Source organism: Williamsia muralis (assembly GCF_051487485.1).
GTDB classification, from domain to species: domain Bacteria; phylum Actinomycetota; class Actinomycetes; order Mycobacteriales; family Mycobacteriaceae; genus Williamsia; species Williamsia muralis_B.
This window is the reverse complement of sequence record NZ_JAHVCV010000006.1, coordinates 1-57,671: the sequence shown is the minus strand read 5'-3', so window position 1 is coordinate 57,671 and position 57,671 is coordinate 1. Positions and strand designations below refer to the sequence as shown.

The 57,671-nt window shown below is 66.0% G+C and carries 49 protein-coding genes (1 of these 49 running past the window's edge); 18 read left to right on the top strand and 31 right to left on the bottom strand.

Annotated elements, in window-relative coordinates:
• From KXR83_RS17475 to KXR83_RS17465, 3 genes are all read left to right on the top strand, one after another.
• On the top strand, positions 1-2,370 hold the 3' portion of the coding sequence (locus KXR83_RS17475; RefSeq protein WP_437425903.1) for an ABC transporter permease. 117 nt of this gene lie to the left of the window's left edge; the window shows 2,370 of its 2,487 coding nt (coding positions 118-2,487); the start codon falls outside the window, past its left edge; it ends in the stop codon at positions 2,368-2,370.
• Between the two features lie 533 nt (positions 2,371-2,903).
• Positions 2,904-3,356 carry a GNAT family N-acetyltransferase gene (locus tag KXR83_RS17470; protein ID WP_437425902.1) on the top strand — a complete coding sequence of 151 codons (453 nt, stop codon included), beginning with the start codon at positions 2,904-2,906 and terminating at the stop codon, positions 3,354-3,356.
• Positions 3,357-3,454: 98 nt separating this feature from the next.
• Positions 3,455-3,862: a YchJ family protein gene (locus tag KXR83_RS17465; protein ID WP_437425901.1), complete on the top strand. Its 408-nt coding sequence runs from the start codon at positions 3,455-3,457 to the stop codon at positions 3,860-3,862.
• A 32-nt stretch (positions 3,863-3,894) separates the two neighbouring features.
• On the opposite strand, the gene KXR83_RS17460 is transcribed toward KXR83_RS17465, so the two are convergent.
• Together KXR83_RS17460 and KXR83_RS17455 are read right to left on the bottom strand one after the other, a co-directional pair.
• Positions 3,895-5,010, bottom strand: coding sequence for an alpha/beta hydrolase (locus tag KXR83_RS17460; RefSeq protein WP_437425900.1), 1,116 nt, complete (start codon positions 5,008-5,010; stop codon positions 3,895-3,897).
• Between the two features lie 67 nt (positions 5,011-5,077).
• On the bottom strand, positions 5,078-5,674 hold the full coding sequence (locus tag KXR83_RS17455; RefSeq protein ID WP_437425899.1) for a TetR family transcriptional regulator: 597 nt from the start codon (positions 5,672-5,674) through the stop codon (positions 5,078-5,080).
• Positions 5,675-5,778: 104 nt separating this feature from the next.
• Between KXR83_RS17455 and KXR83_RS17450 the strand changes: the two genes are divergently transcribed.
• Complete coding sequence (locus KXR83_RS17450) at positions 5,779-6,198, top strand: VOC family protein (RefSeq protein WP_437425898.1); 420 nt, start codon at positions 5,779-5,781, stop codon at positions 6,196-6,198.
• A 3-nt stretch (positions 6,199-6,201) separates the two neighbouring features.
• Here the strand turns inward: KXR83_RS17450 and KXR83_RS17445 are convergent, their stop codons facing one another.
• A complete protein-coding gene (locus KXR83_RS17445; RefSeq protein ID WP_437425897.1) occupies positions 6,202-7,086 on the bottom strand; it encodes an NmrA family NAD(P)-binding protein in 885 nt (294 codons plus the stop codon).
• Between the two features lie 433 nt (positions 7,087-7,519).
• Between KXR83_RS17445 and KXR83_RS17440 the strand changes: the two genes are divergently transcribed.
• A complete protein-coding gene (locus KXR83_RS17440) occupies positions 7,520-8,839 on the top strand; it encodes a DUF222 domain-containing protein (RefSeq protein ID WP_437425896.1) in 1,320 nt (439 codons plus the stop codon).
• Positions 8,840-8,917: 78 nt separating this feature from the next.
• Here the strand turns inward: KXR83_RS17440 and KXR83_RS17435 are convergent, their stop codons facing one another.
• From KXR83_RS17435 to KXR83_RS17420, 4 genes are read right to left on the bottom strand one after another with little or no spacing between them, the layout of a single operon-like run.
• Positions 8,918-9,835: a TIGR03854 family LLM class F420-dependent oxidoreductase gene (locus tag KXR83_RS17435; RefSeq protein ID WP_437425895.1), complete on the bottom strand. Its 918-nt coding sequence runs from the start codon at positions 9,833-9,835 to the stop codon at positions 8,918-8,920.
• A gap of 41 nt (positions 9,836-9,876) precedes the next feature.
• Positions 9,877-11,181 (bottom strand): MSMEG_0569 family flavin-dependent oxidoreductase, encoded by a 1,305-nt coding sequence (locus KXR83_RS17430; protein ID WP_437425894.1) that lies wholly within the window; start codon positions 11,179-11,181, stop codon positions 9,877-9,879.
• Positions 11,174-12,073 (bottom strand): carbon-nitrogen hydrolase family protein, encoded by a 900-nt coding sequence (locus KXR83_RS17425; RefSeq protein ID WP_437425893.1) that lies wholly within the window; start codon positions 12,071-12,073, stop codon positions 11,174-11,176. Before KXR83_RS17425 ends, KXR83_RS17430 begins: the two co-directional genes overlap by 8 nt.
• 10 nt (positions 12,074-12,083) lie before the next feature.
• Complete coding sequence (locus KXR83_RS17420; protein WP_062795209.1) at positions 12,084-12,608, bottom strand: MSMEG_0572/Sll0783 family nitrogen starvation response protein; 525 nt, start codon at positions 12,606-12,608, stop codon at positions 12,084-12,086.
• A gap of 314 nt (positions 12,609-12,922) precedes the next feature.
• Here KXR83_RS17420 and KXR83_RS17415 point away from each other — a divergent pair, with 314 nt between their 5' ends.
• Positions 12,923-14,050, top strand: a complete 1,128-nt coding sequence (locus KXR83_RS17415; protein ID WP_437425892.1) for an NDMA-dependent alcohol dehydrogenase — start codon at positions 12,923-12,925, stop codon at positions 14,048-14,050.
• Here KXR83_RS17415 and KXR83_RS17410 read toward each other — a convergent pair.
• From KXR83_RS17410 to KXR83_RS17400, 3 genes are all read right to left on the bottom strand, one after another.
• Positions 14,044-14,997, bottom strand: coding sequence for an aldo/keto reductase (locus tag KXR83_RS17410; protein WP_437425891.1), 954 nt, complete (start codon positions 14,995-14,997; stop codon positions 14,044-14,046). The genes KXR83_RS17415 and KXR83_RS17410 overlap by 7 nt on opposite strands.
• Positions 14,998-15,011: 14 nt before the next feature.
• A complete protein-coding gene (ggt, locus tag KXR83_RS17405; RefSeq protein WP_437426108.1) occupies positions 15,012-16,889 on the bottom strand; it encodes a gamma-glutamyltransferase in 1,878 nt (625 codons plus the stop codon).
• Positions 16,890-16,953: 64 nt separating this feature from the next.
• Positions 16,954-18,333, bottom strand: a complete 1,380-nt coding sequence (locus KXR83_RS17400; RefSeq protein ID WP_437425890.1) for a WS/DGAT/MGAT family O-acyltransferase — start codon at positions 18,331-18,333, stop codon at positions 16,954-16,956.
• A 150-nt stretch (positions 18,334-18,483) separates the two neighbouring features.
• Here KXR83_RS17400 and KXR83_RS17395 point away from each other — a divergent pair, with 150 nt between their 5' ends.
• Positions 18,484-18,912, top strand: a complete 429-nt coding sequence (locus KXR83_RS17395) for an SRPBCC family protein (RefSeq protein WP_317712162.1) — start codon at positions 18,484-18,486, stop codon at positions 18,910-18,912.
• A gap of 10 nt (positions 18,913-18,922) precedes the next feature.
• Here the strand turns inward: KXR83_RS17395 and KXR83_RS17390 are convergent, their stop codons facing one another.
• Both KXR83_RS17390 and KXR83_RS17385 read right to left on the bottom strand, forming a co-directional pair.
• A complete protein-coding gene (locus KXR83_RS17390; RefSeq protein ID WP_437425889.1) occupies positions 18,923-20,233 on the bottom strand; it encodes a lipase family protein in 1,311 nt (436 codons plus the stop codon).
• Between the two features lie 67 nt (positions 20,234-20,300).
• Positions 20,301-20,612: a GlsB/YeaQ/YmgE family stress response membrane protein gene (locus KXR83_RS17385; protein ID WP_437425888.1), complete on the bottom strand. Its 312-nt coding sequence runs from the start codon at positions 20,610-20,612 to the stop codon at positions 20,301-20,303.
• 145 nt (positions 20,613-20,757) lie between these two features.
• On the opposite strand from KXR83_RS17385, the gene KXR83_RS17380 reads away from it, so the two are divergent.
• Both KXR83_RS17380 and KXR83_RS17375 read left to right on the top strand, forming a co-directional pair.
• Positions 20,758-20,934 carry a hypothetical protein gene (locus KXR83_RS17380; RefSeq protein ID WP_317712165.1) on the top strand — a complete coding sequence of 59 codons (177 nt, stop codon included), beginning with the start codon at positions 20,758-20,760 and terminating at the stop codon, positions 20,932-20,934.
• A 2-nt stretch (positions 20,935-20,936) separates the two neighbouring features.
• Positions 20,937-22,007 (top strand): YihY/virulence factor BrkB family protein, encoded by a 1,071-nt coding sequence (locus tag KXR83_RS17375; protein ID WP_317712166.1) that lies wholly within the window; start codon positions 20,937-20,939, stop codon positions 22,005-22,007.
• Positions 22,008-22,958: 951 nt separating this feature from the next.
• On the opposite strand, the gene KXR83_RS17370 is transcribed toward KXR83_RS17375, so the two are convergent.
• The 3 genes from KXR83_RS17370 to KXR83_RS17360 are packed head-to-tail and all read right to left on the bottom strand — an operon-like array spanning position 22,959 to position 25,216.
• On the bottom strand, positions 22,959-23,387 hold the full coding sequence (locus tag KXR83_RS17370; protein WP_317712167.1) for a type II toxin-antitoxin system Rv0910 family toxin: 429 nt from the start codon (positions 23,385-23,387) through the stop codon (positions 22,959-22,961).
• A 51-nt stretch (positions 23,388-23,438) separates the two neighbouring features.
• Positions 23,439-24,143: a CPBP family intramembrane glutamic endopeptidase gene (locus KXR83_RS17365; RefSeq protein WP_317712168.1), complete on the bottom strand. Its 705-nt coding sequence runs from the start codon at positions 24,141-24,143 to the stop codon at positions 23,439-23,441.
• Positions 24,140-25,216, bottom strand: a complete 1,077-nt coding sequence (locus tag KXR83_RS17360; RefSeq protein ID WP_317712169.1) for an NAD(P)H-binding protein — start codon at positions 25,214-25,216, stop codon at positions 24,140-24,142. The genes KXR83_RS17365 and KXR83_RS17360 overlap by 4 nt, the downstream gene beginning before the upstream one ends.
• 265 nt (positions 25,217-25,481) lie before the next feature.
• On the opposite strand from KXR83_RS17360, the gene KXR83_RS17355 reads away from it, so the two are divergent.
• Both KXR83_RS17355 and KXR83_RS17350 read left to right on the top strand, forming a co-directional pair.
• Positions 25,482-26,054 (top strand): CGNR zinc finger domain-containing protein, encoded by a 573-nt coding sequence (locus KXR83_RS17355; RefSeq protein ID WP_437425887.1) that lies wholly within the window; start codon positions 25,482-25,484, stop codon positions 26,052-26,054.
• Positions 26,051-26,650: a LysE family translocator gene (locus KXR83_RS17350; RefSeq protein WP_437425886.1), complete on the top strand. Its 600-nt coding sequence runs from the start codon at positions 26,051-26,053 to the stop codon at positions 26,648-26,650. The genes KXR83_RS17355 and KXR83_RS17350 overlap by 4 nt, the downstream gene beginning before the upstream one ends.
• Positions 26,651-26,678: 28 nt before the next feature.
• Here KXR83_RS17350 and KXR83_RS17345 read toward each other — a convergent pair whose 3' ends face one another.
• Positions 26,679-27,062 (bottom strand): SHOCT domain-containing protein, encoded by a 384-nt coding sequence (locus KXR83_RS17345; RefSeq protein WP_317712172.1) that lies wholly within the window; start codon positions 27,060-27,062, stop codon positions 26,679-26,681.
• Positions 27,063-27,196: 134 nt separating this feature from the next.
• Positions 27,197-28,618 (bottom strand): LLM class flavin-dependent oxidoreductase, encoded by a 1,422-nt coding sequence (locus tag KXR83_RS17340; RefSeq protein WP_437425885.1) that lies wholly within the window; start codon positions 28,616-28,618, stop codon positions 27,197-27,199.
• 174 nt (positions 28,619-28,792) lie between these two features.
• On the opposite strand from KXR83_RS17340, the gene KXR83_RS17335 reads away from it, so the two are divergent.
• Entirely contained in the window at positions 28,793-30,514 is a 1,722-nt protein-coding gene (locus KXR83_RS17335; RefSeq protein ID WP_437426107.1) for an FAD-dependent oxidoreductase, read from the top strand.
• Positions 30,515-30,525: 11 nt separating this feature from the next.
• On the opposite strand, the gene KXR83_RS17330 is transcribed toward KXR83_RS17335, so the two are convergent.
• Complete coding sequence (locus KXR83_RS17330; RefSeq protein WP_437425884.1) at positions 30,526-31,680, bottom strand: amidohydrolase family protein; 1,155 nt, start codon at positions 31,678-31,680, stop codon at positions 30,526-30,528.
• Positions 31,681-31,845: 165 nt separating this feature from the next.
• On the opposite strand from KXR83_RS17330, the gene KXR83_RS17325 reads away from it, so the two are divergent.
• Positions 31,846-32,997 carry an FAD-binding oxidoreductase gene (locus tag KXR83_RS17325; protein ID WP_437426106.1) on the top strand — a complete coding sequence of 384 codons (1,152 nt, stop codon included), beginning with the start codon at positions 31,846-31,848 and terminating at the stop codon, positions 32,995-32,997.
• Here the strand turns inward: KXR83_RS17325 and KXR83_RS17320 are convergent.
• The 5 genes from KXR83_RS17320 to dnaK all read right to left on the bottom strand — a co-directional run bounded on the left by KXR83_RS17320 (position 32,994) and on the right by dnaK (position 38,433).
• Positions 32,994-34,205: a hypothetical protein gene (locus KXR83_RS17320; protein ID WP_437425883.1), complete on the bottom strand. Its 1,212-nt coding sequence runs from the start codon at positions 34,203-34,205 to the stop codon at positions 32,994-32,996. The two genes, KXR83_RS17325 and KXR83_RS17320, sit on opposite strands and share 4 nt — an antisense overlap.
• 82 nt (positions 34,206-34,287) lie before the next feature.
• Positions 34,288-34,698, bottom strand: coding sequence for a heat shock protein transcriptional repressor HspR (locus KXR83_RS17315; protein ID WP_247210311.1), 411 nt, complete (start codon positions 34,696-34,698; stop codon positions 34,288-34,290).
• Positions 34,698-35,882, bottom strand: a complete 1,185-nt coding sequence (dnaJ, locus tag KXR83_RS17310) for a molecular chaperone DnaJ (RefSeq protein ID WP_437425882.1) — start codon at positions 35,880-35,882, stop codon at positions 34,698-34,700. The genes KXR83_RS17315 and dnaJ overlap by 1 nt, the downstream gene beginning before the upstream one ends.
• A 95-nt stretch (positions 35,883-35,977) precedes the next feature.
• The gene (grpE, locus tag KXR83_RS17305) at positions 35,978-36,592 is read right to left on the bottom strand and encodes a nucleotide exchange factor GrpE (RefSeq protein WP_437425881.1); all 615 of its coding nucleotides are present in this window, start codon (positions 36,590-36,592) and stop codon (positions 35,978-35,980) included.
• Complete coding sequence (dnaK, locus tag KXR83_RS17300) at positions 36,589-38,433, bottom strand: molecular chaperone DnaK (RefSeq protein ID WP_317712179.1); 1,845 nt, start codon at positions 38,431-38,433, stop codon at positions 36,589-36,591. Before dnaK ends, grpE begins: the two co-directional genes overlap by 4 nt.
• Positions 38,434-38,718: 285 nt before the next feature.
• Here dnaK and KXR83_RS17295 point away from each other — a divergent pair, with 285 nt between their 5' ends.
• Positions 38,719-39,279 carry a hypothetical protein gene (locus tag KXR83_RS17295; protein WP_437425880.1) on the top strand — a complete coding sequence of 187 codons (561 nt, stop codon included), beginning with the start codon at positions 38,719-38,721 and terminating at the stop codon, positions 39,277-39,279.
• A 34-nt stretch (positions 39,280-39,313) separates the two neighbouring features.
• Here KXR83_RS17295 and KXR83_RS17290 read toward each other — a convergent pair whose 3' ends face one another.
• The 4 genes from KXR83_RS17290 to KXR83_RS17275 form a co-directional block, all read right to left on the bottom strand.
• Positions 39,314-39,916, bottom strand: coding sequence for a hypothetical protein (locus tag KXR83_RS17290; RefSeq protein WP_437425879.1), 603 nt, complete (start codon positions 39,914-39,916; stop codon positions 39,314-39,316).
• A 7-nt stretch (positions 39,917-39,923) separates the two neighbouring features.
• Positions 39,924-41,390, bottom strand: coding sequence for a dynamin family protein (locus tag KXR83_RS17285; protein WP_399509989.1), 1,467 nt, complete (start codon positions 41,388-41,390; stop codon positions 39,924-39,926).
• Positions 41,387-43,327 carry a dynamin family protein gene (locus tag KXR83_RS17280; protein ID WP_437425878.1) on the bottom strand — a complete coding sequence of 647 codons (1,941 nt, stop codon included), beginning with the start codon at positions 43,325-43,327 and terminating at the stop codon, positions 41,387-41,389. Before KXR83_RS17280 ends, KXR83_RS17285 begins: the two co-directional genes overlap by 4 nt.
• 147 nt (positions 43,328-43,474) lie before the next feature.
• A complete protein-coding gene (locus KXR83_RS17275; protein ID WP_437425877.1) occupies positions 43,475-47,038 on the bottom strand; it encodes an IniB N-terminal domain-containing protein in 3,564 nt (1,187 codons plus the stop codon).
• Between the two features lie 280 nt (positions 47,039-47,318).
• Here KXR83_RS17275 and KXR83_RS17270 point away from each other — a divergent pair, with 280 nt between their 5' ends.
• The 3 genes from KXR83_RS17270 to KXR83_RS17260 are packed head-to-tail and all read left to right on the top strand — an operon-like array spanning position 47,319 to position 53,670.
• On the top strand, positions 47,319-49,022 hold the full coding sequence (locus KXR83_RS17270) for an Hsp70 family protein (protein WP_437425876.1): 1,704 nt from the start codon (positions 47,319-47,321) through the stop codon (positions 49,020-49,022).
• Positions 49,006-51,516, top strand: a complete 2,511-nt coding sequence (locus KXR83_RS17265) for a LuxR C-terminal-related transcriptional regulator (protein ID WP_437425875.1) — start codon at positions 49,006-49,008, stop codon at positions 51,514-51,516. The genes KXR83_RS17270 and KXR83_RS17265 overlap by 17 nt, the downstream gene beginning before the upstream one ends.
• Positions 51,517-51,555: 39 nt before the next feature.
• Complete coding sequence (locus KXR83_RS17260) at positions 51,556-53,670, top strand: acyltransferase family protein (protein WP_437426105.1); 2,115 nt, start codon at positions 51,556-51,558, stop codon at positions 53,668-53,670.
• Positions 53,671-53,676: 6 nt separating this feature from the next.
• Here the strand turns inward: KXR83_RS17260 and KXR83_RS17255 are convergent, their stop codons facing one another.
• Genes KXR83_RS17255 through KXR83_RS17245 form a run of 3 tightly spaced genes read right to left on the bottom strand, consistent with a single transcriptional unit; the run spans position 53,677 to position 55,365 of the window.
• Complete coding sequence (locus KXR83_RS17255; protein ID WP_437425874.1) at positions 53,677-54,138, bottom strand: VOC family protein; 462 nt, start codon at positions 54,136-54,138, stop codon at positions 53,677-53,679.
• Positions 54,139-54,172: 34 nt separating this feature from the next.
• A complete protein-coding gene (locus tag KXR83_RS17250) occupies positions 54,173-54,568 on the bottom strand; it encodes a helix-turn-helix domain-containing protein (RefSeq protein WP_437426104.1) in 396 nt (131 codons plus the stop codon).
• Between the two features lie 23 nt (positions 54,569-54,591).
• Entirely contained in the window at positions 54,592-55,365 is a 774-nt protein-coding gene (locus tag KXR83_RS17245) for a TSUP family transporter (RefSeq protein ID WP_437425873.1), read from the bottom strand.
• A 102-nt stretch (positions 55,366-55,467) separates the two neighbouring features.
• Here KXR83_RS17245 and KXR83_RS17240 point away from each other — a divergent pair, with 102 nt between their 5' ends.
• Positions 55,468-56,730, top strand: coding sequence for an acyltransferase (locus tag KXR83_RS17240; protein ID WP_437425872.1), 1,263 nt, complete (start codon positions 55,468-55,470; stop codon positions 56,728-56,730).
• On the opposite strand, the gene KXR83_RS17235 is transcribed toward KXR83_RS17240, so the two are convergent.
• A complete protein-coding gene (locus KXR83_RS17235; protein ID WP_437425871.1) occupies positions 56,670-57,275 on the bottom strand; it encodes a SanA/YdcF family protein in 606 nt (201 codons plus the stop codon). The genes KXR83_RS17240 and KXR83_RS17235 overlap by 61 nt on opposite strands.
• Between the last annotated feature and the right edge of the window lie 396 nt (positions 57,276-57,671).

Here is a 57,671-nt window from a genome sequence, read left to right as displayed (position 1 = left end):
GGGATCCGCGGAGGCGTCACAGCGCACCGCCTTTCCGGCGCCGACGTGGTGGTCGGGGCTCCGCAATCGCTCGACATCACCGAGGACGTCGACCAGCCCTACATCGAACGCGCGCGGCTTCCCGAATCGACGGTCGCCGAACTCTCGGCGGTACCCGGCGTGCAGTTGGCGGTCGGCGACATCAGCGCTCCCCTCACCGACGACAGCGGGCGCGCGTTCGATGCGCACGGATGGTCGTCGGCGGTTCTCGCGCCGTACAACATCGCAGCGGGTCACCCACCGGCCGGACCGGACGAGGTGGTGATGACAGGTGCAGCAGACCTGGGCCAGAAGGTGACGCTCCGTCACGGCGGAGTCGCCCACGCGTACACCGTTGTCGGGGTGGCCGGCGCATCCTCATCCGAACCCGGTGGCCGCCCGGCGACGGTGTTCCTGGACGACGTTCGGATGCAGCAACTCTGGCCGCATGCCGGCACGGTGGCGACCGTCGGTCTGATCGGACAGGACGGGGTGGACGCCGAGACCCTCGCCTCCCGAGTGCGTGATCACCTGCCCGGACTCGAGGTGGACACCTACACCGGTCCGGCACGTGCGGACGCCGAGTACGTAGACATCGGCGCGGCGCGCGGCGAGCTGGTGGCGCTCAGCTCGGCACTTGCCGGAGTGGCCCTGATGATTGCGGTGTTTGTCGTGTCGAGCACGCTGTCGTTGTCGGTCCAGCAGCGCCGCCACGACTTCGCGCTGCTACGGGCGACCGGCGCCACACCGCGTCAGATACACAAACTGATCGGCGCCGAGACCTGGGCCATCGCCTGTGTGGCGGCACTTCTGGGAGTGGCACCCGGCTATCTGTTGGCCGGTGTCCTGCGGGGCCGGTTCGCCGACGCCGGCATCGTGCCGCCGGACTTCTCGCTTGCCTACGGACCGGTCCCTGCCCTTGTCGCAGTTGCCGCCGCGGTCGCGACCGCCCGGCTCGCTGCGGCTGTCTCCGCTCGACGTCCGGCTCGCCTCGATCCCATCGATGCGCTGCGCGAGTCAGCGGTCGAGCCGGAGAAGCTGAGCCGGACCCGCGTGGTCCTCGGACTGTCGGTCGGGGTGAGCGGGCTGGTGGTCGCAACCCTGCCTGCTTTCATCCCCGGCCCTGCGGCGATGGCCGGTGCCGGGGGATCTGCGGTGCTCCTCGTCATTGCTCTCGGCCTTCTCGGTCCGGCCCTCGTCTCGGGCGCCATGCGCGTGGTCTCCGGCCCGATGCTGCGCACCGGTTCAGCCGGGCCGGTGTTGGCGGCCGCCAATCTCAATGCCCATGGACGCCGGCTTGCCGCGGCGATCACTCCGCTGGCGTTGGCCATCGCGATCGGGGCGGTGCAATTGTTCAGCCAGAGCACGGTGACCGCAGCAGCTGAACGCCAATCCGAGAGCGGGACCACGGCCGATCTGGTCGTGACCGGCCCCGGCGGCATCAGCCCACAACTCGCCGCGACGATCGCGTCGATGGACGCGGTGGGTGCGGTCAACCCGATCACCCGCACCAAGGCCCTGTTCACCACGGACAGTTCCGAGGCTCCGACCACCGAGGCGTATCCCGTGCAAGGCGTCGACGCCGCGAGCACCACTGCCACGATGGATCTCGATGTCCGGGACGGCGACCTTCAGCAGCTGACCGACGGCGCGGTGGCGCTGAGCCGCGACGCGTCGTCGGCGATGAGCGCGGATGTCGGAGACACCGTGACGCTGCGGATGGGTGATGGCGCTGTGATCACACCACGGGTTGTCGCCACCTACGACCGCGGTCTCGGCTTCGGCGATGTGACCCTCCCGGCAGCACAGGTACGAGACCACACCACGACCGGACTGGTCGACCAGATGCTGGTGTCGGCGGCACCGGGCCGGGTCGACGAGGCGCAGCGGGCCATCGAAGTCACCGGTGGCATGACCGTGATGAGAACCGACGGATTCGCCGCGGCCGTCCGACAGGACCAGCGGGCGCAGGACTCGGTGAATGTCGTGGCGCTCGCGGTGCTGCTGGGTTTCCTCGGCATCGCGGTGGTCAACACCCTGGTGCTGATGACCTCGGCTCGGCGTCGCGAGTTCGCATTGCTGCAACTGCTCGGTGCGGGTCCGCGGCAAGTTCGCGGCATGATCCGTCTGGAGTCTCTGATTGCTGTGGCGGTCGCGGCAGTCGTGGGCACGGCGATCGCCTACCCACCTCTGGCCGGGATCGCGATCGCGGTGTCGGGCGTGCCGATCCCCGTCTTCTCGCCATCGGCCTTCGGGGTCATCGTCGGCGCCACGACGGTGCTGGGCTTCGCCGCCATCACTCTGACGGCCCGCCGGGCGATACGCCTCGAGCGCCAGGTCAGAGGCCTTTAGCTCGTTTCACGATCAATAACAGTAGGTTAAAACAATATGCACAACAGGTGACCCGCGGGCCGCCGACAAGGGACAAAGAGACGTCTTCCGCATTACCACGGGCATTAGACGGCGCGACTTATGTTGCCGCAGAAAGTTATTGAATCCTTATGACCATTGGGGCCCGCCGACCGCCTATGCCAGCCCTCGTCGTGCGGTGGCTCGCGGAAGCTGCCACAATGTCATCCGGGTTCACACTCTAGAACTGCAGCGGTGTAATCCGACCGCGGTCGACCCCCGGCCACGGTCATCCGAACAACCGAAAGGGCAAAGTCATGACCTCGACTTTCGAACTTGCATTGCTTGACGTCTTCCAGTTCCTCATCGACAACGCTGAGTTCCTCGGCGGCCTCGCAGGCTGATTCGGTTCTCGAACCGACGCTTGTCCCGATCCGCGTCCGCGGGTTCAACCCGTCAGGGCCGGATCGAACGGTTTTGCATCATGCCCCGCTCTGTACAGAGCGGGGCATGTTTGTCTTTTGGGGTCAAAAACCTTGTCGCTTCTGATAACCGACAACCCTGCGGCGTCCGCTGTAGCCGAGCTCAGATGGTTGTGGGCACGGGAATCTGACGATGCCATCGGCCCATGGCGTGATGAACGCGGTTTCACCACGGCCGTCAGGTCGTGGACCGACGACCCCCAACGCACGGTCTGGGTTGCCCACACAACGGGCCAGGCCGTCGGAATGGTGTGCCTGACCGAATACACGCGCATGCCGAGCCCCAGGACCAGCGGAGCCGGCAGCTGGGGCTATCTCGGCCACCTTTATGTACGGTCCGAGTATCGAGGCGCCGGGATCGGCACCCAACTGGTCGACTGCGTTCTCCACAATGCAGAGCACCGCGGATACCGCAAAGTGATTCTCTCCCCCAGTGAGCTGTCAATACCGCTGTATTCACGGCATGGGTTCACCCGCGACAACGATGTGATGGTGCGGCGGTTGTGATCGACGCGGTCTCTTTGCAGGGCTTTTCCATGCACGGCCGGTGATACCTCAGCGAAGCCGCGAATCGGAAAGTCGCAACGGTCGCCTAATCTGACCCGGTGACCCGTCCTCCATCCGGCCCCCGGCGTTGTCCGTGTACCAGTGGACTGGTCTGGGACGACTGCTGCGGGCCTCTGGTGTCCCGGATCCGTAAGGCGCCGACCGCCGAGGCACTGATGCGTTCTCGGTTCAGTGCGTTCGCCGTGGGCGACGCGGACTACCTGTTGTACAGCTGGCATCCCCGTACCCGGCCCGACGTGCTGGACCTCGACGCCTCGATGCGGTGGTACCGACTCGACATCGAGTCCACGTTGCACGGGTCGCTCTTCGATTCCATCGGCGAGGTGGAGTTCACCGCGTTCTACCGGATCAAAGGTTCGGGCGCGGGGACCTTGCGCGAACGGAGCCGGTTCGAGAAGCACGAAGGTCGCTGGGTGTACGTCGACGGTGTGGTCGCGCCTGACTGACCACCTGGCCGCGTCAGTGGGTCTGTTCGGCGTCAGTGGGTCTGTTCGGCGTCGTGGTCGGGGGTGACGTGCCGTCCGGCCAGGTCGTGGAGCGCGATGAACACGCGCTTGGATGCCTCGGCCCACGGCATGAGGATCGGGAACACGTGGAACATGCCGCGCTCTTCCATCGCGTGCACCTTGACCCCGGCTTTGTCCAAGCCGTCGGCGAACTTCCTGATCCCGTCGCGGAACATCTCGTCGCCGCCCCAGCACACGAAGGTCGGTGGAAACCACTCCGGATCTGCCATGGCGTACACCGCGGACACACGCTCGTCGTTCGGCTGGACGCCCTGCAGGTACGGGGTCACCGGAATGTTCCAGGGCAGGATGTCGTACTGGGCGTTGTCGGTGATCGACGGATGATCGAGCTCGAGGTCGATCTCCGGGGAGAACAGCGCCAAAGCGGCCGGGACGGGCAGTGATTGGGCGTGTAGATGTGAGATCAGGGATGTCGCGAGGCCGCCGCCACCGGAATCACCGGCGACCACGAGATGCTCCGGGTCGACTCCGCGGTCGAGGAGACCCTGGAAGACGTCTGCCGCGTCGTGCACACCGGCGGGGAACGGGAACTCCGGTGCCATCCGGTAGTCGGCGATGAACACCTCGTAACCAGTGATCTTCACCAGTGATGCGGCGAATGCGGCGTACATGATCGGGGACGTGCCGATGTATCCACCGCCGTGCAGGTAGAGGATCGTGGCGCCGATCGTCTGCTTGTCGTCGGAATCGTCCACGTAGGCATCCGAACTGGCCTTGGCACGACACCAGATGCCGTCGACTCCGCCGATCGTGTCATGTGTGATCTCGACGCTGTCGGTGAGTTCGATGAACGGGGGCATGACGACGCGGCAGATGTCGTCGAGGATCTTCTCCATCGACCTGAACTCCTCGATGGGCAGCCCCATCGAGTAACCCATGAACGATCGGACGACCTGCCGGGTGACCGACTGCCCCAGGTTGTCCAACAGTCCGCCGGGCCCCTGCCACGGACGTCGAAACGGCACTCTGGCAAGGCCGTTCAGCAAGCTCTCCGCCAGCCCGACGACAGTCAGAGCAGTAACCGGCATGGACGCCGTCTGGACCTCGGGCCGGTCAGCCATCACCATGCCGCCCATCCTAAGGCCGGTCGGGGGTCGGGGCCGAAGTCGATGCGGCAGCGCCTTCGTCGTCTGATCATGTCGGCCGAGACCTCAGCGCATCGAGCATGCGCACAAGCGTGTCGCACGCATCGGCCAGCGCAGCGTCCCGATCGGTCGTGGACGCAATCCACAGTGCCGCTTCGTTCATGGCGCCGGTCAACAGTGCGTGGCACGCTCCTACCGACATCACGTCCAGCAGGCCGGCCGACTCGAGTTCGGCCAGCACGTCGAGCAACATACGACCCGAGTTGTTCGCGTCTTCAGCACGCCAGGTGTCCCAGCCAAGGACGGCGGGGGCGTCGATGAGCATGATCTGTCTCGCGTCGTCGCGGACACTCGCTTCCAGGAATGCGCGACATCCGACTTCAAGCGCTCGCCACGAGTCATCGATTCCTGCGGTCGCCTGGTCGACGGCCATCCCGACTCGTCGCTGTGTCTCGGTATGGACTGCCCAGAAAAGCCCCGTCTTGCTCTGGAAGTGGTGATAGACGGCCCCTCTCGTGACGCCGGCGGTCGCAGCGATGTCCTCGAGCCCGACCGCGGCATATCCCCGGACGGCGAAAGCTGTTTGCGCCGTTGCCAAGATCCGCGCCGCGGTCTTCTCACTCTGCTCTTTGGTCGCGCGCGGCATCGTTGTCGCACCTTTCGTTCGGGATCTGTTGCCGACTATACATTCTCCGTGTATGTATAAAGGAGTCCGTTTACATACAGAACGTATCTATAGGAGCAATCACGATGGCGATCACCAGCCTGTACCCCGTGCTCATGACCGATGATGTCGCCACCACGGCAGCCTTCTTCCGAACCCACCTCGGCTTCGAGACGACGTTCGAAGCCGACTGGTACGTCAGCCTCGTTCGCGATTCGTTCGAGTTGGCCGTTCTCGACGCCGGCCACGAGACCATCCCCACGGAACACCGCAACCGGTCCGCAGCGGGCCTCCTGCTCAACCTGGAGGTAGACGATGTGGACGCGGAGTACCGGCGCCTGGTCAGCGAGGGCCCGCTGACCGCGTTGCTGCCCATCCGCTCAGAGGACTTCGGACAACGTCACTTCATTGTCGACGGGCCGGACGGCATATTGATCGATGTCATCACCCCCATTCCGCCCGCTGACGATTTCGTGGACAAGTTCGCCTTGGCAGACGCGGACTGACCATCACTTTTCCACCGCGAGCAACGCCGGCCGTAGCACTGAACATGCCCAAGACTCCAGCGTGGTCGGGGTGGTGCTGATGACGTCGCGAGGGTTCTCCGGCAAGAAGTCGCCGCGGAAGCCGCGCAACATGCCGACAACCCCGTCCACCTGGGCGGGCGTCATTCCAAAGTTCGCGAGTTGCTGTGCCACAACATCATCCGATACCTGCTGGGCAACGATCTCGTGGCCCGACGCAGCGGAGAGAATGTCTGCAACCTCGGTGAACGACAAGTCGACCGGACCCAGGACGCCTTGCGTGTGGCGTCCCGCCCAACCGTCCGACAAGAGTCGGGCGACAGCCACATCGCCGACATCTCGGGGGTCGACAAACGAAATCCGTTGGTCGAGAGGCAGCGTGGTGGCGAGGACCCCATTCCGTAGGCCCTCTAGGTCCATCAACAAGTTCGTGAAGAAATACCCACATCGCAAGTGAGTGACAGCAGCGCCGGTGCTGTCGAGGCGGTCCTCTGTCTTCCCCAACCCGTCGATCTCGCCGAAACCACGCCTTGCCTCTGCGCCGACGCTGCTCTGGAAGACCACGCGGTCGATGCCGCATTCCACGATGGCGCGGGCGGCGCTGGCACCCATGCGGTCATACCCCGCGACCGGGTCATCGTCGTCGGTCGGCGGATCGACCCAGTAGAGAGCCCGCGCCCCCGAGCAGGCACGCGCGACCGCGGGGGCGTCGCCAAGGTCCACCTCGACGATGTCCGCCTTTGTACGTACTGCAGCTGGCACTCTCGCGACATCCCGCACCAGCAATCTCGGCCGCTCCCCAGCCTGGATCAGCAGTTGCGCCACCCGCGACCCGACCCGACCGGTTGGGGTTGTCACCACAATCGTCATGACGTCACCTTCCTTCCGCACTCGCGTGTCGACATGATGCAACACAGCACCGACAAACCAGGTTCTTGAGCAAACGGGTAGCAAGCTGAACGTTGGCTGCCTGGTTCGAATGCCTGCTTCTGTCAATCCCTTCCGGCCAACCTTGGCCGGCTCGGAGTGGCCGAATTGGGCTCGACGTGAGGGGCACCGGACAACGATCCGCCCGACCGATGAGTGCAGAGGCGCTCGCGACGGCTATCCGATCACACGGGTGGGGCCCCCTTGATGCCTTAGAGCCGCACCGTCACGCACCGCTTGCACCGGCTACATGTCAGACCCGGTCGATATACTGGACAGTTTGGAGTTGCCAGTCTCCCCAAAGATGCTGGGCTGCAACCAAAATAACTCTTATCGAACACTTGTGCGAACGGACTGATTGTTCTATCGTTTCGTCATGGATATCGGGGGAATCCGCACAGCGCTGGCTGTGGTCGCGCAGGGGTCACCACCTGAGGCCGATGATGAAATGGCCGAACAGGTGGTGGCGTTGATCAAGATTCGCCATCTCGTTGATCACGTCTTGTCGGTGTGGGTGGGCGCACTGGACCGTCGGGGCGTGGCCAAGAGATCTGGTGAGTCGTCTACCGCGTCGTTGTTGATGGCCGGCGGGCTGGCGCCGGGGTGCGCGCACCGGATGGTGCGGGTCGGCCGGGCGTTGGTGTCGCTGCCCCGGGTGGCCGGCCACGCTGCGGACGGTGACTTCTCAGGCGAGCAGGTCGATGCGATCGTGCGCGGTATCGCACATGTGGAACGTGCTGTGGCGCAGTTGCCCGGCCCGGCGCGTGAAGCATGTGTGAGTCGTCTGTTGGGGCAAGCGTGGTCGGGTGCCACGCCTGTCGAGATCGGGGAACGAGCCCGGGGAGACGCGTTCGCTCTGGCTGTTGATTCCGGTGGCGTGCCGGTGGCCGAGAACACCGAGCTGAACACGCTGTCGCTAGGCCAGAGTCCCGATGGGCGCCTGCGCGGGAGGTTCGATGTCGATGCGATTCTCGGAGAGAAGCTCATGACGGGCCTAGACCCGCTGACGCGGCCGATTCCGGGCGAGGATGGCACACCTGACCAGCGGTCGACAGCGCAACGGATGGCGGAGGGGCTCGAGCGGTTGATCGATGCTTACCTGCAGGCCGAAGATCGGCCCACGGTTGGTGGTGTGCGTCCTCATCTGACGATGACCGTCGATGCCCGCGAGTTGGCCGGAGAAGGTGTGGCACCACCTGATCCGGCCGCGCCGGCCGACGAGTACACCCGGTTCCTCGACGACAAGGGGTATCGGTCCGCGTTTCGGTTGCAGTGGATGGGCCCCGTCAGTGGCCAAGCGGCGCGGATGCTGGCCTGCGATGCGACGTTGACGTCGATGATCTTGAACGGTGAGCGGGTACCGCTTGATGTCGGCCGCGAGCATCGCACGGTCACCCCGGCAATCCGTAAAGCGTTGCTGGCACGCGACTGCGGGTGCGCGTTCCCCGGCTGCGGGCGGCCCGCCGGATGGACCGATGCCCACCACATCGAGCACTGGTCAGCCGGCGGGAGCACCAGCCTCAGCAATACCGTCCTACTGTGCCGGCACCATCACCGGATGATCCACCACCACGGGTGGTCCGTCGCGATAGGTGACGATGGGCATCCGTGGTTCACGCCGCCCAAAAGTGTTGACCGCGAACAAATTCCGATACCCGCGCATCACCGGACCACCAACACACCGGCGGCGGCCTAGAACGCCCGGCGGCACCGTCACCAACTGACCTGGATGTGCTCTTTGACAACTTCATAGCGTGAAACGCGAGTTGGGTGCTCAGGTTTGCAAGGGCAACAGTTCGTCGACCATCTGGTCGAGGAACTCGGCGATCGACTCGACGGGCACCACCGGGCGCACCACGAACTTGGTGATACCGGCGTCGACGAAACGGCCGAGCTCGGAGCGGGCCTCGTCCCAGCCCCGGCACACCAGCCGCTGCGGATCGGCGAGGTCCTTTCGCCGACGTGCAACAGCGGCAATCACGGTGTCGACGGCAGTGTCCTCGGAACCGTGCGGTGCGACAATGAGATTCGTGCCGTAGTGGTCGGGCTCGACCTCGCGGCCTGCCTCTGAGGCAGCGGCTTCGATCTGCCGTCGACAGTGGGCGGCCTCGTCGGGAGTGACGAAGCTGCCCAGCCACCCGTCGGCCAGTCGCCCGATCCGGTTCATACTGACCGGGAGGCGCCCGCCGAGCCACAAGTCGAGTGGTTTTGCTGGGCGCGGCCCCACAGTTGCCCCGTCAAGGTGAAAGAACCTGCCCTCAAAGGTCACTGACGGTTCGGTGAGCAACGCTCTCACCACGGAGAGCGCCTCCTCGAAGACCGCGCCGCGTTGACCGGGAGGTACGGGGTACATCGTCCGGTCGGACATCGTCGCCGGTTGAACGCCGAACGCCGGGAGAACCCGACCTGGTGCGGTCGCTGCGAGGCCTGCCAACTGCGCGGCGACCAGCGCCGGATTGCGGCCGGGCAGTATCAGCACCCCGGTGCCGAGTTTCAACTTTTCGGTCCGGCCCGCGGCGTAGGCCAATCCGATCAGCGGATCGACGTGGTGTGCAGATGAGGCCTGATCCGACAGCCACAGCGAGTCGATGCCACGTCGTTCGGACTCGTCGACGAGCTCCGCCAGGGCCGGACCTGCTGTGAGCGACCGGTCCGTGGACGAGACAACTCCGACTCCGATACGAACCTTCATCCGTCAACGGTCGCACACTGCCGCGGGCACGACGCAACCCCTCAGGGCGTGGTGGCGAGTGCTGCCCCGTCGGTCACCGGCCGGCCGTTCGCGTCGGGACGGGTCCGGTCGATGATCGCGGCAGCTACGTGCGCCGCATCTCGGTCGATCCCGTGGAACCGCCCCGAACCCCACGTGTACATCCAGGGCAATCCGATGAACGAGAGCCCGGGCACGGCGGTGATCCCCCGCGTCTGCATCGGGCGACCGGCGCCGTCGAACACGCTGGCCTCGATCCACCGATAGTCTGGGCGGTAGCCGATCGCCCAGATGATGCTGGTGACACCCGCCTCGGTCAGGTCGAGCGACGTGGGTTCGGAGTCCGGTTCCCACACCGGCTCGTACCTGGTCGGCGGCGGTGCGTCGATGCCCTCGCGTTCGATGTGCCGGTCGATGTCCTGGCAGATCGAGTTGTACACGGCATCAGCTGAATCAAGGGAGGCACGGAGAGTCGGCGCGAACTCGAGCCTTGTGTCTTTGCCGTTCTCCAGCAGCCCGTACAACTTCATCCCCTGCGACGCGAACTCGCGCAGGTCGATGTCGCGGCCACCATCGCGGCCGGTGACGTAGTGATTGGTCTTCTCGCGCGCGGCCTGGCCGCCGGGGTACTCCTGCACACCGATGTCGTAGACGCCCATGTCGGCGAGCCATGTCATGCAGTCCCGGCCGCGGTAGAAGCGCGCAACGCGGGGCGCCTTGCCCATCGCCAGATGCACCTGGCGCCCGGCCAGGTGCAGGTCTTCCGCGATCTGTGCGCCGGATTGGCCGGTGCCGACAACCAGTACGGCGCCATCGGGGAGCTGCTCCGGATTGCGGTATTCCTCCGAATGCAGCTGCGCCACAGCGGGGTCTAGAGATGGGGCGTACGGCGGCACCACCGGGACGGGGTAGCCGCCGGTCGCGACCACCACGTCGTCGCACGTCACCGTCTCCGATCCGGCCTCCGACAACAGGGTCAGCTCGAAACCGCCGCTGTGGGCCTGACGAAGCCGGGTCACCCGGGTGTTGATGCGCAGCGGAGGACTGAAGGTGTCGAGCCAGCCGGTCAGCCACTCGACCACCTCGTCACGCTTCATGAAGCCGTCGGGATCCGAGCCCGCATATGTGTAACCCGGAAGTCGGCAATGCCAGTTGGGTGTCACAAGCGTGAAGTTGTCCCAGCGGGTGTCCGACCAAGCATGCACGGGGGTCTTGGCCTCGACGACGAGGTGCTCGATGTCTTGGCGCCCCAGATACCAGCTGACCGACAGACCGGCCTGCCCACCGCCGACGATGACAACCGGAATGTGTTGCGCTGCTTCAGGCATGTGCCAACTCCCGCCATGTCGCGGTGCGGGATTCGTCGAGTTCGGTCACCCGGGAGTACACGTCTGGTCGGCGGTCACGAAGATGAAACATGCCGCCCCGCATCTGCTCGAACGCGGCCGTGATGTCTACCTCGGCCACCGCCATACCGCTGCCGAGCAGAGTGGTGGCGAGGATGTTCCCGCCGGGGTCGACCACCTTGGCGTTACCCACGTAGTTGAGTGACCCGAACGTGCCCGACTGATTGGACGCCACCCAGAACACCTGGTTGTCCAGGGCTCGGGCGATATCGAACTGGTTGAACCGGTAGGTCCACCGGTCCTCCTGGAGATTGTCGGCGCGAGCAGTACGGGCGGCCGGCCAGGCCGACAGACTTGCGATGATCTCGGCACCGTCGAGCGCCATCACGCGTGCGGCTTCGGGAAATGCCTTGTCGTAACAGATCTGCAGCCCGATGCGGCCCACCGGCGTCTCGAAAACGGGATACCCGTCTCCTGCGGAGTACGACATGTTCTCGCCGAGTGGCTGATGCACCTTGCGGTAAGTGCCGTAGATCTGACCACCGTCGAGCAGCGCCGCGGCGTTGTACCGCGTTTCCCCGTCGTCTGCCAGTTCGCAGAAACCGATCGCCACCACGAGATCGCCGACGATGCTCTGCACCTTCTGCAGTTCGGGCCCGTTCACCGAGATGGCCGGCGGCAGTGACCGATTGGTGTTCTTGACGGTGTCGCCGTGATTACCCAACGACGACAGGTAGCCACCGATCGCCGCCTCAGGGAGGGCCAAGAAGTCGACGCCTTGCTGCCGGGCCTGGTCGACGAGCGTGGCGATCAGGGCGTAGTTCTGGTCGAGATCACGGGTGAAGTTTGCGGAAACGCCTGCGAGGATGGTCATTTCGGCGTCCTCAGACCATGTACGTGGAGTTGATGATGGCACCCTTACGGGCGTAATGGATCAACGCATCCTGCACATCAAGCGGATGAGCCGGAATCACACCCTCGATCAAATCCTCCTCACGACCACCATGCAACGCCAACCCGAAACGACAGCAATACACCGTCCCACCCTCACCGATGAACGTCCCCAACGAATCATTGATGTTCTGCTCCCCCGGGAAACCCGAATCACCCGTCGTCGGAAAACCACGCGTGGCCAGGCAATTGATCGCACCAGGACCATAAAAGTACAACGCCGACTCAAACCCCTTCCGCAACGCCCGCGTCGCCTGCAACACCGCCACAAAACTCACCGACGACTCATGCGCGATCCCATGAACCAACGTGAAATACGACTCCCCACCCTCAGCCTGATAATCCGGGAACAACTTCGTCCCCCCATAGATGTTGCTGCCCTTCGGCAACGACGGATGCGGGATCTCAGCCAACGACTTCTTGATATTCTCGGCAATCAACTGATCGATATCGGACATGGGTGTCTCCTGACATGGTGCGATCAAAGGCGGTGCGGGACTTGGGTTTCACAAGGCGCGCGGCACGTCGATGTGCTGCGTTCGGCCTTGGACCAAGTACAGGCCCGATCCATTTCGGGATGGTCACGCCGGGACTAACAGGTTGTTTCGTGGTGCTCTCAGCCCGGCCGGGCATGAATCTGACCACAGGCGTTTCCGGTTCTGACGGATTCGCGGCACACGGCTTGATTCATCAGTAAGGTGGCATAGGTCACAGCAAGTGCATGGTCAGGGACTGGGTCACAGTGCCAGGCCGCGAGCAGAGAGTCACCGCGATGAAAACCAAGGCCGCAATCCTGACCGAGTTGAACACCGACTGGAAGATCGATGAGATCGACCTCGGTGACCCGGTCGCCGGAGAGGTCCAGGTACGCCTGGCCGCATCCGGGCTCTGCCACTCCGACGCCCACGTCGTCGACGGGTCCAGTCCGATCCCGATCCTTCCGGTCCTCGGCGGCCACGAGGGCGCCGGCGTCATCACCAAGGTCGGGCCTGGGGTGTCGGGCCTCGAAGAAGGTGACCACGTGGTGCTCGCGTTCATCCCCGCCTGCGGCACGTGCCCGTCGTGCGCCAAGGGTCTGCAGAACATCTGCGACCTCGGTGCCGGACTGCTCACCGGCCAGGCGATCTCCGACGGCACGTTCCGCGTCACCAAAGACGGCGCTCCCGTGGTCCAGATGTGCCTGCTCGGTACCTTTGCCCCCTACGTCACGGTTCACCAGGCGTCGGTCGTGAAGATCGAGAAGGACATCCCCCTCGACAAGGCAGCGTTGCTCGGTTGTGGTGTCTCCACGGGCTGGGGATCAGCAGTCGACATCGGCAACACCCGGCCCGGTGACACCGTGGTGGTCGCCGGTATCGGCGGCGTGGGTATCAACTCGGTGCAGGGTGCCGCCCACGCAGGCGCGCGGTTCGTCGTGGCCATCGACCCGGTGGAGGACAAACGGAAGACCGCGCTGGACTTCGGCGCCACCCACACCTACGCCTCGATGGAAGAAGCCGCCGCTGACATCGCCGACCTCACCTGGGGCGCCATGGCCAACACGGTCATCCTCACCATGGGAGTGGTCAAGGGCGAGTACGTCCAGCAGGGGCTGTCCCTCACCGGCAAGGGCGGCCAGGTCATCGTCACCGCGATGGGACCGTACGACCAGGTGGCCACCGACCTCAACCTGTTCGAACTCACCTTGCTGCAGAAGCGCGTCCAGGGCGCGATCTTCGGTGGTGTCGGTCCCCGCACGCAGATCCCGAAGCTGCTCAACCTCTACCGCAGCGGTGCCCTCAAGCTCGACGAGCTGGTGACCAGAACCTACAAGCTCGAGGACATCAACCAGGGCTACCGCGACATGGCCGACGGCAAGAACCTCCGCGGCGTCATCGTCTACGGCGACGACGACTACTGACCGGCAGGAACCTTCGCCGACACGTCGTCGAGTCGGGCCAGTTCGTCGACGGTCAGCGCCAGGTCGACCGACCCGAGCAGAGCTTCGAGCTGCTCGGGTGACCTGGCGCTGACGATCGGGGCGACCACTGTTGGCTGCTGACGAGTCCATGCCAGGGCAACGGTCGCGATCTGCACGCCGCGAGATCGGGCGATGCGATCGAGCTCATCCACCACCGCCAACCCTTCGGGGCTGAAATAACGCTCCACGATCTTGCTGCGTGCGACACCCGCGACGTCCCCGGCGGTGCGGTACTTGCCGGTGAGGAACCCGCTCGCCAAGGCCCAGTACGGGAAGACGCCAAGCCCGAACTTCTCGGCGAGCGGACGCAGTTCGTCCTCGAACGGCCGGCGTGCCACCAGGCTGTAATGCGGCTGCAGGGCAATCGGTTTGGCGAACCGGTGGGCGTCGGCGACGTCGATCCACTCCTTGATCCGCTCGGCTGAATAGTTCGAGATACCGATGTGGCGCACCTTCCCCGCCTTCACCAAGGCGTCGAAAGCACCCAGGGTGTCGGCCAGCGGCACATCCGGGTCGTCGTAGTGCGCGTAGTACAGATCGATGTGGTCGGTCTTCAGGCGCCGCAGTGATGCCTCGGCCGCCCGCGCGATGTTGTCGGGTGCCAGGCCCAGGAACTCGGGGTGACGGCTCACCTTGGTGGCCAGGACGATGTCGTCGCGCCGGCCACGCTTGGTGAACCATTCGCCGAGAATCGTCTCCGACTCTCCACCGACGTTCCCCGGCGCCGACGCCATATAGCTGTCGGAGGTGTCGATGAAGTTGCCGCCGGCAGACACGAAAGCATCGAGCACCGCGAACGACTCGGCCGCGTCACTGGTCCAGCCGAAGGTGTTGCCACCGAGGTTGAGCGGGTAGACATCCAGGTCAGAACTTCCGATACGTGCCATGCGATGTTCAACCGTCAGTCGCCGAGGACGATTCCCTCACGTCGGGGATCCGCGCCACCCGACCATCCCGCCTCCGTTCGCAGAAGTGCGCTCAGGCCGCTGGACTGGTCGGCGAGTTCGACGGTGTGACCCAGGTTCTGCAACCCCGTCACCAGGGGATCGTCGCGCCCCGAGATGTTCGGGTGCTCCCCACCCACATTGGTCTTCGGGGAGTTCGCGGCTCCGAAGTCGACCATCGAGACCGCCTGCTGGGGATCCATGCCCCAATCGATGAGTCCCACCAGGGTTTTCACGACGAACTGGATGATCACCGAACCGCCGGGGGATCCGACCACCATCTTCAGCTGCCCGAGACCGTTGTCGGCGGACTCGAAAACCAGCGTCGGGGCCATGGAACTGCGTGGTCGTTTACCCGGCTCGACCCGGTTGGCCAGTGGCGCGCCCTGCGGGTCGGTGGGTTCGGCAGAGAAGTCGGTCATCTGGTTGTTCAGCAGAAAGCCGTCGACCATGTGGAACGACCCGAACGCCGACTCGACGGTTGTTGTCATCGACGCCGCGTCGCCCTCGGCGTCCACGACAGAGATGTGGCTGGTGCCGTGCTCGACTCCGGCGAACCAGCCTATCGGGCCGGTGTCGAATGTCCCAGCTGTCGCCGTACCCATCGAACGGTCGGGATTGATCAGTGCGGCGCGGCCTTTGAGGTAGGTGGGGTCGAGCAACGCCTCGGAGCTGCCGCCGGGCAACGGCACGAAGTCGGAGTCGGCGACGTACTTGTCCCGGTCGGCATAGGCAAGGCGCTCTGCCTCGGAGATCAGGTGCACACCGTCGACCAAGGGCTTTCCGCCATTGAGATCGAGAGTGGTCGGCGGATACTGATCCATCGGGAAGTTCGACAAGATGCCGAGCGTCGATGCCACCGCGATCCCACCGGACGACGGGGTGGGCATGCCGCAGATCTGGTTGTCGCGGTACGGCACGCAGATCGGCTCACGCACCTTGGCCTCGTAGTTCGCCAGGTCGGTGACCGTCATCTGGGATGGAGTCATCCCGTTTGCCGTCGACCCCGCTTCCGCGACGATCGCCTGCGCGATGTCGCCGCTGTAGAACGCCTCAGCGCCGTCGGATGCGATGGCACCCAACGTTTTCGAGTACGCCGGGTTGGTGAGCGTGTCCCCCGCAGGTTTCGGCGAACCGTCGGGTTGCAGGAAGTAACTTCTCGCATCGGGGTCTGCGCCGAGATCCGTGGCCGAGTCGTCGATTGCGGCCGCCAGTCGGGGGCTGATGGAGAACCCGTCGTCAGCAAGGGCGACGGCAGGCTCGAAGAGGTTGCGCCACTCGGTGTTTCCGTGCTCGGACTGCATCAACTCGAGCATGCGCACGACCCCCGGAACACCGATGGACCGGCCGCTCGCGCGCGCGTCGGGTACGGGCTCGGTCCGATTGGTGTCATCGATCCAGCGCAGGTAGTTCTCGGTCGCCGCGGCCGGGGCCACCTCGCGGCCGTCGAATGCCTGCACCGACCGATCGTCCGCGTCGTAGTACAACGCGAACGCACCTCCGCCGATCCCGGAGCTCTGCGGCTCGACCAGGCCCAGCACCATCTGCGCGGCGACCAGCGCATCGGCGGCGTCGCCACCGTCTGCGAGAACTTCACACGCAGCCTGGGTCGCCAGCGGATTGGCGGTGGCCGCCGCAAACGAAGTGGTCTGCACCGCAGTCATGTTCGAGCGGTAACCCGTCGCGACCTCAGGGTTGGTCGACAGGTTCTCGGTGGTGTCGGGGGTGATGTCGGGGGTTGCCGCCGTCGCAGGTGCGGCCGTGCCACCGTTCGGGCCCGACGGGATCGCGCACACGTCGGATGCCGCCTCGTCGTTCGAACACGCCACCACCATCGACAACCCGATGATCGCGGCCGCGCCGACACCCGTCAGGCGTCGGCGCGCGCGCCGAATCCGTTCAGCCACCGAGCTTCTCCATTTCGACCAGCGCGTTCTCCAGATGTACCAGCAATCTCTGCAGGTGGGGGATGGAGCTGCGGGCACCGATCAGCCCGAAGTTCACCTTCCCTGCCGTCATGGTGACGGTGATGTTCAGCGCCTGCCCGTCCAACGCGATCGATACCGGATACACCCCGTCGAGACGTGCCCCGTTCCAGTACAACCGCCGCGACGACCCCGGCACGTTGGAGATGACGATGTTGAACGGCGGAGGTGTGTAGCGAACGAACCCAGGAATCGTGGAGAACAGCAGCGGCGCCATGGTGACGCCACCGAAACCAAGCGCCTGGATCGGCGTCAAGTCCTTGATCATCCGTTTGCCCTGCCGCGTCGATCCCGTCACCACGGCCAGCCGTCGTGCGGGATCGGACTCGTTGGTCCCGAGGTTGCAGAGCATCGTGGTGACGGCGTTACCCTCCGAATAGTCCGCGCCGGCCTCGCGCATCGACACGGGAACCATCGCGATCAGGGGCGCGCTGGGCAGCGCGTTCCGGTCGAGGAGGTACGACCGCAAGGCACCGGCACACATCGCGATGATGACGTCGTTGGTGGAGATCTCGAGAATCTTTGCCACCGAACGTATCCGGGTCTTCGGCCACTGTTGGGCAGCGAATCGTCGGGCCCCTCCGATCGGCACGTTCAACATCGTCTTGGGCGCCCCGGTCGGCAACACCAGGTTCGGATCACGCAGTCCGTGCATGCCGATCCGCAGACCCGCCGGGGCCAGACTCGCGATGTCACCGGCGAGCTTCACGCCGTCGGACACCAGATGCAGTGGGTTCAGCGAGCCGCGGGACCCGCCGTCCTTCTTCGGCCGCCGGAACAGGGCCGGGTCCCACGGCGCCTTACCGCTGCGATCCTCGGGGTCGGTACTGAGCGCGCGTTCGAGCAGGCGTAGCGCCGAAACCCCGTCGACCAGAGAGTGATGCACCTTGGTGTAGAGGGCGAGCCGTCCGTCGGCGAGACCTTCGATGACGTGGACCTCCCACATCGGCCGATGCCGATCCATCAGGCCACCGTGTTGTGCGGACACGTATTTGAGCAGTTCACGGATGCGGCCGGGACGCGGCAGCACCGCACGTCTCACGTGATAGTCGAAGTCGAGCTCTTTGTCATGAGTCCACCGCAGGGTGCCCATCACGTTCACGGGCGAAGCGGGTCGTTTGCGGAACAACCGCGCCACATCGGTCTGCTTGCAGAAGGTTTCGTAGACGAACTCGCCGAAATCCTCGGCCTCACCGTCTGGCGGGACGAACAGCTGCAGTCCCCCCACGTGCATCGGATGCTCACGCGTTTCGGCCAGCAGGAACATCGATTCGGTGATCGGCATCAAAGGCATCAGCAGCCCCCTTCTCGCGCACAGCGCTAGCGGCGGTGGCCCCCTTCTCGAGACACGTCAGAAGTATGCCGCGTCTCGCGTTGCCGCATCGCCAAACGAACTTACCCATATCCGATGTCACATAGACGAGCGATCCGTTACGGTTTTCCCATGGCAGTCAGCGGAAGCACAAGCATTGACATCAACGCGACCCCGGCACAGATTCTGGATGCGATCGCCGACGTGGAATCGATGCCGTCCTGGTCATCGATCCACAAGAGCGTGGAGGTCATCGACCGCCATCCCGACGGGCGGCCCAAGCGGGTCAAGATGAAGGCGTCGCTCCTCGGCATCTCCGACGACCAGGTCCTGGACTACACATGGTCGGATACGGGCGTCACCTGGGATCTCGTCGAAAGCTCGCAGCAGAAGGCACAGCACGCCGAGTACCGGCTGACCGAGACCGACAAGGGCACCCATGTCGAGTTCGAGATGATGCTCGACCCGAAGGCGCCGGTACCCGGCTTCATCATCAAACGTGGTCAGAAGGCAATTCTGGAAATGGCCACCAAGGGGTTGCGCGACCAGGTCAAGAGCTGAGGGACATCGGTCAAAGGCGGCGAGAGAGAAGCGCTTTCGCCGCCGCCCTACCGACTCCGAGGAATCCGGACAGCGACGCCATCCGGAAAGCAGTCGACCACACCGTGCTGCGGGCCGACTCCGGGAGTGGCGCGTTGTCGAATCGATCCGACAGCCAGTCGAGCACCACCGGTGCCGACAACACCATCAGGGAAAGGTGTTCGCTGAGGCGGTCGCGTACGTAGGTGACGTGCGCACCGCCCTTTTCGTACCGCTCCACCTGGCCGTCGATGTCCTCGACGGCGATGATCTGGTCATGCACGGGGTGCAGCACCAACAGCGGACAGTCCGGGGTGCGGTCGCCGAGTCTGATGTCGTCGAACAACTCGAGCAGCTCGGGTTTGGCGAGCACATCGGCGAGCGGGACTTTGGTGTAGTTGTCGAAATCGTCCTTGGCGAAACGGATCACGGCTTCCACCGTCGACATCGACTCGATCATGTCAAGCCGGCTGCGGCCCTCCTCGTCGACGTGAGCCTCGATCACCTGCTCGAGGCCCGGGTAGATGTGTCGCAGACCTGCGACCACAAGAGCGGGCAGACCCGCGTACAAGGTGCTGTTGAGGCGGATGTACGTCTCACCGGGATCACCGACGGGCGCACCGAGTGCTGCACCGACGATGTTGATCTCCGGCGCGTACTCCGGCGCCATCTCCGCGACCCACGACGACGCCATGCCGCCGCCCGAATATCCCCACACCCCAACAGGTGTCGACGCGTCCAGACCCAGCGGGGCAAACGTCATCGCGGCGCGAACGCCGTCGAGTACACGATAGCCGGGCTCCCGAGGGGCACCGAAGTAGCCGTTCATCCCCTCGTGATCAGCGATGCTCACGGCCCAACCACGTTGCAGCGCATTGGCGATGATGAACATCTCGAAGGGCGGGACGCTCCCCGGCGACCACGCGCCCTGCTGGAACACGTACGACGGGAAGCACTTCGCCGACACCGCATCGATGGCGCACTGGTACGCGAGCAACGGACGAGGCTCGGCCGGATCCGCGTCGGCCGGCAACAACACCGTCGTCACAGCGGGCTCGGCGTTCCGGTGCAGATCGCTGCTCCGATAGAGCAACTGCCAGGCCCTGGCCTTCTGCGGGATGATCCCCAGCAACGCCAACCGGATCTCCCGACTGCGAAGCAGCGTGCCTTCGGGCAGGGTGTCGAAACCGGCCGGAGGCACATAGAACGGGTCGTCCCCCGGTGGGGATGGCCTGCTCCAGCGTGACGGTAGCGGCGCGGTTGCCTCGGGGGTCCAATCGTCGTCGATCAGAAGTTGCGTCATCAGGATCCTTGGTGAGAAAACAAAACCGGCGCGGACCGTTGGCCCGCGCCGGGTAGAAGTGTGCCCTCTATCGGCGTTTGGTGACTGCCTTGACGATCGCGAGCAGGATAACCGCTCCGAGCAGTGCCGTGAGGAAGGTGAAGAACCAACCGCCGCTGGCCGTGTCGAAAGCAAAGCTGAGCAGGAAGCCACCGAGGAACGCGCCGAGCACGCCGACCACGATGTTGAGCAGGATGCCCATCTGCTTGTCGGTGCCCATGAACTTGCTGGCAAGCCATCCGGCGATGCCGCCGATGATGATGTAGCCGATCACACCCACCGATGTGGTGGTGGTGGAGCGTTCAGCAAGGATTTCAACAGCCGCAGCAGTAGTACTCACAGTTATTTCCTATCGTCGGTTGTCATTGCCGACCGCAGCAGAGCGGCCAGGCGCTCAGTAAAGGTTCCCAATGTGGAACTTTGCAAACGTACAGATTGTGGCGCGTGAGCGTTTCAACCCTCCCCCACCGGGCTATCCCCCGTCCATGAGTTCAGCAAAAGATGACCCCACCTTGGACAACGTCATGATCCCGACCGAGACGGTCAATCCGGATCACCACGAGCACGCGAAGACGCCGGCACACCTCGACGACGACGAGCTGGCCAAGCGGGCCGAACACGAGCAAGCGCTGGTCGACGACGCCAAGAACGGCGAGAACTGATCATGAGCAAGCAGCGCGAGGATGTACGGGAAGACCCGGACTCACCCGATCCGGAGGATCCGCGTAAGCCCGACTCCCCAACCCAGCTGACCAAGCACTCCTTCATGTTCGTGCTTCGGAAGACGCTGCGGGAGTTCTCTCGCGATCAGTGCACCGACATAGCGGCAGCACTCACGTACTACTCAGTGCTGTCGCTGTTCCCCGCGCTGCTTGCCCTGGTGTCGTTGCTCGGTGTGTTCGGGCAAGGCCAGAAGACCACTGACGCGGTCCTGAAGATGGTCGAAGACCTCGGACCCTCGTCCGCGGTCGATACGCTGCGCGGACCCGTCGAACAACTCGTTGCCGCACCCAGCGCCGGGTTCGCCCTGGTGCTTGGTCTCGTCGGTGCCCTGTGGTCGGCGTCCGGTTACGTCGGGGCCTTCGGCCGCGCGATGAACCGGATGTACGAGATCGACGAAGGTCGACCGATCTGGAAGTTGCGTCCGGTGATGCTGCTCGTCACCCTGATCGCGTTGATCATGGCGGCAGCGGTTGCTTTCATGCTTGCCGTGAGTGGTCCGGTTGCGAAGTCCATCGGTGACGCCATCGGCCTGGGCGACACTGCGGTGACCGTCTGGAACATCGCACGCTGGCCGGTGGTCTTGATCTTCGTGATCCTGGTTGTCGCGATCCTCTACTGGGCCACCCCGAATGTGAAGCAACCGAAGTTCCGCTGGGTCAGCGCCGGCGCCATCCTCGCCATCGTCACCTGGATCGTCGCCTCGGCTCTGTTCGCGCTGTACGTGGCGAACTTCAGCAACTACAACAAGACCTATGGCGCCCTTGCCGGTGTCATCGTGTTCTTGCTGTGGCTCTGGCTGACCAACCTCGCGTTGCTGTTCGGTGCCGAGTTCGACTCCGAACTCGAGCGCGGTCGCCAGCTACAGGCAGGCCTGCCGGCCGAAGAGCGCCTGCAGCTCCCGCCGCGTGACACCAAGGCGTCGGACAAGAACGAAGCAACCGACCAGAAGTTCGTCGAAAGAGGTCGGGCCCTGCGCGAATCCCAGGGCCAGACGATGACGCCTGATAAGTAGAGCAACTCCTACAGAAACCCCCGCACTGGTTTGGTATCTGGTGCGGGGGTTTTGTTGTGCGAACCGGCAAACGCTCGGGTTGCGGGGTGAGAGCGTGGGTCGGCTCGGGAAACCGGCAGACGCTCGGACTACAGACCGAGCAACGACCAGCCGCGCGGAGCGGGGATTCGGGACAGCTCGCGAAACCCACAAACGCTCGGACTACAGACCGAGCGTTGGCCAGACGAGCGAGCGGCTGTTCAGGGCAGCTCGGGAAACCCACAAACGCTCGCGCTACAGACCGAGCAACGGCCCGTTGTGCGAGCGGAGGTTCAGGGCCGCTCGAGAAACCCGCAAACGCTCGGACTGCGGGGCGAGCAACGACCAGTAATGCGAGCGGAGGTTCAGGGCGGCTCCGCAAAGCCGCAAACGCTCGGACTACAGACCGAGCAACGACCAGTAATGCGAGCGGAGGTTCAGGGCGGCTCGGCAAACCCGCAAACGCTCGGACTACAGACCGAGCAACCGCCAGCCGGGCGAGCGGAGGTTCAGGGCAGCTCGCGAAACCCACAAACGCTCGGACTACAGACCGAGCGTCGGCCAGTTACGCGAGCGGGGGTTCGGGGCCGCTCAGGAAACCGGCACACGCTCGGACTACAGACCGAGCAACCACCAGACGAGCGAGCGGGGGTTCGGGGCCGCTCGGGAAACTGGGGGACGATCGGGTTGCGGGGCGAGCGACCGCCAGTTATGCGAGCGGGCTCGCGGGGCGGGTCGGGAAAACCGGCAGACGCTCGGACTGCAGACCGCGCAACCGCCAGCCGGGCGAGCGTGAGCGCGGGGCAGCTCGGTAAACCGGCCGACGCTCGGGCTACAGACCGAGCAACATCGAGCCGGGCGAGCGTGAGCGCGGGGCGGCTCGGGAAACCCGCAAACACTCGGACTACTGACCGCGCAACCCCCTACCGACAATCAGCGCAACGCAACCAGATTCGCGACGGAATTGCGGACGTCGGACTCGATCACCTTCGCGACGAGGTTGCCGACGGGGCCGTTCAAGACGCTGCCGCTGAGGGTGGCATCGAGGTCGAAGATCGAGCCCTTGCCCTCCGGCGTGACCTTCAGTGCGATCTCAATCCGCACACCGCCGCGACCCTTGCCCGACAACTCGAGCAGGCGTGGCTGGTCGTAGCGCGTCACGGTCCAGTGGATCGTGTTGCGAAAACCCTTCACCTTGATCAGCGACGACACCTCGGTGCCTTCTTCGATCTGCGCGGGCAACGGACTCTTCCAACCCGCGAAGATCGTCATCCACTCATCGAAGCGACTCAGATCAGACGCCATGTTCCAGGCCGCAGCAGGTTCGAGCTCCGACGTGACGGACACATTCACACCAGCCATTTGGATGTCTACTTTCGTTGTTTTGTGCGGCTTTCGCGCCGGCGGCTCAGGTCAGAACAGCGGCGGCAGAGCGAAGACCATGATGATCGTCCACGAGATGTGCGTGCCCATCGATGCGACGATGCCGCCCGTGGCACGACGTTCGAGCGCGCTCACCGCTCCGAGCAGAATGGCCGCGAAACCCAGCATCGGGTTGCCGCTGGCAAGAGTGGCGACGATGTAGATGAGCGTTGAGAAGATGACGGGCGCATGGCCTTTGAGAGCCGTGTACACCGCGCCTCGAAAGAACATCTCCTCGGCCACACCGTTGACGAGGGCGGTGGCGAGAATCAGGGAGAAGGTGCCTTGGTCGGCGTGGTCGAGCACATCGGAGACAAAGTCGGCGATGGGTGGGATCTCCCGGACCACCAACGCCCCGACAACAAACACCGCGCCGAGCGCCAGCCCCACGGCAACACCGATAACGCCGGCACGCACCGGCCCACCACGCGGCGGAGGAAAAGCCCCGAGATGCAGCGGCCCGGACAGCACCGCGCCGATGGCCCAGACCGCCGCAAGGGCGAAAGTCATCGGGTAGAACGACGAGTCACCGGGATCGATCGACAACGAGATGCTCAGCAGCACGCTGCCCACGAGCAACGTGACCACCACGACGATCCTGCGCCGCAACATCTGTGCGCGTGACTCGGGCGGATCGTTGGAGTCGTCCTCCATCGTCCCGATGAGGAACTGGACCTTCTCCGGCAGTGTGATCATTTGGGTCGCCCTGTCACCGCGCCGACTGCCCCGGTCAAGAGATTCCAGGCCGGGCCGAAGCGGTCTCGCACGCCGATCTTCACTCGCATGAGGTCGCCGCCGGCCCAATCGGGGTCGGTGTCGGCCAGATGGTGGATGTCGCGGAGCTTGTCGACCGGCCGCGGAAGCGGGCTCTCGGCAGATCTGCGCACTGCATCCCGGATGGTCAACAGCCCTCCCGGCGGATCGGGGACGTGGTCTCGGATCGAATGTTCTGATGCCTTCATCGGGTAGTCAAGTGATCTCACCAGATCGGACGCGAGCCCGCTGGGTACCGGGACGATGAATCCGCTGACAAAACCGGCCAACCGCACGTCGATGTTCGGGAGCAGCACGCCGACCCTGGGCTGACCGATCTCACGCAGGTAGGCGAACAGCAGCGCGTTGTACGACGACCGCTCCGGGCCGCTGATGTCGTAGTCACCCGGAGGCACCGAGTCGGTGGCGGCCGCGGCGAGGTAGTGCACGGCGTCGCGCACCGAAATCGGGTCCATCGGATTGTCCATCCACGCCGGCAGCGGGATCACGGCCAGGCGATCAGCCATGTAGCGCACCATCTCGAACGACGTCGACCCGGCGCCGATCACCACGGCAGCACGCAACCACACCAGGTCCGCTCCCCCGTCGACCGACAGGGCGGTCCCGACCTCGGCCCGGCTCTCCAGATGTTCGGAGAGTTCGGCGTCGTCGGGGACAAAGCCTCCGAGGTAGACGATGCGGCCGACACCCGCGTCGCGCGCCGCGGCGGCCACGTTGTCTGCGGCCCGACGGTCGTCGTCGCGGAAATTGGGTTGCCCGATGCCGTGCACGAGGTAGTAGATGACGTCGATGTCGCCGCCAGAGCTGATGCCGTCGCGCACCGAGTCAGCGTCGAGTGCATCGAACTCGATGGTCTTGACCCGGTCGAACCATCCGAAGCGCTCGAGACTGCTGCGGTTGCGCGATGCGGCAACCACCTCGTGCCCCTTCGACAACAGAGCTGGGACAAGTCGAGATCCGATGTAACCGGTCGCTCCCAGAACAAGAACCCGCATGTGATCACCGTTCGTCAGGACCGTGAATGCCACGATCGATGTGCTCGGCCTGCGTCTGTAGACATCCCCGGAACCCGCGACGCCGGCAGCAAGTGATCTGCGGCGGTTCACCCCGGTATTGGAGCGTGTAAATCGCTTGTTCCCTACATCCTTAACACGCAAGTACCCCGGAAGCGGTTGGCGGCAATCGTGACATCACTCGCATTTGCGACCGACATGTAATGGTTTTTGACAGCCTATCCATTTCATCGGCACGATCTGAGTCATGGACGACACGTTGCAGCGGAAGTGGCCGTGGCTGGGCGATCACCTGGCCCTCGACGTGGCCAACACCGTCCGCGTCGAGGACGGCCGACGAGTGGAGTTGCTCGCGACGACGGCCGATCTTGCCGGGTGGCTCGAGGTGGAGCCCGCACCGATTCCCCGCCCCGAGGTGGTCGACGAACACTGCCTGGAGCGGTTCCGGTCTGTTCGCGACGCAGCCCTGCTCATCCTGCACAGCGCCGCGGCCGGCGAGTCCCTGCCTGCCGATGCCGTGGACGACATCAATCACGCGGTACAGGCAGCGTCCGTTCACCGATTGCTCACCGCGAACGCACGCGAAGCAGAACATGTTGTGGCACAGTCCGATTCGACGATCGCGTTGACGGGTCACGCGGCCGCCGCTGTGGTCAACCTCATCGCGCGCGACGACCTCGCCAACCTCGCGGTCTGTCATGCGCCCGCCTGCGGTCAGTTCTTTCACCGGGCGCGGCCCAACCAACGCTGGTGCAGTCCAGGATGCGGCAACCGCGCGCGGGTCGATCGGCATCGTCATCGCCGCAACAACCCGCGGTGACGATCGACTGGCTGGGCTATCTCGCGGTGCTGACGGTCGCCTACGTGGTGCCCGGGCCCGACTTCCTGCTGATCCTGCGGTGGTCCACAGAGAACCGCCGCGACGGACTGCTCGCACTCGCCGGAGCGCAGACGGGCCTGTCGGTACACATCGTCCTCGCGGTGACCGGCGTCAGCTTTCTCGTCGCGCGTGCGCCCGCAGCACTCACCATCATCCAGATACTCGGTGCCATCTACCTGTGCTATCTCGGAGCCGGCCTGATCATTCGCCGTGACTCCCGCGATCGCGAGGCGGCGGCACCGGCGACAGCGTTCCGCAATGCCCTCGGGACCAATCTGCTCAATCCGAAAGCGATCGTTTTCGTCACCGGCGTCCTACCCCAATTCGCCACCGGCACGGCATCGCTGCCAGTTGAACTCGCCATTCTGGGACTGGTCGACGTCCTCTTCGGAATCGTCGTCTATGTCGGGGTGGTGATTGCCGGAACGCGGCTGTCGGGACCGTTGCGGCGCGACGTGATCCGTCGGCGTTGGAATTGCGCAAACGGCGCGCTGCTCATCATGCTCGGCATGGGACTCGGTGTCGCCAACGTTTGACGACACCGAGCCCTACGTCAGCCCCGTATCACGAACTGAGCGCTTTGGTCTTCAGCTGCTCGAACTCGTTCTGGTCGATGGTGCCGTCGGCCAAAAGCGCTTTGGCCCGGGCGATCTGGTCTGCCGGTGATGTTCCTGCTGCCTGCCGGATGTAGTCGTCGGCCTGCTTCCTCGCCGCCTCGTGCGACGCAGCCGCGCGTTCTGCCATTCCCCGACCACGAGCGATCAAGTAGACGAACACGGTGATGTACGGCAGCAGGATCAAGAAGATGATCCAGATGGCTTTGACCAATCCGGATGTTTTGTGATCGCGGAACAAATCCGCGAGAACGTTGAAGAGAATCATCAGATATGCGATGAACGCGAATATCACGACGGTGTACCAGATGAAATCCCAGAATGAATCCCACATGACCGACCACTCCTTGCTTGATGGTGTCTCGCCGAAATCGGCGACCTCTTCGGAATCATGGCATGTGAAAGCACATTCCGGGTGCGGTTGACGTTCAGCTCCCGGTCACCGGAGAGAACGACCGACCGGTGTCGTCAGGCAGGTGCGACGGCTCCGAAACGCAAAGAGTCGTCCACCGTGGAGTTGACCCCGCCCACCCGGAAGCTCGCACCTCGGTGATGGTCGGGAAGCATATCTCCCTTGCCGAACAGCTTGTGCCGCAAAGTGCCCGGCACGTACTCGCGGTCGTAGGCCCCACGTGCCTCCAGTGCGGGGACCACGTGCTCGATGACGTCGGTGAACGTTCCGGGGGTGACCGCGTAGGCGAGATTGAATCCGTCGACATCGGTATCGTGTGCCCACTCGAGCAACTGGTCGGCGATGCTCTCGCCCGACCCCACCAACAGCGGGCCCATCCCTCCGATGCCGCCCCACGCCGCGATGTCGCGGATGGTCCACTCCTTGCCGGTGTCGGAGGCCTGGCTGAACGCGGCCACCGCCGATTGGATGGCGTTGCTGTGCACATTCCCGATCGGCTCGTCGAGGTCGTACTGCGACAGGTCGATGCCCATCCAGCCCGACATGAACACCAGGGCGCCCTCGTCGCTGGCGTAGCGCCGGTACTCCGCGGCCTTGGCCTGGGCAGCTTCCTCGGTCTCGTCGGTGATGATCGTCAGGAGTGTGTAGATCCGGGCGTCGTAGGCATCCCTGCCTGCCGCCACCAGCTGTCCGCGGATGTTCTCCACGAGGGTTCGCAAGATGTCCCTGGTGGGCGCCCCGACGAAGATGGCCTCGGCGTTCTCTGCTGCGAACTTGACTCCGCGGGGAGATGCGCCGGCCTGGTAGATGACCGGTGAGCCCTGCGGTGACGGCTCGTGGAGGTGGATACCCGGAACGTTGAAATGCGTGCCACGGTGGCCGATGTGATGGACCTTCGCCGGGTCGGCGAACACACCGTGCTCCTTGTCGCGGCGCACCGCATCCCGTTCCCACGAGCCTTCCCACAACTTGTAGAGCACGGTGAGGTATTCGTCGGCGTGGTCGTAGCGGGCATCGTGTTCGAGCTGATCGACCTCACCCATGTTGCGGGCCGCAGCGGGCAGATAACCGGTGACGACATTCCATCCGATCCGCCCACGCGTCAGGTGGTCGAGCGTGGACAGCCGCCGGGCAAAGGGATACGGATGCTCGAATCCCGTGCCCGCCGTGATGCCGAACCCGAGATGTTCGGTGGCGTGTGCCATCGCCGAGACGAGCAACAGCGGGTCGGCCACCGGGATCTGGGCGCCCTGACGGATCGCCGCTTCGTCGGTGCCCGCGTAGACGTCGTAGGTGCCCAGCACGTCGGCGATGAACAGCCCGTCGAATCCGCCTCCCTCGAGCGCCTTCGCCAGCTCAACCCAATAGTCGAGGGTGTTGTAGTCCCAGGACCGGTCGTCGGGATGGCGCCACATACCTGGCGATTGATGGGCTACGCAGTTCATGTCGAACGCGTTGAACCGGATCTTGCGGGTCATTCGGTACACCTTCCACGGGCAGTTGCAGGCCAATTCTTGGCAGCACACGGCCCACGGGAAACACTTGGAATCACGCTGGACCGAATGACCAACTAAATTTGACCGGTGAGCGTATTTGCATCTGAAGAAGAACTGGGTCCGGAAGAAGTCGGCCCAGAAGAGTTGGGCCCAGAAGTGTTGGGCACAGAAGAGTTGGGACCCGGCGAACGATTGACCCCCGCCATCGTGCTGGTGGTCACCGAGGACAACCGCAACACCATCGTCGACGAGATCCGCAGCCGCTACGGCCGCGACTACTCCGTCGTCTTCACCGAGACGGCCGCCGCTGCCATCGAGACCGTCGAGACGCTGCTCGCGCAAGACGTTCCCGTGGCGCTCATCGTCTCCGAACTGTCCGCCTTCGAAGAGGGCTGGAACGGGTCCCGACTGCTGCACAAGATGCGGTACCTGGTGCCCACCGCGCGGCGGATCGCCCTGATCCCGGCCAGCAAGTTCGGCACCTCCTTCGACGACCTGCGCGGCGAGATCTCCGCAGGCAAGTACGACACGTACCTCGCCATCCCCCAGGGACAGCGCGACGAGGAGTTCCACACCGCGATAGTCGAATACCTGTCCGACTGGGGCTGGTCGGTGGCCGCGCCCGAGGTCGCGTTCATCCAGATCGTCACCGACGGACCATCATCCGAGCTCTCCGCGATCCGCGACTTCCTGGACCGGATGGGTATGCCCGTGCAGATCCACAGTCCCGAATCGCTTGCGGGCCGGGCCTTGCTCGCGTCGGTCGAAGGCAAGGCCGAGTTCCCTATTCTCTCTCGCGCCGGGCGCCCGCCGCTGTCGCGGCCGACTCTCGCGCAGGTGGCCGAATCGGTCTACGGTTCGGCGGACAGCATCCCCGAGGGAACCGTCTCCGACGTTGTGGTGCTGGGCGCAGGGCCCGCCGGCCTCGCCGCTGCCGTGTACGGCGCATCCGAAGGTCTGTCCACCACCGTGCTCGAATCCGGCGCGATCGGTGGTCAGGCCGGAACCAGCTCGATGATCAAGAACTATCTCGGCTTCCCCCGGGGCATCTCCGGCATGCGACTGGCCCAACGTGCCCGCATCCAGGCCAGCCGGTTCGGGGCCCAGTTCTTCAGCGGTCGCGGCGCCACCAGCATCGAGGTGGGTACCGACCATCACCACGTCCGGGTGGATGACGCCAAGATCTGCGCCCGCACCATCGTGATCGCAACAGGTGTGGCCTACCGCCGATTCGGCGTGCGTGGCATCGAAGATCTTGTCGGCGCCGGGGTCTACTACGGCGCAGCCACCAGCGCGGCTCGCGAGATGACCGGCAAACACGTCGTGGTGGTCGGTGGCGGCAACTCGGCGGGCCAGGCGGCCATGCACCTGTCACGTTTCGCCGATGCGGTCACCATCGCGGTGCGACGCGACGGCCTCGCAGAAACCATGTCGGACTACCTGATCCGTGAGATCCAGGCCAACCCGCGCATCACCGTCCGCGGGTACACCGAGGTGATCGACGGCGGCGGCGACGGCCATCTGGAATGGCTCACGCTGTGCGACAACAGAACCCGTACACCCGAACGGGTCGAGGCAGCCGGTCTGTTCCTGCTGCTCGGCGCCGCCCCCACCTGCGACTGGATCCCCGCACAGGTCGCACGCGACGACCACGGATTCCTGCTGACCGGACGGTCCGTGCCGAAAGAACTCTGGGTGGACGGTGTGCCCCCGGCATTCCTCGAGACCAGCGTCCCCGGGATCTTCGCGGTCGGCGACGTTCGCAGCGGATCCATGAAACGCGTGGCCTCGGCCAGCGGCGAAGGAGCGTCGTCGGTGCCGCTGGTTCACGACAGGTTGTCGCAACTACGGCTGGCCAACCTGCCGCCCAGTCACTGATCAGTCACTGATCAGTCGATCGAGTACACCCGGCGGGCATTGTCGCGGAACACCTTGCGCAGCATGTCTTCCCCGTAGGGGGCGAGCACGTCGAGTTGGGTGCCGACGATGGTCGCCATCGACGCGTTGGGTTTGTCGGCCGGGAAATTGGAACCGAACATGAGGCGATCCGGCCCGAACACCGACACCGCATGTTCGAGCAGCGGTCCGGTCATGTTCGTCAGTGTCTGCTGGGTGCCGATGTTGCCCGACCGCTGGTGTCCGTAGCCGAGCAACGGGAAAGCGATGCCCGACAGCTTCGCGATCACGTTGCGGCACTGGGCAACTGCGCTGATGTCCTCGCGCCACGCCCTCATCAGCTCGTGACGCTGGGCGGCCGTGTGGCCGGTGCTCTGGCCCATCGGCCCGAACAGACCCACCGGGGTGCCCAGATGGTTCAGCACGATGGTGGTGTCCGGGTACTCGCGTGCCAGCGTCCGCACGTCGCGCAGTTGATGGGAGTACACCCAGGCCTCGAAGACCAGGTTGCGCTCGGCGAGGGCTCCGAACCCTTCGAGGAAGTCCGCCGACGCGAACAACCCGTCGGTGTCGGCCCAGCTGCGCACCTTGGGGTCGGGGTGCCACGCTGCCATGCACCGGATGCCGCGGACCAGCTCACTGATCTCCAGATGCATGTCGAGCAGCTGGGGAAATTCGGGGTCACGCGGATCACCTCTGGCGATCACCGCACCAAGCTCCGGAGCACCCTCCTGACCGAACGGCAGGCTGGTGACCCAGCGAGTCTCGGCAGCGGCAGCCATCGGATCGTCCGTGCGCCAGTCGGCCTGCATGTGCACCACGGACTCGACCGGAACACCGGTCAGCGGCACCACCTTGGCAGCGTCGGCGTAGTAGTGCTTGGGCAGATACGGGCGGGTGACGAACTTGGGGTCGAGCACGAGTTCGCGGTCGCGCTGGGCAACGGCGTACCGGAAGATGGCCTTGCCCAGTATCGGCGCCGCCCGGTAGATGCGGGTACGCTTCGCCGCCTCGCGCGGGGTCCGAAGTGGATCCCACTGGTGAATGTGCGCGTCGATGACGCCGGGGACGATCCCCAGCAGTGCCCCACCGGACAAACGCGTATCCCCTTCGGATCGCGCAGAGTCCTCTGCCCGTCCTTTTGCCATGGAATGACTGTACCCAGCGTTGTACGCACACTGATCGTAAGTTCGCGACCGAATGCGACAATCCATTCCTGCGCGGAACGCGGGACAATAAAATACGGTCTGTCACGGGAAGTATCTATGCTGACAGGCGTTGTTCGCAGCGCGATGAGGGAAGGCCGATTCGGCGTGGGTACCCATACACGGCATGTGCTCTTGCAGGTGCGCGATGTGCTGGGACGAGATGCCGACCGGTTCACCGCGAACTTCTATCTGCGGCTGTTCGCGATGAACCCCGAGCTGCGCGACCTCTTCCCGGCGAACATGGCCCATCAGCGAGCGACCCTGTTCCGGGTGCTCGACTACGTGCTCGAAACGGTTCCAGACAGCAGCAGCCATCCTCATCTGCTGGACTTCCTCGGGCAGCTCGGCCGCGACCATCGCAAGTTCGGGGTCACCGAGGAGCACTACCAGCAGTTCCTCGTGGCGCTGACCCGTGAGATCGCTGTGACGATGGGCCCCCAATGGGACGAGGAGTCCGCAAATGTGGTGTCACAGGCGCTGATGCTCACCACGGGGGTGATGCGGGGCGCCGCCCATTCGGCGAAGGGCCCTGCCACATGGCAAGCGACGGTCGCCGAGAAGTACCGGTTGTCCCGCGACCTGGCCATCGTGCGGCTGCTCAGCCGTACACCGCTGACCTACTCGGCCGGCCAGTACCTCGAAGTGCAGATACCCCAATGGCCGCGAATCTGGCGCCATCTCTCGCCGTCCATCCCCGCCAACCCCGCCGGCGAGCTCGAGTTCCACGTCCGAGCGGTTCCGGGCGGCTCGGTGAGCAACTCGATCGTCACCGAAACCCAGGTCGGTGACGTGTGGACGTTCGCACAGAACCACGGAACCCTGCACCTGATGCCGGACCGCGATGTGTTGATGATCGCGGGCGGCACCGGACTCGCACCCCTGCGGGCGATGATCATCGAACTCGCCCGCCGGGTCGACGCGCCTCAGGTGCACCTGTTCTACGGTGCGCGGTACCCGGCCGATCTCTATGACCTGTCGTTCTTGTGGCAGATCGCGGCGACCAACCCGTGGCTCACCATCACCACCGTGGTGGAGGACGAGACCGATCCCTGGTGGAGCACCCAGAGCGAGCACGACCAGGCCATTGACTTGGAACAGATGCAGGGCCAACTCGCCGACGCAGTCCTCGGCTACGACCGCGACTGGACCGATCACCAAGTGCTGCTCGCGGGTTCACTGGAAATGCTGGCCACCACAAGGAGACGCCTGCTCATCGCGGGCATCCGAGCGAGCTTGATGCAGCACGACCCGGTTTAAGGCGACCCGCCACTCTGGACGTTTGGGGCGGACGATGAGCTTGGGACGCTCACGGAACCTGATGGATCTGTAGGAGGATCCGGATCCGGCTCCTCGCTGCTCTCCTCTGGCGGCTCAGATGTCGTGGTGGTGGTTGTGACCACCGGCGGCGGTGGCTGGGTGACGGTGATCGGCGGCGGCGCCTGGGTGACGGTGGTCGGCGGCGCCGGTGGCGGAGCCGGGATCGTCCGAGTGCTGCTGGCGGGCACCGACATCGTCGGAGACGAGATGCGCGACAACCCCTTCGACGTGGTCACAGGCTTGGTGGTGGTGGTGCTCGAGAACGTGGCGGTGACGGAGTTGTCGTCGCTCACGGTCTCGGGATTGTTGCTGCCACCGGTCATCACGACCGCGATGATCACCCCGACGGCCAGTAGCAGAGCGGCACCGGCGCTCGCCGAGAGCAGCACCCATCGATTGTTGTCGCGACTGTGCCCGACCGCGGCGGCGGCGACCATGGCCGCACCACTGGCGGCCGCGTATTGAGGGTCGTCCACCAGCTGCACGGGTAGTTGCAGGGCGTATTCGAGCGACGGCGCGACGCCGAGAACCTGGGCGCCCGGGCCCACCACCACAACTCCGTGGACGGCGTTGCTGGGGTTGGGGATCACCGCGATCGCGTCGGCGAGGGTCTGCGCGCCCTCGGGCTCGGTGACCGGGAGCCGTTCGCCGAATCCGGACACCGCGCTTGCCCCCACGACGGTGCGGGTCGAGGTGTCGATGAGTGCGACGGACTGGCCGGTGAACAGGGCCCCGGTGGTGTCGAGGTCGGCAACCACCACAACACCGCGCGAACCGAACTGGGTGGTCGCGAGTTCGGCGAACGCGAGTGGTGTCCCGACGACGGTGGTGCGCGCGAACCACGCAGGTTTGATCGGCCCGGCCGAGGAATCTGCCGGGTTCGGCGGCAAGATGAAGTCGGGCACAACCTTCGCGGCGAGGATGTCGTCGATCGCCAACTGCATCCCGCTGTCGGAGCATGCGATGGTGATCGCCGATGGCGTGATGGGTGCGGACTCGACCAACTGATAGATCGCGTCGAAGGCAATCCCAGGAGAAGGGCCCGTCAACTCCACGAAGTTGCGGGCCAGTACCTCACCGGTGACGGAATCGGCGACCACCGAGGCAATCTCCAGGTCGGTGATCGAAATCCCGAGTACCTGGCTCATACCTGAGTATCGCTCTCATCGAAGGCGCTGTTACCCGAACTCACGAAATGCGAGGCGGAATCGACTCCTGCCGACGGCGTGCTCATCTGTCGCCGCGTTCGCGGCGCGGCTTCCACACGACCAACGCACTGGTTCGCGGCATCGGCACGAGCTCGCCGCGACTGCTCGCGCGGTGGGCGGCGACCTCTGCCTCCAGTTCACGGATCCGGCTCTGCAGCGCGTCGACCTGGTTGGTCAACTCGATCACGCGCTTGATGCCGGCCAGGTTCACACCCTCGTCCTGCGACAGTCGCTGCACCTCGCGGAGCAGTTCGACGTCGCGGCTGGAGTACCGCCGCCCGCCACCCGCCGCGCGTTGGGGGGTGACGAGCCCGAGGCGGTCGTAGGTGCGCAGTGTCTGCGCGTGCATGCCGGCCAGTTCGGCGGCCACCGAGATCACGAACATCCGCGCCGATTGCTCGGCGGATTCACGTTCTTCACGGCGGGAGCTCATCACTTACCCCAATTCGCACGCGGGTCGAAACCGCTGGCCTTCTCTGCCGCGGCGTACTTGCCAAGAGCTTCGATGGCCGCGTCGTCGAGCTTCGGCGGCACTGCAACCTTCACGGTCACCAACAGGTCGCCCGCGCCGCCTGCGCGTTTGGCGACACCGCGGCCGCGAACCCGCAGGGTGCGTCCGTCGACGGTGTTCGGCGGGATCTTCAACCCGACGCTGCCGTCGAGTGTCGGTACCGACACCGTGGTGCCGAGGACCAGTTCGGAGAAGGTCACCGGGAGGGTCACCTTCACGTCGTCGCCGCTGCGGGTGAACGTGCGGTCGGGTGAGACGTGGACGCTGACGTACAGGTCGCCCGAAGGTGCTCCGCGCAGGCCCGCTTCGCCCTGCCCGGCCAGCCGGATCCTGCCGCCGTCGGACACACCGGGCGGGATGCGCACGGTGATCGGGCGGGTACGGACCGTTGCACCGTCGCCCTCACATACCGGGCACGGATCGTCGATCTTGGATCCGGTGCCGCGGCAGTCCGAACACGGTTCGCTGAATCCGAATGCGCCCTGATTGCGGCTGACGACGCCGGCGCCGTTGCAGGTGGGGCACACCCGCGGACTGGTGCCCGGCTTCGCGCCACTGCCATGACAGTTCGTGCACGGCGCCGAACTGGTGATGGTGATGGTCTTCGAGGTACCCAGGGCCGCCTCTTTGAAGGTCAGCGTGGTCTCGGTTTCCAGGTCGTTGCCGCGACGGCTGCGGGTCTGGGTGCCACGGGGTGTGGCGGTGCGGTTGAACAGGCCACCGAACAGGTCGCTGAATCCGCCTGCGCCCCCGGCCGGTCCGCCCGCCGCGTCACCGAACAGGTCGTTGAGGTTGAACTCCTGACCTCCGGCCGTGGTGCCGTAGCCGCCGGGGAATCCGGCAGCTCCACCGCGACCGCGTGCGCCGGCGAACATCCGCCGGGTGTCGTCGTACTCCTTGCGCTTGGCAGGGTCGGACAGCACGCTGTGCGCCTCGGAAACCAGCTTGAAGCGTTCTTCGGCCGCCGGGTCGTTCGGGTTCGCATCGGGATGCAGTTCGCGCGCCAGCTTGCGGTAGGCCCGCTTGATGTCGTCGGCGGACGCATCGGATGCAACGCCCAGCGCTTTGTAGAAGTCCTGTTCGAGCCACTCACGTTGAGGAGCCACCAGGCGTCACCTCCTTCTCTTTCTCAAATCTTGTTCTCTGCCAAAAGTCTTGGTAGCGATCCCGGCCCAGGCGCGGTGCGCCTGGGCCGGAATGCTCATTCTTCGTTGGTCTGACCCGCAGGGGTCTGTACTGCCGGTTCCGGACCGTCGACCACCACGACCATGGCGGTGCGCAGTACCCGGTCGCCGAGACGGAAGCCTTGCCGATACACCGTTCCGATCACCGGGTTCGATCCCTGACCTTCATGTTGCACCGCTTCGTGCAACGCCGGGTCGAACTCGTCGCCCTCGGCCCCGAACGAGGCGAGACCGGCCGCGGTGAGTGTCTCGGTGATCTTATCGGCCACCGCACGCAGCGGGCCCGCTTCGAGGTCACCATGAGCACGTGCCCGGTCCAGGTCGTCGAGGACGGGCAGCAGCGACTTGATGAGATCACCCTTGCCGTACTGCTGCGCGCTGACCTTCTCGCGCTCGGCGCGACGCCGGTAGTTGGCGTACTCCGCGTGCACACGCTGTAGGTCGGCGAGCAACTCGGACTCCTTGTCCGAGCCCGCGACATCGGCGACCGTGTCGTCGATGGCCGCATCCACCGTGTCATCCGATTCCGGAGCGGGTGCCGCGTCTGCGCCGTCTACGGGCGCATCCGCGGCATCCGTGGCCGGAGGAGCTTCCTCCGTGGCGGTTACCGGATCGGATTCCGGACCGGTCACTTGGTCTCTCCGGCGTTGCTGTCAGCACCTTCGTCCACGACCTCGGCGTCGACGACATCGTCGGCCCCGCCGGCAGCGGCAGCTCCGTCACCTTCGGCAGCGGCGTTGGCGTAGATCGCCTGGCCGAGCTCCTGGGACTCGGTGGTCAGCTTCTCGACAGCCGACTTCACGGCGCCGAGGTCACTGCCCTTGAGAGCCTCACGCACGCCCTCGATCGAGCCTTCGACCTTGGTCTTGAGGTCGGCCGGGACCTTGTCGTCGGACTCCTTGAGGAACTTCTCGGTCTGGTTGACCAGCGACTCCGCCTGGTTGCGGGTCTCGGCCTCTTCGCGACGCTTCCGGTCTTCGTCGGCGTGCGCTTCGGCGTCCTTGATCATCCGATCGATCTCGTCCTTGGACAGGCCGGAGCCGTCCTGGATCCGGATGGTGTTCTCCTTGCCGGTGCCCTTGTCCTTGGCGGTGACGTGCACGATGCCGTTGGCGTCGATGTCGAAGGTCACCTCGATTTGCGGGACACCCTGCGGTGCGGGCGCGATACCGGCCAGTTCGAACGAACCGAGCAGCTTGTTGTGCGAAGCGATCTCACGCTCACCCTGATACACCTGGATCTGCACCGACGGCTGGTTGTCTTCTGCCGTGGTGTAGGTCTCCGACCGCTTGGTCGGGATGGTGGTGTTGCGCTCGATCAGCTTGTGCATCACGCCGCCCTTGGTCTCGATACCGAGCGAGAGCGGGGTGACGTCGAGGAGCAGGACGTCCTTGACCTCACCGCGGAGCACACCGGCCTGCAGTGCGGCACCGACGGCCACGACCTCGTCCGGGTTGACACCCTTGTTGGGCTCGCGGCCTCCGGTCAGTTCACGCACCAGGTCGCTGACGGCGGGCATACGGGTGGAGCCACCGACGAGGACGACATGGTCGATGTCGCCGACGGCGATGCCGGCGTCCTTGACCACGGCCTGGAACGGCGCACGGGTGCGCTCGAGCAGGTCGTTGGTGATCTTCTGGAACTCACTGCGGGTGAGCTGCTCGTCGAGGAACAGCGGGTTCTTGTCCGCGTCGACCGTGATGTAGGGCAGGTTGATCGAGGTGCTCTGCCCCGAGGACAGTTCGATCTTCGCCTTCTCGGCGGCCTCACGCAGACGCTGCAGGGCCATCTTGTCCTTGGTCAGGTCGATGCCGTTCTGCGCCTTGAACTTGTCGACGAGCCAGTCCACGACACGCTGATCCCAGTCGTCACCACCGAGGTGGTTGTCACCGGAGGTCGCCCGGACCTCGACGACACCGTCGCCGATCTCCAGCAGCGAGACGTCGAACGTGCCGCCACCGAGGTCGAACACCAGGATGGTCTGTTCCTTCTCGCCCTTGTCCAGGCCGTACGCCAATGCGGCGGCGGTGGGCTCGTTGACGATGCGGAGCACGTTGAGGCCGGCGATCTGGCCGGCTTCCTTGGTGGCCTGACGCTGGGCGTCGTTGAAGTACGCAGGGACGGTGATGACCGCGTCGACGACCTCGTCGCCCAGGTAGCTCTCGGCGTCGCGCTTGAGCTTCATCAGCGTGCGAGCGCTGATCTCCTGCGGCGTGTAGTTCTTGTCGTCGATGGACGTGGTCCAGTCCTCGCCCATATGGCGCTTGACCGAACGGATGGTGCGGTCGACGTTGGTGACTGCCTGGTTCTTGGCCGGCTGTCCGACCAGAACCTCGCCGTTGCGGGCAAATGCAACCACCGACGGGGTGGTGCGGGCGCCCTCGGCGTTGGCGATAACGGTGGGTTCGCCACCTTCGAGCACAGAGACCACCGAGTTGGTGGTGCCCAGGTCGATTCCAACAGCACGAGCCATTTGTTGCCTCCTATAAGCAGTGCGGCGCAACCGTGCGCGCACAATTTGTTCACGTTTGTGGTTCTCGGTCTGAAACCTCAGCGCGATCGACTCAACTGTTACCGGTCGATGCCATTCACGTCAAACCGGGTTGAGTCTTCGCGGCTCAGGTCTCTCGAGAGGTGTAACGGACCAAGTGCACAAACTGTTCCCGATTTTCGCAAATACTTGAGTCGAGCCGACTCAAGATCGGCGATTGCCCCCGGAAGTCCACGGCTGAGGCGGCAGGCTCGTTACGCTCAGACCGTGACACCGCCCGATCCGATTCCTCCGCGCCCCCGTCCGGCCCGTCCCGAGATCCGGATCGAACCGCTGCACGATCCGATCCCTGACGAGCGGCCACGGGTTCTCGACATCGCGGCGGTGATCTGGCTGCTCACGCTGCTGGCCCTGGTGGTGACGGCCGCGATGGTGGGCTTCGACCAGGCCGACGTGCGCGCCGAACTGACCGACTCACTCGCCGAGGACAACTTGTCGGCAACCCCCGAGGAACTCGCCGACACCGTGAAGATCGCGATGATCGCCAGCGGCGTGGTCGCGTTCCTCGTGTTGGCGTGCGGCCTGTTCGGGATTCTCCGGCTGCGTGACCGTGTGCCGTCGAGCCGGAGCCTCCTCGCGACCATCGGTGTGATCGCGGTGATCGGTGCGGTCGCGTTCTGGACGGTCATCGACCCAGCTCGCGACGTCCTCGGCGCCGCGGCCGGATGGCTGCCGCTCGCGGTCGCCGCAGGAGCAGCCGTCGCCACCGCACTGCTGTTCGCCCCCGCGATCAGCCGTTGGCTCAAGGCCGCGCCGATCCGTCGCTGACAGCCGGGGTTGCTGAAGCCCGGGTCGACCGGGGCTAGCGCTCGTCGATCGTGGTGGTGATCAGTGTCATCGCAGGCTTCTTCGGGGTGGAACCGAAGCCGAAACGAACCGGCGGGTCGACGTCGGTCAATCCGCCGAGGTCGTTGCCCTGCCACCCCGCCACCACCGACTCGATGCGGCGCTGACCCCGCACACCGTAGTACTCGCGGCGACCCCCGGCTGCTGAGCCACGGGTTCGCACCCCGCGCAGGAACACCCGCGCGATCGGATCGCTGACGGCACAGAACCACGGCGCGGTGACCACGGCACGTGGCATCAGTGAGAGCAACCGTCCGAGCAGGGTCGGCGAACCGACAACAAAGGACAACTCCAGCTCGCCCGCCCGCACCGACACCCGCGAGCCGTCCGATTCGTAGGTGACGTCGGCAATCACGCTGCGGTCGAAATGGTAGGTGGCGGTGACGAAGTCGCGAACCTCGTCGCTTGGTGCAATCAGCAAACGGTCGCCGTCGGCGAACTCCACCATGACGTCGGCGAAGTCGCCCAGATGTGATGTCGGCCAGTGCCCGACCACGATGCGGACGCCCGCCGTTGTGCCCATCCCGGAGATGTCGCCGTCGAAACGCAGGCGCGTCACGGTGTCGTCACTGCGAATCGAGCTCGGCGAGAATACCTTCGGCACTGCGGGCGGCGACCGTGCAGGCCACTGCCGTCGGCCGGTCGAACAGCGGATGGGCGGCACGGGTACGCCAGCGCCGCACTGCTTCCATTGCAGCCTTGCGATGCAGGTCGACGCTGTCGTCAGGTGCGATACCGAGCCGGGCCCAGGGTTCGATGCCGGAGCCACCGATGATCCGTTGCAGGTCGTCGCGGTCCTGGGGTGGCAACTGGACGCCCCCGGTGCGAAGTTTGCCGAGCAACCGCAGCTCGGCGAACCCGTGAACATCGGCCAGCATGCGCGCCGTCGCCTTGCGCAATTCTTCGGTCTCGGCCGAATCATAGTGCGTGAGAATGCGTTCCAGCGCGATCAGGGCGGTGTGGGTCTTGAGCTGATCGGCGCGCTGCCCGAACTGTACATCGATGATCTGCCGGAGTTCGGTGAGGCCGCTGCGATCGACCAGTTCGGTTGCCAGAGTGGGTGAATCGGGCGTTCCGAGCCGGATCAGGGTGACGGCCATCCGGATGCCGTACATACCGAAGCGGTCGAGCAACTCCGCACGCAGACCAGGTTCGACGGGCAACGGGGTCTCGGGCCGGACGAATCGGTCGGTCGAGAGCATCGCCAGCGAGAGTTCTTCGGGCGCAACGGCAGCCAATGCGACAAACGCCGAGTACTCGACCTGCCGCAGGGTGCGCGCGCCGAGAGCCAGCAGGCCCGCGACCGGCACCACCGCCTGACACAGGCCGGTGCGTTCGAGCTCGGTGGCGAACCGCGCCGCAACCTGTTTGGCCGACATCATCGCGTCCACCCGGCCCGCGCCGACCTCGTCGGCCCGCGACACCACACCGACCACGCCCAGTGGCCCGGACTCGCCGCCGATGGACTCCCCGATCCTGCTGAGGAAGGCGGTGTCGGTACTGGTGAGCGTGCGCAGCAGATAGACCACCGCGTCCGCGCCCGACTCGCCGTCCTCGGGGGTGAGCATGTCGACGGTCAGTGCGGACACGTCCCGCGACAACGACGCGGTGCCCGGGGTGTCGATGATGGTCATCGACCGCAGCGCCCTCGCCGGCCACTCGACGTCGAGGCGGTCGACGCGATCGGCGGTCAGATCGCCGAAGTCGAAGGTGAGGTGGCCATTTCGGCGCAACACGGGGATCCCGGCCGATCGCTCGCCGTCGTATCGGGCCGTGACCTTGGGGTTGACTCCGCGCCGGTACCAGGTGACCACGCGGGTGCACTCGGTGGCGTCCGTCGGTGCGATGTCCTGGCCGACCATCGCGTTGAGCAGGGTCGATTTACCCGCCTTCAGCGACCCCGCGATGGCGATGCGCAGCGGTTCGTCGAGTCGGTCGGAACAGTCGGCCAGCCGGGCGGCTGCCCAACGATCACCTCCGCACACCTTCTCGGCGGCGTCGAGCAGATCACGGGCGCGGTCGAGCGTACTCACTCCACGGCCCTATCCGTGGATGCTGACTTGACGGCCGGGGTCGTCGCCGCGCCTCCCGTGGCCTCGATGGCCGGATCCATCTGCAACGCCACCTTCCGCAGCGCGGCAACAGCTTTGAGCTCCTGTTCGAGTTCGGCGGTCCGGGTGCGCTGTTCCGAACTGGCCATCGCCGCCGCCTCTTGGGCCGCCTGCAGAGAGTCGCCTATCGACCGCGCCGACTGCTCGGCGACCTGGGTGAAATGGTCACGCAACGTCCGCTGGATGTGGCGGAGCCGATCCTTGGATTCCTTGCCGACCTGGAAGCTGACGTCGTCGGTGAACTTGCGGATGGAGGCCTTTGCCTTGTTCCGCCGTTCGTTGGTGCGCGCCTCTTTGTCGTCCTTGTATGCCTTGGTGCCCAGCAGAAGTCCGGCACCGACCGAGATCGGGTTGATCAACGCGAGCCCGGCGAAGGTGCCGATGAGGCCGAACATCAGCACCCCGCCATAGGAGCCCCGCATACCGATCAGCACCTTCTGGGTGATGCCGACCCTTCCGGACTCGAGGTCGGAGAGTTCGGTGACCGGATCGAAGATGCCGTCGATGTCGGCGATGTCGAGGCGCGGCAGGTTGGCCTCGGCGGTGTCGGCGAAGTGCTCGGCCACTCGTTCGGCGAGCCACACCGCCCGCTCGTGCGCCCACACGAAGTTGTCGCCGACGGCCACCGCGATCTGGTCCTCGAGCCATTCGGTGAGCTGCGGCCAGTCCTTGCCCGGATCACCTTCGTCGACAGCCTGTTCGGCCTCGCGGGTGATGGCGCGCAACCGGTCTCGCAGATCGTGGTCGATGTCGGCGGCGAGGTCGGTGATGCCGTCGGTGAGGGTTTGCTGCCACAGCGACGACCGCTTCTGCATGTCCTCGGCGGCCGTTTTGGCGCGGGTGAGTTCGGCGACCGCGGCGGCAGCCGTCTCGGGACTGCGCATCGCCGCGAGCTCACTGCCCAGGGTGAGAGCCAGATGCTCGGACACCGAACGCAGGTCCAGGGCCACCGATTCGCGGGTCGAGTGGTCGGCCCGGGCGACCACCTGCTCCCGGAGGAATCGGTACACCTCCACGAACCCGGCCTCCACGTTGAGCGAGTCGTCGCCGAGACGCAGTGCGTGCGAACGCAGCATGGACGACACCGGCAGCAGCTGGACGTCGAGTCCCTCGCGCTCGAGGTGTGCCCGATCGGCGTCGACGATCTGACGCCAGTGGGGATACAGGTCGGTTTTGGTGATCAGGCAGGCAACGGTCGGGCACAGCGTCATCACCTGGCGAAGGAAAGAGATCTCGGGCTCGGTGAACTCCTGGCTTGCGTCAGACACCACAAAAACCGCGTCTGCCGAGGGGATCAGCCCGAGAGTACTTGCGGCGTGCGGGTTCCCGTGCCCACCGACGCCGGGGGTGTCGACAAGTACCAGGCCGTCGGCCAGCAGCGGGCTGGGGACGTTGACCTCGAGCCGGGTGATGTCGCGTCCCTCGGCCAGCGGGTGGTCGGGGGTCACGGAGGTGAGCTGGTCCATCGGCAACGGGGTGCGCACGGGGTCACTGCCCGGTTGCGCGAGAACCAGTTCGGCGGACGGCTGCTGCCCGTTCTGCACGAGAGTGGGCACGGCGGTGGTCTCGTCGTCGCCGACCGAACACACCTCGACGTTCAACAGGGAATTGACGAACTGGCTCTTGCCCTGCTTGAGCGGCCCCACCACGACGATCCGTACGCGCGGATCGGTGACCCGGGTGCGGGCTCCCTCGAGCCGGTCCACGAGGTCCTGCCGTCCGGACTTGGCAGCGATCTGGCCCATCCGGCCCAAGAGCTCGCCCAGCCGGCCCGGCTGAGCGCCTTCGGGTGCACCGTCGGCGGGCGTGGCCGACGATCCGGCGATGCTCTTCATGCTGAGGCGCTTTTCATCGGTCATCCGGTCTGCTGGTCGTCGAAATGATGAAGGGTCTACCGAGAACACAACCACATCGGTCCCGCACACGTAACCGTGTGCGGGACCGATGGTGTTACAGGATCAGCGACAACACCCCTCGTCCACGTTGTCGAGTTCGGGTCTTGTCTGTCACTCGTCGAGGGCGCCGCCCGCGTCGACCTGTCCGCCTCCGTCGGTGGTGGTGTCGGCGTCGGCTCCGCCGAGCAGTCCGCCCGTCAGACCGCTGTCGCCGGCGAGTGCCCCGGTGAGTCCGGTGTCACCGGTGCCGAATGCGTTGTCGGCATCGATGTCCGACCAACCGCCTGCGTTTCCTCCGACCACTCCGGTGGTGGTGTCGGCGACTCCGCCGGTCACGCCGCCGACCACATCTCCGGTCACCTCGGCCGGTCCGGTACCCGCGTCCGCCGTCAGATCCAGCGGTGCAGGAGCACCGACGCCGCCGCCGAGTCCGGCCACACCGTCGAGGGCATTCTCCAGCTCACCGGTGGCCCCGCCGGTCAGCGCGGACTCGACGCCGCCGCCCAGTCCCAGGCCGCCTGCCGCGTCTCCGCCGACCACGCCGCCGATGGCACCACCTGCGTCGAGGTCACCGCCCGCAGCACCGCCGACCGCGCCGACAAGACCGGCATCGATGTCGGTGGCCGCACCCAGCAGCGCGTTCGCGGAGGTGTCGGCATCGGCGATCAGTCCGCCGCCTGCAGCGACAACTCCACCCACTGCGGTTTCCACACCGCCGCCAACGATGGCGCCGGCGCCGAGTCCTCCGGCGATGCCTGCATCACCGGCGGCTTCGAGTCCGCCGACCAGTGCAGCAGCGGCCGCAAGTCCACCGGCCGCACCGGCGTCGAGGGCACCGTCGATCCCGCCGACCAGGGCGCCGCCTGCACCCAGCGCGGTGCCGATCCCGGCACCGACTTCCGTCTCCACGAGTCCGCCGAGGTCGGCTGCGACCAGACCGGCTGCGCCGAGCGCGGTACCGAGGACTGCCCCGAACTCGCCGGCGAGACCACCGTCGATGTCGAGGGCGCCGTCCAGGACCACACCCAGGGCGCCACCGAGGTCTAGGCCGCCTTCGAGCAGTCCGGCGAGTTCACCGGCCAGCGCACCTTCGAGCGCTCCGCCGATCGTTGCTCCCAGCGTCGCTCCGACGGTGGCAGCCAGTGCGCCACCGGCAGCGAGCGCAGCAGCCACCTCGGCACCGAGATCGGTGTCGAGGACCGCATCGAGACCCAGGGCCGCGGTCAGACCGGCAACCAGTTCGGCTCCCAGACCGGCGTCGAGGTCGCCGACCGCACCGATCACGGCGCCGAGAACGCCTCCGAACTCGGCACCGAATGCGCCACCGGCAGCCAGGACTCCGGCGAGTGCCGCAGAGAGCTCGGTGGCCAGGCCACCTGCCAGCAGTGCGGTGAGGTCGGCCCCGATCACGCCGCCTGCGGCGAGTGCGGCTTCGAGCACACCACCGAATACGCCGGCGATCTCCGCGGCTCCGTCCAGTCCGAGAGCGCCGCCGACGATTGCGCCGAGCCCGAGCCCGAGGTCGAGGCCGCCGGCCAGCAGCCCGGCGAGCTGTGCGCCGAAGTCGGCGTCGAGCAATCCGCCGATCGCACCGCCGAGGGCAAGACCCAGTCCGGCGGCCACTTCACCTCCGGCAGCCAGCACACCCGACAACACGGTGCCGAGGGCCAGACCGAGGTCGGCTCCGCCTGCGAGCAGTGCGGCGAGGTCGAGGTCGCCGAAGGCGCCGAGGGCGGCTTCGAACGCTCCGGTCAGGCCGGCGGCGAGACCGCCACCGAGTCCGAACACCCCGGCAAGTGCTGCGGCCAGTGCGCCGTCGACGTCCAGGAGGGCTTCGAGATCTGCGGCACCGGCCAGCTCGAGCGCGGCAGCGAGGACACCACCGAGCGCGAGACCGAACTCGCCTGCCAGGTCACCACCGGCCGCCAGCACGGCAACAAGCGCGCCCTGGAGGGTCGCGGTGATTCCACCTGCGAGCAGTGCGGTGAGGTCGGCCGCCAACAGGCCGCCGGCTCCGAACGCCGCGGCCAGCGCAGCGCCGAAACCGGCCGCGATGTCGGCGACAGCGCCCAGTCCGAGAGCGCCCTCGAGGATCGCGCCGAGTGCAAGTCCCAGGTCCAGGCCACCGGCCAGCAGACCGGCCAACTGTGCGCCGAAGCCTGCTTCGAGAAGGCCTCCGAGCACACCGCCCAGGGCCAGACCCAGTCCGGCAGCGACCTCCCCGCCGACTGCGAGCACACCGGCCAGAGCCGTTCCGAGCGCCAGGCCCAGTTCAGCACCGCCGGCGAGCAGCGCAGCGAGGTCGACGGCGCCGAATGCGCCGAGGGCGGCTTCAAGAGCCCCGGCCAGTACGACGGTCAGACCGCCGCCGAGTCCGAGGACACCGGCCAGCGCAGCAGCCAGGGCACCATCGACGGCAAGGAGGGCCTCGAGATCAAGGGCACCCGCCAGTTCGACTGCGGCACCGAGCAGTGCACCGAGGGCCAGCCCGAACTCTCCGGCGAGGTCCCCGCCGACGGCCAGGGCCGCGGCGAGTGCACCCTGCAGGGTCGCCGTCAGGCCACCGGCGAGGGCCAGCAGCAGGTTCGCGTCGAGCAGTCCGGCGAGTGCGCCGGTGAGCGCGCCGGTGACGTCGAGGACACCGGCGAGGACGGCACCGAACTGGGCGGCCAGACCGGCACCGAGGCCGAGAACGCCGGTGAGCGCTGCGGCCAGGGCCAGTCCGGCATCGAGACCGGCCGCGAGGGCAGCGGCCAGGTTCGCCGTGAGGGCACCACCGAGTCCGATCGCGCCGCCGATCACCGCACCGAAGGCCGCACCGATGCCGGCGGCAAGCGCGCCACCGAGTTCGAGTGCCGCGGTGAGCGCGCCGCCGATGACGGTGGCGAAGCCGAGTGCCGCGTCGAGATCGAGGCCACCGACCACGGCCAGAGCCGCGTTGATCGCAGCGGCCAGGCCAGCGGTCAGTTCACCGGTCACGCCGAGTCCGGCGCCGAGAACAGCTGCCACGGTTGCGCCGATGTCCAGTACGCCGTCGAGGTCGAAGATCGCCCCGAGGCCACCGCTGAGGTCCAGGATGCCGCCGACGATGGCGCCGATGGCCGCGCCGAGACCGGCAGCGATCTCACCGCCGACCGCCACACCACCGGCAAGTGCCGCCGCCAGCACCACCGCGAGCTGCCCGGCGAAGTCCAGGTCACCGAAGTTGATCCCGCCGAGGTCGAGACCTCCGAGATCGATGAGTCCGAGATCGATGTTCCCCAGGTCGATCGATCCGAAGTCGAAGTTGCCGAAGTTCCCGAAGTTGATGCCTCCGAAGTCGATGTTGCCGAACTCGAAGCCACCGAGGTCGATGTCACCGAAGTTCACGTCGCCGAAGTCGATGTTCCCGAGCTGCAGACCACCGACGGCGAGGCCGCCACCGATCGCGCCGACGTTGATCGCTCCGATGCCCCCACCGCCGTTGCCGGCATTGATGATGTTGGTCAACCGCGACCCACCCGCGAACAATCCGGATTCGGCAACCATCGGTGCCGCGGCGACGATGTCGGCGTGGCAGAGCTCGGGCAGGCCGGCCGCGTTCAGCGCGCCCTGCGGGTTCAGGCAGTAGGCGTTGGCGGCTTTCTCGTCGCGGAGGAGGCCGAGGATGAAATCGAGTACTGCGTTGCTGGGCATGGCGTTCTCCTGTTGCCGGGCGGATCCAGGTGGGTCCACTGAGATTGTCTCCACGCTATGAGTTCTGCGGCCCCGGCCCAACGGGCCAACGCCCCCTTCGTCGCTGATGGGGGCGTTAGGGGAAGCCCCCCGGTGCAATAGGGGGTCTAGGGGATCGACCCCGCACATCCGCGACCACCCGCCGAACCGGTAACACCATCCCTACCTGCGGCGACATCATGGGAGATGGGCATCACAGGGTGAGTCGATGCCGTAGGCGCACCAGAGGAGTCGGCAGACCATGACCACATCGCTCGGTTTGAAGATCGGCAGCACCACATGTGTTGCAGTGCCCGGTACCGACGATGGCCTCGGTACTGCTGTTGTGCGCGGCCCGATTCTCGAGCTGGCGCCCGACACCTCGCCCGAACTCGTCGACCGGCCGGGGCCGTATCGGGTCGGCGGTTTCACCGAGCGGGTGGGTGACCCCGTTGCCCTGGTGACCGACGACGGCCGCCAGTACACCGGCGAGGATCTCTACGCCGCTGCGATGGCCGCCCTCACCGCCGACGCCGGAGCCTGGGATGCCGACGCGATTGTGCTCGCCTGTCCGAACGAATGGCAGGACTACACCGTCGAGGCCCTTCGTGCGGCCGCTGCCCGGCAAGACCTGCCCGAGGTGACCGTGGTTCCCGAGGCGATCGCCGCGGTTGCCGCTCTCGCCGAACACAAGGGCCAGCTCGACGGCGTCACCGTGGTGTACGACCTCGGTGGCTCATCACTCGACGTTGCGGTGGTCCGCACCGGCGCCGACCCGATGATCATCGGCCGTCCACTGAAGTCCGAAGAGATCAGCGGCGCCCAGTTCGACCATCTTGTTCTCGGTCATGTCCTCGAATCGGTGGGCGCCACGGACGCGATCGATCCGTTCGATGCCGCGACGATGGAGGGTCTGGCCGAACTCCGCGTTCGCTGCGCGGCGGCCCGCGAGGCGCTGTCCTCCGACACCGAAACCGTTGTCTCCATCGATCTTCCGGGGATCCGCACCGAGGCCAGGCTCGTCCGGTCCGAGCTCGAAGACCTTCTGCGGGCACCCCTGGCGAGCTCGATGGCCCTGGTGATCGAGGCCCTGCAGCTCGCCGACATCGAGCTGGGCGCGGTCTCCACGATCCTGCTCGCCGGTGGCGGCTCGGCCACCCCTCTCGTCAGTGAACTGGCGTCGTCGATGCTGCGTATCCCGGTCGCGGTCAACAACGACCCGGCGACCACAACCGCCACCGGCGCCGCACTCATCGCCCACACCGCGGCGAAGGCGGCCGCGGCCGCGTCGGTCGCTGTCGTGCCGGCGCACGCATCGGCTTCGGACGAGCTGGTTCCCGCCGGCGCGCATGCTCTCACCCCGGCTCCCCGCACCGTCAAGGTCGAGCCCGCCTCGATGTCGCGGGGCAAGCGCACCGCGATCGTGGTCGGTGTCGCCGCTGCGATCGCTCTCCTCACCGCCGGAGGCCTCTCCGTGGGCACTGCCCTGACCGACGACGAAGGGCCCAAGCCTGCCGCTGCGGAGTCGTCGGTGACGAGTTCACCGACCGCTTCCTCGACTGCACCCGACGGCTCGCCCGCCGGGTCCTCGACCGACACGAATGGCGGAACCGGCAGCAGCACCCCGGGCACGGTCACGACCGGCGCCGACGGCCGGCCCACAACGGTGGCACCCAGAGGCGGTACGGCTGCCCCCGCCCCCGCCGCGTCAGGTGCCCCGACCGCTCCACAGAACGGCGCGCCGGCTCCGGCACCTGCCCCCGGCGGAGGAGCCCCGGCGCCGGCACCTGCCCCCGCACCTGCTCCGGCACCCGCTCCCGCTCCTGCCCCCGCGCCGGCTCCCGCACCAGCTCCGGCGCCCGCACCGGCCCCCAACCCCGGTGGCGGTCTACTCGGTGTCCCGGGCCAGGTCCTCGACGGCACGGGCGCGGCAGTTGGTGGACTCCTCGGTGGAATCGGCGGGTGATGTCGCAGTCGGCCGCAGTCCGGTGAACCGTCTCCCCGGAGCCACCGCGTTCACCGGAATGCCTGCCGCACAAGCGTTGCTGTCCGCCGTACACGCCGGCGGTCCGGTACTCGCGTTTGTCACCGGCGTCGCCGGAAGCGGCAAATCAGACCTGCTGCTGCATTGTCGTCGCCTACTGAACCGTTCCGGCACACAGGTTTTCACCGCGATCCCCGACCATGAGGCCACCCGGCCCGGCTGCGCCGTCATCGTCGACGACGTGCACCACTGGGAAGCCGACAGCCTGAGCCGCCTCACCGACCTCGCCGACCGCGGCGACCTCACGGTGATCGCCGCCGCCGAACCGCGCCTGTCCGACAACAACCTCCGGCAACTGCAGCGAACATTCTCCGCCCTCGGCACCGACATCAAGCTGGGCCCACTGCCCACGCCCGCGATCGTCACCCGTTCAGGCGGGATCGTGTCCGCGCCGGTGGCCGACGTCATCCGCCGTACGGCCGGCGGGAACCGCGCAGCCATCGACACGGCCCTCGACGTCCTGCGAGCCGACCCCGCCGCCGACGAACGGGCCGCACGGGAGGCGATCGCGAAATGGCAGCACGAACGGCTGCGCGCGCTTGATCCCACCACTCACGACGTACTGACCGTGGCCGCCCTGCAACCGTCGCCCGATCCGCACACCATCGCCGACACCCTTGGCCTCGACCCCACCGCAGCCATCGAAGCCCTCGATCGGGCACGCGGTTCCGGTTTCCTGACCGGCACCGACGAGTTCCTTCCTGCCGCGCTGCCGGTCCTGCGAGCCGTGCGGGGTGAGCATCAGATCGCGTCCACCCACCGCTCGCTGGTGGACGCGCTGCTCGACCGGGGGACCCTGACCGTTGACGGAGCCCTCACCGCCGCACGCTCGGGCGTCGTCGACGACCGCCTCGCGGATCTCCTCCTGTCGGCGGCCCGCACCGCTCCCCCGGCCCAGGCGGCCGACCTCTGGCACGCAGCGCTCACAGCCGGCGCGGACCCCGGGGTCGTCCGGGTTCCGCTGGCCGATGCCGCGACCCTGGCCGGCGACCTCGACACCGCCACCCGGTTGGCCGACACCATCCTCGCCGCGGATTCAGCGTCCGATCGCCGTGACGCCGTCCGGATCGGCGCAGCGGTCGCGGCACGGCGTGGAACGTATTCGCGGTCGGCCGACCTCTACCGGTGGCTGGGGCCAGAGGCCGCCGGACCGGACGCCACGATCGGCGTGCTGACCCTGCTCGCCACCGGGGATCGTCCAGGGGCCGAGGAGTTCTCGGCGATCGCGGACGCCGCGCCTCCGACCACCGACCACGCCCGCGGAACCCTGCTCAGCTCCGGCCTGCTCGCGTCGTTGACGTCGTCGCCGGCCGCGGCCCTCGGTCCGATCCTGCGGGCGGTGTCCCTCTCCGCTCAGCACCGCCGGGCCGAACCCGAGTCCGCCGCTGCGGTCGCTGCGCTGCTCTGTCTGCACAGTGGCGACCTCGCCGGCGCGAAGGCCGCACTGTCGCGCGACTGCGATCAGACCCCACGCGAACATCTGCTCCTCGGCTGGACGGCGATGGTCGGCGGCGACCTGACCGCCGCCTCGGACATCCTCGGAGAGGTCACGCCCCAGAACCTGCGCGACGAGCTGGTGGCCCATGCCCTTGCCGTGGCAATCGCCCGACGTCGCGGCGACATGGGCGCCCTGGTCGCCGCGTGGCGCGACGCCGTGCCCGCGGTGGCCGAGATGGAGGTGGACCTGTTCGCGTTGCACCCTCTCGGCGAATTGTGGCTCGCGGCGGTCCGATTGCAGGACACAGCGCGGCTCGCCCACCTGGTGACGGCCGCCGACCGTTTGCTCACGGCTCTGGGTTCGCCGCCGGCGTGGTCGATGTCGTGGAGTTGGTACGGCGTGCAGGCCGCCATCCTCGCGGACGATCCCTCGGCCCTGGTCCCTTATGCACGTCAGCTCGGTCAGGCCGCTGAAGGCGAACCGTTCGGTGCGGCCCTTGCCGACGCGGGCCGGGCGTGGCTGCGGGTGCTGCAAGGACAACCCGATGTGGCCGAGGTGAAGAAGGCCGCGTCGGCGCTCGAGCAGGCCGGATTGCCCTGGGACGCTGCTCGACTCGCCGGCGAGGCCGCACTCCGGGTCGACGACACCCAGGCGGCCACCTCATTGCTGCAGGTCGCCCGACTCGTCGGCGCACCAGCGGTCGCGGCCACCGCAACGCATGTTGATGCCGCACACCCGGCCGCCGGTCCGTTGACCGAACGCGAGGCCGAGGTCGCTCGGAACCTGCTGCTCGGGCTGACGTACCGCGAAATCGGTGCCCGCCTGTTCATCTCGGGCAAGACCGTCGAGCACCACGTGGCGAGGATCCGCCGTCGTCTCGGCGCCGGGTCCCGGTCGGAGATGTTGTCGATGCTGAGAGCCGCGGGGTACGGCCCGGCAACAAATCAAGGGGGAGCCCAGAGCGCCACCTCATCCTGACGGTGAACATCTGGAACAATTCCCCCGGTGAGCGCCACCATGACCGACCCACCAGTCGTGTCCGGGGCGCCATCGAAGAAGTCCACCGAGTACCGCCACGACCTCGACGGACTGCGTGGCATCGCCATCACCCTGGTGGCCGTCTTCCACATCTGGTTCGGCCGTGTGTCCGGTGGAGTCGACGTCTTCCTGACCCTGTCCGGCTACTTCTTCGTGGCGTCGCTCCTCAAACATGTGCTGGCCACCAGTTCGCCGACTGCTCGGTGGTCGACGGCGATCAATCCTGGGCCGCGCCTCTGGCGGCTCGCGCGACGACTCCTCCCCGCGCTTCTCACCGTGCTGCTGTTCATCGTGGTGCTGTCGCTGTGGCTGATGCCTCGAACCCGATGGTCGCCGCTGGGTGACGAGGCCATCGCCTCCGCGCTCTACTACCAGAATTGGCACCTGGCCCTGGCATCGCAGGACTATCAGGCCGCAGATTCGGCGAACAGCCCGATGCAGCATCTGTGGTCGATGTCGGTGCAGGGCCAGTTCTTTGTGGTCACGTTGCTGGCCGCATTGGCGCTCGGCGGCGTCCTGAAAGTGCTCGCACTCAGTTTCGATGTCTTCCGCCGACCGCAGGTCATCCGCGGAATCGTGTTCGCCGCCTTGCTCGGTGTCGCGGCGATCTCCTTTGCGTGGGCCCACCACCGGCACGGGATCAACCAGCCGTTCAACTACTACGACACCGTCGCCCGCTGCTGGGAACCGATAGCCGGCGGGCTCCTCGCCGTGTGGATGCCCCGGCTCAAGATGGCTCAGTGGATGCGAAACCTGTTGGGCCTGATCGCTTTGGCGCTCATCATCAGCTGCGGGTGGTGGATCGTCGGGGTGCAGCAGTACCCGTCGACGCTCGCGCTGGTGCCCGTCGGCGCCACCCTGTTGCTGATCTGGAGTGGCTCGCGCCAGACCGCGCCCGGTGACAGCACCGACCCAGGCGCGGTCAGTTCGTGGCTCGCACACCCGTCCATCGTCTGGCTGGGCTCCATCGCCTACGCCTTGTATCTGTGGCACTGGCCGCTGCTGATCTTCTACCTGACCTGGCAATACAAAGACAGCGCGAACATCGTAGAGGGCGCCGGGATCATTGCGGTCTCGCTGCTCTTGGCCTGGGCCACAGCGAAATACATCGAGACCCCGATCAGGGCCGGAAAGGCGCCGTGGCGACGATCGGCGACGGTGCTCACCGCAGTCCTGCTGGTACTCACCGTGGTCGCCGGGGCGGGCATCGTCAGCTGGAACCGGCACGTGCAGAACATGACGGTGGACACCCAGAATCTCGATCCGCGCCTGTATCCCGGCGCACGCGCGTTCCTCGACGGCGTGCCGGTGCCACGGGTGGAGCCCGAACCGAGTCCGCAGGTGGTCGAAAAGGATTGGCCCATCACGTCGTACGACTCGGTGATCTCCGGCTGGAAGGACGGATCGATCAGAGTCGGCGTGTACGGCGACGTGAACGCCACGCGCACCGTGGCTCTGGTGGGCGGCTCCCACGCGGAGTACTGGATCACCGCCCTTGATGCGATCGGCAGGCAGCACGGGTTCAAGGTGACCACCTACCTCAAGGTGGGCTGCCCGCTGACCACGGACTACGTGTTCACCTGGTTCGGCCAGAAGTACTACCAATGCAACGAGTGGTCGCGCGATGTGATGGCACGGCTGGCCGTGGACAGACCGGACGTGGTGTTCACCAACAGCACTCGCCCGGTGGAAGGTCAGGTCACCGGCGACTTCGTCCCCGAGGACTACCTCGACATCTTCACCGAGTTCCGCGACCGCGGCCAGAAGGTGATCGCCGTACGGGACAACCCGTGGGCCGTCGGCAAGGAGAGTCCGCCGGAATGCCTTGCGCTGGGCAAGAAGCCGTCGGTGTGCGGGGTGGAACGGTCGCTGGTGATGTCACCGACCGATCCTGCGCTGGCCATCGCGCCCCAGTTCCCGAACATGAGTTTCCTGGACTACACCGACGCGATGTGCAGCGACACCTACTGCCCCGCCGTGGTCGGGAACATCTTGCTATGGCACGACTTTCACCATCTGAGCGCGACCTTCGTCCGCAGCCTCGTCCCGGCCCTCACCGCCGACATGCAGAGGGCTCTACCCGGCTGGTGGTGAGACCGCCTACGCCTCACTCTTCCAGCGGGCGATGTCGTCATCGGAGATCTCCACCGGACCCGTGGCCAGTTGGGTGATCCGGATGTGGTTGCCAAACGGATCTCTCAGCGCACAGTCGACTCCGTAGGGCTGCTCCGTCGGTTCCTCGGTGAACTCGACACCGAGTGCGGACAGTTCTTCGTAGGTCTTTCGGCAATCGTCCGTGGTCAGCATGGCAGCGGCGCCCAGCGCGCCCTTGGTGACGAGGTCGCGGACCGTTGCGGCCACCTCTTCGCTGTGGGCCGGCGGCCCCGGAACCTCGAGGAGGATCTGACGATCCGGGTCTCCGGGCAGGGCGATGGTAAGCCACCTCATGAACCCCATGTCGACGTCGTCCTTGACTTCGAAGCCCAGTTTCCCGACGTAGAAGTCGAGTGCTTCGTTCTGATCGAGAACCATGACCGTGTGAATGCTGATGTTTTTGAACATGTCTCAACGGTAGGGGCAGGGGTGGCCGCGCTGCTTATCCAAAACTGCTCGGTCTCGACCACGTTCTGACAAAACATCCCGGCACCTTCACCGGCGTGGCGGTGGCCCGGAATCCGCTGGGCGACGCCCCGACCACGGTTCGAAACGTCCGGCTGAAGGTCCCGAGGCTCTCGAACCCCACCATCGCCGCGATGTCGGTGACGGGCAGCAGTGGATCGCGCAGCAAATTCATTGCTCGCTCGATGCGGCGGCGCTGCAGATACCGATGCGGCGTCTCCCCGAAGGTGACCCGGAACGTACGGGTGAAGTGGGCAGCGGACATGTGTGCCACGGCCGCCAACCGGGGAACGTCGAGCGGCTGCGCGTAGTCGCGGTCCATCGCGTCGCGGGCGCGCAGCAACCGTCGGTTCTGATCCTCACCAGGACTCATCGCCACGGACAGAGCCTAATGAACTACGCGAACTGATCCCAGCCGAGCTTGGCCGACATCACCACGACCACCACGAGCAGTGCGGCCCGGATCACGCCAGACCCCCTGTTGAGCACTGTCCTCGATCCCAGCAGTGATCCCGCGACGTTGGCCACCGCGAGTAGCAGCCCGAGCTGCCACCACACGTGCCCCTGGATCGCGAACACCACGAGGGCACCGAAGTTCGTCGCCGTGTTGGCGATCTTGGCCAGTGCCGCACTCTCGATGAAGCTGCGGGAGAGCACAACGGTGAGCGCGATGATGAGGAACATCCCGGTACCGGGGCCGAAGATGCCGTCGTAAAAGCCGATCACCGCAAACGCGACACAGCCGGCGATCATCTGCCGGCGGCTCAGCGGACCGCCCGACCCCGTGCTCCGGCCGAACGACGGCCTGCACGCCACGAAGATCCCGACGGCCAGCATCAGGACGATCACCAGCGGCCTGATCACATCCGCCGACACCAGCGACGCCGCGGTGGCACCGGCGGCCGCACACACCCCGGCGATCGGTACGGAGATCAGGGCGAGGCGTCGCGGGACAGCGGTCACGCGGGAGAACGCGATGGCGGCCGCGCCGGTGCCCCAGATCGCGGCGAGCTTGTTGGTACCCAGCGCAGTGGCGGGTGCCACGGTAGGGAACGCGATGAGCATCGCCGGGATCAGCACCAGACCGCCACCACCGATCACCGCGTCGATCCAGCCCGCCGCCAGCGCCGCGACCAGCAACAACGTCAACACATCCCAGTCGGGGATCATCTCGCACAGCCTTTCCACACCACATGGACAGTAGGTGGACGTGACAAATCCCTCAGACACCGAGGAGGGTAATCACAGGTGGATGCGGCATGCTGTACGACGATGACCGCCACCACCCCCGCCGATTCCGCAGGCGCTGGGACCGTCACCAGCAGGTCCCGGCCGACCGCGAAGCGGGCGTATCTGCATCACGTCGACCTGATCCGGGCGACCACCTTCTCTCTGGTCATCTTCGTGCACTGCCTGACCGCGACAACCGACGAATGGGACAGCGTTCCGGTCAACTCGACCACCCTGCTGCTCCACTTCACCCGCAACATGTTTTTCGCGCTCAGCGGCTTCGTGCTGATGTACCAGAACTTCGAGCGGGTCGACTTCCGGTCGGTGGACTTCTGGCGCCGACGGATGAAACTGGTCATCTTCCCGTTTGTGATCTGGTCTTTTGTGTATTGGGCCGTCGAGGACATGTGGGCGCACGGACGCACCGGTGACATCCCCGGCAGCCTCGGGGAGTTCTGGGATCTGCTCAAGTGGGGCCTGTCCGGGTTCCACATGTACTTCTTGTTCGTGATGCTGCAGGTGTACCTGCTGTTCCCGCTCGTGCTGTGGCTGGTGCGTCGCACGCGTGGCCGCCATCTGGCGCTGCTCGCCGTCAGTGCCGCAGTGCAATGGGCATGTTTTGTGGTCATCACGCACTGGCAACCACCTGCGAGCATCGCCGGGGTGTGGTGGCACTACTACGCGACCTTCGTGCCGTATCAGTTCTTCGTGTTCGCAGGTGCGGTGACGGCGGTCCATCTCGACGACATCCGGCTGTGGCTACAGGGCAAGGGCTGGTGGTTGTTCACCGCACTGGTGGTGACCGGATTGTTCGCGCTCGGCAACTTCTGGTGGCGGGTGTGGGGTGATGATCAGCGTGCGATCGATGCGAGTGCGGCTTTTCAGCCCACGTTGTTCCCGTTCCTCGTCGCCGCGGTGGCGTGCCTGTACGCGGTCGGCCAGCACTGGGCCGATCACCACCGGCGCAGCACCCCCCGATTCGACCGCATGGTGAAGTACGCATCGAATCGCTCATTCAGCGTCTTCCTGGTCCACGCCCTGCTGATCTTCTTCATCCTCTACCCGCAACGGAACAATGTCGCCTGGGTGGTGGACGCACTGGGGGCGCCATGGGCGACCATCGTCGTCTATCTCGGCACCCTCGCCGGCTCACTGTGCGTGGTGGAGGTCCTGCGCCGGATGCCCGGGTCTGCGTATCTGACCGGCCGTCCCCGGTTGCCGATGCCGGACAAGTTCGACGTCGCTCAACTCATCAGTACCGTCAACAACGCCCGCGGCCGGGCCAGCACCGTCTCACGCAGGTGATTGCGTGCGATTGTCCATGTCGGACAATCACATTCGGCGAGTACGCCGTGGGCTTCGATGCCGACGTTGCGGCACAGCGCTACCGCACGACCGAGGTGGAAACCCTGGGTGACCACCAGCGCCGACCGCACCCCGAACAGGTCGTGGGCACGGCGGCATGATGCCGCGGTGTCGTATCCCTCGGGGTCGTCGATGATGTCCGACGCGGGCACCCCGTGCTCTTGGAGATAGGCGCGCATCACCGCCGGCTCGTTGCCCGCCACCGCGCGGCCGTTCCCTGAGTTGAGCACCTTTTGCACCCGGCCGTCGCGATAGAGAGCGAGTGCGGTCTCGAGTCGGCCGCGTACGTACGAATCAGGTTCGCCGTCGATCACCTTTGCCCCCAGCACGAGCGCCACGGATGCCGAGGGGGCTTCGGAGGCCTCGGACGTCCGGTCGTGCGCCTGCACGTACACCCAGGTGCTGGCGATGGTCACGACAAGCTCGACACCTGCCAGCCCGGCGCCGATCAGCAGTAGAATTCGGTAACGACTTATGGCGGACATCACAAATACCTTACCGATCAGTAACTTAGGACAACCTGCGCAAAACCTTGGCACAGCCAGGCCTTAACGTACCTAGTGGAGAACACTGCGTGCGCTGGAGTGATTCAACGCGACGCCGTGAGCGCCACACAGCTTGCGATAGGGCCAGGCCCCATCTGGGGCCATCAGGCCGACCGGGTGAACCATTCGACCGTGATGCGTAAACAGACGTATATCGGGCGGATGGTTCGAGAGAGAAAGGCCGTGACGCCGTGAATACCGCGACGATCACCATCGGCACCATTGCTGCTCTGGCAAGCCTGGTGTGCTGGGCACTGTTTTTCCGCGGGGTGTGGACGATGCTCCGCACCATCGCCAAGGGGCAGAAGGACAACACCCGGTTCACGCCGGTGCTCC

Excerpts from the sequence above, each read along its gene's own strand:
- KXR83_RS17460 (WP_437425900.1), bottom strand. The coding sequence starts at position 5,010 with ATGGTGATGGCTGACCGGCCCGAGGTCCAGACGGCGTCCATGCCGGTT.
- KXR83_RS17455 (WP_437425899.1), bottom strand. The coding sequence starts at position 5,674 with ATGCCGCGCGCGACCAAAGAGCAGAGTGAGAAGACCGCGGCGCGGATC.
- KXR83_RS17450 (WP_437425898.1), top strand. The coding sequence starts at position 5,779 with ATGGCGATCACCAGCCTGTACCCCGTGCTCATGACCGATGATGTCGCC.
- KXR83_RS17445 (WP_437425897.1), bottom strand. The coding sequence starts at position 7,086 with ATGACGATTGTGGTGACAACCCCAACCGGTCGGGTCGGGTCGCGGGTG.
- KXR83_RS17440 (WP_437425896.1), top strand. The coding sequence starts at position 7,520 with ATGGATATCGGGGGAATCCGCACAGCGCTGGCTGTGGTCGCGCAGGGG.
- KXR83_RS17435 (WP_437425895.1), bottom strand. The coding sequence starts at position 9,835 with ATGAAGGTTCGTATCGGAGTCGGAGTTGTCTCGTCCACGGACCGGTCG.
- KXR83_RS17430 (WP_437425894.1), bottom strand. The coding sequence starts at position 11,181 with ATGCCTGAAGCAGCGCAACACATTCCGGTTGTCATCGTCGGCGGTGGG.
- KXR83_RS17425 (WP_437425893.1), bottom strand. The coding sequence starts at position 12,073 with ATGACCATCCTCGCAGGCGTTTCCGCAAACTTCACCCGTGATCTCGAC.
- KXR83_RS17420 (WP_062795209.1), bottom strand. The coding sequence starts at position 12,608 with ATGTCCGATATCGATCAGTTGATTGCCGAGAATATCAAGAAGTCGTTG.
- KXR83_RS17415 (WP_437425892.1), top strand. The coding sequence starts at position 12,923 with ATGAAAACCAAGGCCGCAATCCTGACCGAGTTGAACACCGACTGGAAG.
- KXR83_RS17410 (WP_437425891.1), bottom strand. The coding sequence starts at position 14,997 with ATGGCACGTATCGGAAGTTCTGACCTGGATGTCTACCCGCTCAACCTC.
- ggt (WP_437426108.1), bottom strand. The coding sequence starts at position 16,889 with ATGGTGGTGGCGTGTTCGAACGACGAGGCGGCATCCGACGTGTGCGCG.
- KXR83_RS17400 (WP_437425890.1), bottom strand. The coding sequence starts at position 18,333 with ATGCCTTTGATGCCGATCACCGAATCGATGTTCCTGCTGGCCGAAACG.
- KXR83_RS17395 (WP_317712162.1), top strand. The coding sequence starts at position 18,484 with ATGGCAGTCAGCGGAAGCACAAGCATTGACATCAACGCGACCCCGGCA.
- KXR83_RS17390 (WP_437425889.1), bottom strand. The coding sequence starts at position 20,233 with ATGACGCAACTTCTGATCGACGACGATTGGACCCCCGAGGCAACCGCG.
- KXR83_RS17380 (WP_317712165.1), top strand. The coding sequence starts at position 20,758 with ATGAGTTCAGCAAAAGATGACCCCACCTTGGACAACGTCATGATCCCG.
- KXR83_RS17375 (WP_317712166.1), top strand. The coding sequence starts at position 20,937 with ATGAGCAAGCAGCGCGAGGATGTACGGGAAGACCCGGACTCACCCGAT.
- KXR83_RS17370 (WP_317712167.1), bottom strand. The coding sequence starts at position 23,387 with ATGGCTGGTGTGAATGTGTCCGTCACGTCGGAGCTCGAACCTGCTGCG.
- KXR83_RS17365 (WP_317712168.1), bottom strand. The coding sequence starts at position 24,143 with ATGATCACACTGCCGGAGAAGGTCCAGTTCCTCATCGGGACGATGGAG.
- KXR83_RS17360 (WP_317712169.1), bottom strand. The coding sequence starts at position 25,216 with ATGCGGGTTCTTGTTCTGGGAGCGACCGGTTACATCGGATCTCGACTT.
- KXR83_RS17355 (WP_437425887.1), top strand. The coding sequence starts at position 25,482 with ATGGACGACACGTTGCAGCGGAAGTGGCCGTGGCTGGGCGATCACCTG.
- KXR83_RS17345 (WP_317712172.1), bottom strand. The coding sequence starts at position 27,062 with ATGTGGGATTCATTCTGGGATTTCATCTGGTACACCGTCGTGATATTC.
- KXR83_RS17340 (WP_437425885.1), bottom strand. The coding sequence starts at position 28,618 with ATGACCCGCAAGATCCGGTTCAACGCGTTCGACATGAACTGCGTAGCC.
- KXR83_RS17330 (WP_437425884.1), bottom strand. The coding sequence starts at position 31,680 with ATGGCAAAAGGACGGGCAGAGGACTCTGCGCGATCCGAAGGGGATACG.
- KXR83_RS17320 (WP_437425883.1), bottom strand. The coding sequence starts at position 34,205 with ATGAGCCAGGTACTCGGGATTTCGATCACCGACCTGGAGATTGCCTCG.
- KXR83_RS17315 (WP_247210311.1), bottom strand. The coding sequence starts at position 34,698 with ATGAGCTCCCGCCGTGAAGAACGTGAATCCGCCGAGCAATCGGCGCGG.
- dnaK (WP_317712179.1), bottom strand. The coding sequence starts at position 38,433 with ATGGCTCGTGCTGTTGGAATCGACCTGGGCACCACCAACTCGGTGGTC.
- KXR83_RS17280 (WP_437425878.1), bottom strand. The coding sequence starts at position 43,327 with ATGACCGATGAAAAGCGCCTCAGCATGAAGAGCATCGCCGGATCGTCG.
- KXR83_RS17275 (WP_437425877.1), bottom strand. The coding sequence starts at position 47,038 with ATGCCCAGCAACGCAGTACTCGATTTCATCCTCGGCCTCCTCCGCGAC.
- KXR83_RS17270 (WP_437425876.1), top strand. The coding sequence starts at position 47,319 with ATGACCACATCGCTCGGTTTGAAGATCGGCAGCACCACATGTGTTGCA.
- KXR83_RS17260 (WP_437426105.1), top strand. The coding sequence starts at position 51,556 with ATGACCGACCCACCAGTCGTGTCCGGGGCGCCATCGAAGAAGTCCACC.
- KXR83_RS17255 (WP_437425874.1), bottom strand. The coding sequence starts at position 54,138 with ATGTTCAAAAACATCAGCATTCACACGGTCATGGTTCTCGATCAGAAC.
- KXR83_RS17250 (WP_437426104.1), bottom strand. The coding sequence starts at position 54,568 with ATGAGTCCTGGTGAGGATCAGAACCGACGGTTGCTGCGCGCCCGCGAC.
- KXR83_RS17245 (WP_437425873.1), bottom strand. The coding sequence starts at position 55,365 with ATGATCCCCGACTGGGATGTGTTGACGTTGTTGCTGGTCGCGGCGCTG.
- KXR83_RS17240 (WP_437425872.1), top strand. The coding sequence starts at position 55,468 with ATGACCGCCACCACCCCCGCCGATTCCGCAGGCGCTGGGACCGTCACC.
- KXR83_RS17235 (WP_437425871.1), bottom strand. The coding sequence starts at position 57,275 with ATGTCCGCCATAAGTCGTTACCGAATTCTACTGCTGATCGGCGCCGGG.